This window comes from Calyptranema fuscum S582 (assembly GCF_055793305.1).
Window position 1 is genome coordinate 1 of the sequence record NZ_JBSLYH010000017.1, and the last position, 57,671, is coordinate 57,671.

Here is a 57,671-nt window from a genome sequence, read left to right on the forward strand (position 1 = left end):
CTATTTTTACAGCGCTTCGCGCTTGGATATGTTTAGATTTTTTGTTGTGTGCCGCGCGAAGCGCGGCACACAACAAAAAATCTGTGCCTTAAGCCATTGAAAATGGCTGTAGTTGAGAGAGGGAGAGATAATAAACGCATGCAATGATTCTGTGTGTGAGTTTACCCAACCTCGTAATCAACGTTACATTTATAGATTCTATTCCCTGATTTGATTAGGGTGATTCACGTTCCTGACCCCCATGTCGCACAACTTTTAATGGGGTTTACTGGTACACCAACTTAAAAGTTTTAGAGGGGGTGGAGGGGGAAAACCCCCCTCTTGGGGGCACAGCCCCCAAACCCCCATGTTGCAAAATTTCGTGTTTGCAGCACTAGATTTGATAGACGTAATTAACTGATTTACATTTAATCTATACCGAGAAAAACCATGACGCATCTTCAACCCTGGACACGCCGACAAACCTTAGGTTTTTTAGGAAGTATGGCAGGTAGTATTGCCCTTCATGCTTGCAGTCAATCTGATTCATCAAATTCTGCTGCTTCCGATGAGCTAATCAAAGCTTCATTGGGTGTGGTGCCGGGATGGATTGGTTATACTCCCCTCTACATTGCTCTGGAAAAGGGATTCTTTAAAGACTTGGGGTTAGATTTGTCGTTGGTCGTGTTTGGTTCTAATCCAGAAGTCCGGACAGCTTTTAGCGCTGGCAAGTTAGATGGGCAAACGTCGGTAACGTCTGAAGCTGTTTTGCTAGCAGAAACGGGCAAAGACTTTAAGATGGTTTTGGTAGAAGATAATTCGTTGGGGGCAGATGGGATTTTAGCCAGAAACAGTGTTCCAGATATTCAAGGTTTTAAGGGTAAAGAAATTGCCGTTGAAGTTGGAGGGGTCAGCCACTTCTTTCTTTTGCAAGTATTGAAAGAAGCAGGATTGACGCCCGATGATGTGACTTTGGTGAATGTGCTACCGGATGCGGCAGCAGCGGCTTATCAATCCGGTAAAGTAGACATTGCGGTGAGTTATTCTCCATTTATGTTTGCGGCGAATGATGCCCAAAAAGATGGGCGGATTATTTATGATTCTGCCAAAATGCCAACCGCTATTATCGATCTGTATCTGTTTGATAGCCAGTTTGTTGCAACTAACCCAACGGCAATATCGGCACTGGTGCAAGGTATTTTTCAGGCACTGGATTTTCTGAAAACGAATGAAGTAGACGGATTGGCGATCGCATCTCAGGAATTGGGTATCGCCCCAGACGACCTGAAAGAACAATTAAACGGCGTGCGATTGGTAGATTTAGCAGGAAACAAAGAGATATTGGGCAATCCTGACAGCGATCTCTATTTGCTCAATTCAATGACAGATTTGGTAGATTTTTTACTGGCGCAGGGGCAGATCAAAACCCCACCCGATATGTCGAAATATATCGAACCCCGGTTCGTGAATGCCTTATAACGATAAACGTCACTATAGCAGTTCTAACTAAGTTGTAAGGTCAGCGGGGTGCGCCCCGCCCACTCTATTTGGGATTGCGATAATAGAGATTTCATCTAACGTTTTATGGGTCACTCTAATGGCAAGGTGACGGTAAACGTCGTGCCCAAGCCGACCACACTTTCTACGGTGATATCGCCTCTGAGTAACTCTACAAATTGTTTAACGATCGCCAGTCCAATGCCAGTGCCAGGGATATCTCCAACATTGGCGGCGCGTTTAAACGGCTTAAATAAATAACTTAAATAGTCAGCAGGAATACCAATACCCCGATCTTTGACTTGAATTTTGTAGGTTGTGTCATCAATGCTAAGAATCAAAGCAACCTTGTTATCCGGTGGAGAGTATTTTAATGCATTCGACAACAAATTGTTGAGGATAGAAATCAGCAGTTTTTCATCGGTCGTCGCTGTAATTTCACCCTGCGGACTCAGTAATACAATGCGGTTTTTATCAGATTCTAACAGGCTTAACCCAGAAACAACATGTTGACAAAAACTCACTAATTCGACTTTTACCCAATTGAGTGGATAGTGACTATTGCCCGATCGCATTAACAGCAATACATCTTCAACAATGGCATTGATGTTAGAGGCTGAACTTTGGATCAGTTTTAGCATTCGCTCTTGGGATTGTTGATCTTTCGGCTGATCTGTTAATCCTAAAATTTCGATCTGAAGCATATCTGCACTCATTTGAATCATGCCGAGAAGATTGCGAAACTCATGAGCCGCCATCGCCGCATAGGTTTGGGTACGCTGATTCGCTTCCTGGGTTTGATGTTGCAGATTCAGTTGGATTTTGTATTGATTCAACGCAGTTTCAATGGTGACTTTGAGGGTGGCATCATTGAATGGTTTCACGATATATCCGAAGGGCATTGTTGCCTGTGCCCGTTGCAAGGTCATTTCATCAGCATGGGCAGTTAAATACACCACGGGGGTTTGAAATTGCTGCCAAATTTGCTGGGCAGTGGCAATGCCGTCCAATTTATCTGACAAAAAAATATCCATCAAGACCAGATCCGGATGAACGTCTGAAATCTGTCGTATTGCAGATTCACCGGACGAAGCCGTACCCACAACGACATAGCCCAAACTCGTCAGGCTTTCGGAGACGTCTCTGGCGATCGCCCGTTCATCTTCAACAATAAGGATCTTGACTGTGTGTGGGGGCATGGGTTGACTATCTTAGCAACAGTTTTAAAGATGACGACATATTCTGACGGTACATAGTTCTAACCCCCTGATCCAGATATTGTAATAATCTTTCCGGTAGTCCTAGAAATGTAATGATTTTTTGTGGCGCGGGCGACGCCCGCGCCACAAAAAATCATTACATGAGTACCACTACTATCTTTCCTAGGGATCGCAGATTAATTAACCTGTGATTCCCAGGGAAAGAGTGATGGCTCCGCCGTCGCTTTCCCTGGACGAGTTGGGTTTTAGTAAATCCACGATTCTAAGATAGCAAGCGTAGCTGGGTTAAGCAATTTTACGGAGTCAGGTTGATTCAGGAAATATTTAAGTTAAGTAAGGTGCTGAATCTCTTGGGGGTCTATGGCGCTATGCGCCTGAATAGATTACGGTTGTTGTGTGCGACCCTCGCGGAGCGAGATTCGCACACAACAACTTATACTTGACGCCACTGAGAATTCTACAGGTCTGGAAACCAGACCAGACCATTGAAAGGGTTGGAGGGGTGAAGCGGGTAAAATTCCGTCTTGGGAGCGCAGCCCCCACCCCTGTTAGAAAATTTAGGGTTTGCACTACCAGTGTTGTTTAATAGTAAGGATCGCGGGTGAGGTTTGATCATGTCTCTGCGATTTAATCTGCCATTGGCTCGTTGGTATAGACCTATAACCCTGTCGATCCAATCGTTGCTTATCGTCGCATTTGTCGTGCAAATTATAGGAGCAGTGGGGCTGATCAGCTATCTCTCCTATCGAAGTCGGCGACATGCCGTGCAAGATCTTGCCAATCAACTCATCAATAAAACGGCTATGCAGGTGAGCGATCGCCTCGACGAATTTTTGGCAACTCCCCAACATTTGCTGGAGTTAGACCGCCGATCAGCCGAAGCGGGAGATCTGGATCTAGGGGATTTTGCAAACCTGGAACGGCGATTGCTTAGACAGACTCAAACGTTTGATATTGTGACGACGATCGGGTTTGGCAACTCGCGGGGTGAGGTCATTGGCGTTGGGCACGATCGATTGGGGCAGGGTGCCGCTCCCAACCAACTCACCAGTTGGATTGTACAAGGATCCGTACCCGGAAATCGCACTGCTTATCAACTCGATGAGGCAGGCGCGCGACAGGGGCGTTTGCATACCCTACCCAACTACGATGCCCGTGAAAGTGTGTGGTATCAGACGGCGATCGCACGCAACCAGCAAACCTGGTCGCCGGTATACCCTGTTGTCAATCTTCCCGTTGCCATGATTTCTGCGTCTACGCCAGTTTACCTCGACGGTAAGTTGCAGGGTGTTTTTCATGCCGATGTGTTGCTGTCAGATATCAGTTTGTTTCTCAGCACTCTCAAGGTTTCGCCATCGGTGCAGATTTTTATTATGGAGCGATCGGGAAATTTAATTGCCACGTCAACTCAAGAACCGACCTATACCAACGCCAGGGATCAGCCGCTCGAACGCCTGCCTGCGGATCAGAGTGGTGACTGGCTAACCCGGTTGACTGCCCAAACGTTGCACAATCAGATCAGAAATTTGGCAACAGTTGACCATACGGATTTGATATTTTTTGCCGATCGCTCCGGATCTGCTCAAACAGTACCGTTTTGGGGCAGCCGCGATCGCCAACGCTATATTGCCGATGTGACTCCCTATCACGACGCTTATGGCTTGGACTGGTTGATCGTGACGGTGGTGCCAGAGTCAGATTTTATGGCAGCGACCAATGCCGATCTGCATCGTACCCTCTGGCTCTGTGGCTTGGTATTGTTGGGTTCTATCGGCGTTGCCATCGTCATCGCTGGCAAAATTGCCCATCCCCTAGAGCGAATTAACCAGGCAACGAAAAAATTGGTTTTGGATCAGTTTGACGATGCCATGCCATCCAGCTCCATCCAGGAAATTAAGGAACTAGAACTCTCCTTTCGCCAAATGGTTGCCCAGATTGGCATTTCCTTTCAAGCGTTGAAAGAAAGTGAACAAAAATTTGCCACCTTGTTTGATAGTGTTCCTGTTGGAATCAGCGTGTTTGATGCCACTGGCAAATTAGTCATGATTAACCGCCACGGAGCTGAGATCGCCGGACAATCCACCCTATATGTTCCAATCGAATCAGTTTCGGCGGTTTACCAGGTCTATATTGCAGGGACTAATCAGTTGTATCCCACCGAGCAAATGCCGCCGAGCCGAGCGTTACGCGGTGAAACAGTGTCTATCGATGATCTGGAAATTGTCATGGGCGATCGCCGCATTCCTTTAGACGTTAAAACGATTCCTGTGCTGGATGATCAGGGCCATGTGCTTTATGCCATCAATACATTTCAAGACATTACCTTACAACGGCAGTCAGAACAGCTTCATGCCAGCTATGCCAAAGATTTAGAACAACAAGTTTTAGAAAAAACGGCAGATTTACAAGCCTCTCAGGCTAATCTCAACGCTATCCTCGATAATGCTCTGGCGTATATTTCCAAGATCTATCTGTTTCCCGATTATTCGACTCAGATGGTATATATCTCCAAGGGCTGTTTAGATCTCTATGGCTATAGCGTAGAGGCAATGACTGCTGACCCAAATCTATGGCGATCGCGGGTTCATCCAGACGACTGGCAAACCATTTTACTGCCAACCTATCAAGCCATTTTTGCCGGACAGACCAACCCCCCGACCGAAGAGTTTCGTTACTATCATCCCAATGGCTCACTGCGATGGATCAATTCTCGTCTCTCGGCACAATGGGATGAGGCGAAGCAAGTGTGGATTGTCACCACAGTCAGTATTGATATTAGCGATCGCAAGCAAGCTGAAACGCTGATTCAAAAAGCGTTAGATGAAAAAGAAGTCTTATTGCGTGAGATCCATCATCGCGTCAAAAACAATTTGCAACTGATTCAAAGTATGTTGCGAATGCAGCAACGACGCAGCCACAATCCTGAAGTCGTCCGGAGTTTGAAAGATAGTTGCGATCGCATCATCTCGATTAGTCTGGTGCATGAACTACTTTATCAATCCAGCAATCTGGCGCAAATCAACCTGCAAAACTATATCCCATTGCTCCTGAGTTGCCTGTCTGCCTCCTACGACTCAGACGATCAAAGCATTGAATGGATCAGCCAGATAGAACCTGTGGTTATCCCCATTGAAACCGCTATTTGCTGCGGGTTGATTTTGAATGAATTAATTTCCAACGCACTCAAACATGCATTTTCAGATATTTGCGATCGCAAAATTGAAATTAAGGTATGGGTTGATTTAGACGACCCGCTTCGCCACCTTCACCTGACGATTCAAGATTTTGGCATTGGTCTGCCAGAGCAGTTTGATCTGACCCAGGTCAACTCGTTAGGGCTAAACCTGGTTCAAGATTTTGTTTGTCAGTTAAATGGCAAATTAACCATCGAATCTCATCAGGGAACCCTATTTCATATCACCTTGCCGACGCTCTAAACAATAGCTGGCATGGCTGAATGATACAAAGTATTGAGAGAGCCGCGCTCGGCGCGGCTCTCTCAATACCCATATCTCTCCAAACGCGAAGCGCTATATTTGGACAACGCCAATATCTCTGCCAAACTTCCAATTTTTTTTTCGATACTGTCCTGATTTTCACCCGACTGCCCGGAAAGAAGGAATGGTAGATGCACCCTGATTGTAACCCCCGGCTTTCCGCTGGGGGTTTTCTTTGGTCGGGTCAAACCGATTCCATCCTGCTCTGCCAGGGTTTATCGCAATTCTCAAGGGCATGACATCCAAATTTGTATGAGAGCCGCGCGGGGCGCAGCTCTCACACAAAACTGTCATCTGTCCAGGCGTGAAGCGCTATATTTTAGAAGTTGGTAAGAGATACACCATTTGCCAACCCATATATCTCATTCTTGAGGATTGAACCCCTGTGGCAGAGCAGAGCGCATCTGAAGCATTACACCCGACCTCTCTTTCTCGCACTCCCCTTTACCCCTTGCATGTAGAACTGAGCGCCCGCATGGTGCCCTTTTCGGGCTGGGAAATGCCCGTGCAATATGGCGGGATTGGGCAAGAGCATCAAGCGGTTCGCCAGCAAGCGGGGATGTTTGACATTTCTCATATGGGAAAATTTGTCTTGACTGGGCAAGACTTGATGGCACAACTGCAACGCCTGGTCCCCTCTGATCTGAGCCGCTTGCAGCCCGGTCAAGCCCAATATACGGTGTTGCTCAACGCCGAAGCAGGCATCATTGACGACCTGATCATTTATTATCAAGGGCTGAATGCTCAAGGCGAACACTGCATCACCACCATTGTCAATGCTGCCACCACTGCCAAAGATAAAGCCTGGATGCTCGATCAACTAGATTTGAGTGCCATCACTCTGCACGATTTATCGGCAGACAAGGCACTCATTGCCGTCCAGGGACCCCAAGCGATCGCCATTTTACAAACCTGGGTCACCGAAGATCTGACCGCTGTGAAACGCTTTGGGCATCTCAATGGCACTGTATTGGGTCAACCTGCCTTTTTGGCGCGCACAGGCTATACGGGTGAAGATGGCTTTGAAGTCATGCTTGCTCCAGACGTTGCCATCGAATTATGGCGATCGCTCCTTGCCGCAGGCGTTGTTCCCTGTGGACTGGGCGCACGCGATACCCTGCGCTTAGAAGCTGCCATGGCACTCTATGGGCAAGACATTGATGACACCACCACACCTTTAGAAGCAGGGCTGGGTTGGTTAGTTCACTTAGACCAAACCCCCGACTTTATTGGGCGATCGCACTTAGCCACCCAAAAACAAAATGGCGTACAACGTCGCCTGGTGGGGCTACAAATGCAAGGCCGCAACATCGCCCGCCACGACTACCCAATTTTGCACAACGGTCAACCCATTGGCACCGTCACCAGTGGCACCCTCTCCCCCACCTTAGGAAAAGCGATCGCCCTTGCCTATGTACCCACCGAACTCTCTAAACTCGGTCAAACTCTGGACGTAGAAATTCGCGGCAAGCTCTATCCCGCAACCGTTGTCAAACGTCCGTTTTATAAAAGCCCATCCCTCTAAATTACAGTGGCGATCGCTCTTTTACCTCAAGATGGCGATCGCCCTTAAAGTTGCAAAGCTAAAATCAGGCAGTTATTCACCTGATGAATCGTCGTAGAACTTAAAGAACCTAATTTTCTGAGAATCATAGATTGATTCAATGTAAAAATAGACTCACACCGGATCACAGATTCAACTCGAATTCCGACTGCAACAATTTCATTTCCTGCAATTAAGTATTGAGTTGATGTGAGAGGACGCTTGGCGTTCGATGTGCAGGGAACAACTATCACGTCATCCAAAATTCGATTGAGTGTATTAGCTGAAACAATTACTGCCGGACGAATCTTAAATTGTTGCAATTCAGTTGAGGGCATTGGCACTCGACAGAGCACGACATCACCGCGTTGCCAGTTCATCTGCAAAGATTTCGTCATAAATGTCGTGTTCAGCACTCAGCCAATCATGATAAGCCTGCGACGCTGAGCTAGAGCAAGCTTTCGGTTGACTGTTTTGTAGGGTCAAAATGAAAGGGAGTAAAGCCGTTAACTGCTCATCTGACAGTTGCTCAAGGGCACTGAGAATTTCCTGTCGAATGTTCATATCTCTGTGTGGTTCGCTATTGTCTATTGTGCCATTGTTCTGAAATAGATGTGTGGGATCATCAGTAGCGATCGCTCTTTTGCTTCAAGACAGCGATCGCTCTTTTGCCCCAAGACAGCGATCGCTCTTTTGCCCCAAGACAGCGATCGCTCTTTTGCTTCAAGACAGCGATCGCCCTTTTACCACATAGCGATCGCTCTTTTGCCTCAAGACAGCGATCGCCCCCTCACTTAAAGACTTGCAAGTAAATCACCTACCCATCCCATCAATTCATAAGCGTCAATCACAATTCATCTCCCTCACCTCCCCCATCTCCTCCATCTCCCTCACCTCCCCCATCTCCTCCATCTCCACCCCTCCACTCTTCACCCCTCCACTCTTCACCCCTTCACTCTTCACCCTTCACTCCTCAAAATCCCCCCTTCAATCTCCTGCCACACATCGGGCGACACCCGTACCGCTGCTTCCTTACAGCGCACCATCAATTCATAGGCATAAAAGCAGTCGTTTAATGCCTGGGCTTCTGCTTCGGTTAACTGCATTACCTCTGGATCAAGCTGAAGTGCCTCGATCCAAACTTGACGAATTCGATAGCGAAAGGTTTGTCGCACTGCTAATAGCTGAGGTTCGTCTGGAATTTCTGATTCCAGAAACCTTAACCGTTGAACCAGAGGACTCAAATTGCTGAATTTCAAAAAATTCCTTTCTTGAAATTTGAAGGCACAATCGAGAGCATAGGCAAGGACACGGTCGGGGGCACGATCAATGTAGAGTTCCATAGTGAAAGCAATAGCGTCAGCTACTAAGGTGTCGTCGGAAATAAGAGCATCTGCGAGGTTAGAATGACGAGCATCAAGAATGTTTGTAAGGGTGGAATCAATGCATCCAATGATATAGATTGGATTAGAAGATGTAAGTTTACGGGCAAGGTAAATAGCGATTACTCGTTTTGCCGCAGGCTTGTATTCACCTTGTGATCCTGCTGTTGCTTCTTCTGCCCAGTTCAACAACGTTTTGAGTCTGGGCGTATGTATATAGGTCTGCGTTTGCTCTGCCATCAATCGCAGTAGCTCATCGGCTCCCTTGCGACCCGGCATTAGCCCTGCCACTAACAAAAACACTTCGCGCCAGCGTTCATCGGTCAGATGGTTTGTCACCAGCCACTCGATTTGCTGGTTATCGACGATATGCTGTGCCGTCAGATATTCCTGAAATGTCAGGTGCGAAAAGGAGTAGGTGTCTCTGGCACGTTCTACCAAAATGCCCTGCTGAATTTCGATCGCCTCTAACACTTTTTCACTATCCAGATGTTTGGGCGCATTCAGGTTACTCACCAAAAAGTCTTTGATGCGGTGGGTAATCTCGCGTTTATCAAAAAACAGTTGGTCATCAACAAAGTGATCGTAGGCGATCTCTGCCAGCAGTTCGCGCTCCAGTTCTACCGGAAAGTCTTGATACACCGGGTCGCGGTGCAGGCGTTTTTCCGATGCCCATTCTTCTAGCACTACATCCAGGGCTTTGCCATAAAGTACGGCTCGGTTTTTCGGTAAGTCTAGCGATTTGTTGTAGACGGCACAGAGCAACGTCAGCAATAGAGGAGATTGCGCCAGTTCTTTCGCTGCTCGATACTCCGGACGTTGTAGCAAGTCCCAGCATTGCTTTGCCGTTTGGTATTCCTGGTCTTTGGCAGAGCGAAACCAGTTGCTAATGAATTGCTCGATCTGCTCATCTTCAAAGGGTGCCATTGCCACATCTTTAAAGCGGGGGAAGCCGCCTTTGTATGCGGCAATCCGACAGGAGGCAATGAAGCGATTGGTTTTATAGCGATCGACAAAGTCTCGAATTTGCTCGATCACGGCATCTTCCTGATCTTTGGGCACTTCATCCAGCCCATCCAATAAGATCAGCAATTTGCCTTTTTTCAAGAGTGCCTGGGTCACAGCGACGGGTTCAGGAAACCCGCAAGTGTCAAATTCTGCCGCAATCCGCTGTTCGATCGTCAGGTCGGTAGTTTTAAACCGTTGCAGTGGCAAAAATACCGGGACGCAGTCCGGTTTGTAGCTGCCTTGCTTGCGCTTGAGTGCCTCTAACCCAACTTTTCGTAAAAACGTCGATTTGCCTACACCGGGCCCGCCCAACACCATGAGATATTGCTGACGGTTGGCGATCGCAATGCCATCTTCTTTAGTGGCACGGCTGATCCTAAAATCTCGTTGACCACTTTGTCGAAACCACTCTTCTAAAGCATCGGAGGATGCAAAATATTGCAGGTCAGAGCGATCGAGCAGTTGTACCGTCGTATAAATTTCGTCCAGCAGAACGTAGTCATCCATGCGCAGACAGGCAACTTTGAGTCTGCCGTGGCGCTCTTGATAGTTGCTGAGATATTTCCCCGATGCGTTGTATAACGCTTGAGATGTGGCTTTGCCAATATCTTTTTTCAGCAAGTTTGCTAGAGAACTGCCCGACTCATCCTTAACCGTCTCTTCTACTGTGCTAAAGATGAGCGCGGACAATCCAGCAATCAGCGGTTCAAATCCAGTCATGGCAAAGGGAAAGCGGGGTTATCCCCAAATTATCACCGCATCCCCCAAAATTCTCCAACCCATACAGATTATTCTTCGGGGGAGTCGGCGATCGCCTTCTCACTCCTTAACAACGGGAAGGCAATCACATCGCGGATGCTGGCAGAGTCGGTGAGCACCATCACCAGGCGATCGATGCCGATGCCTAAGCCACCTGTGGGTGGCATGCCATATTCCAGGGCAGTGAGGAAGTCTTCATCGACATCCTGGGCTTCTAAATCTCCGGCAGCTTTGCGGGCAGACTGGGCTTCTAATCGCTGCCGTTGATCGACGGGATCGGTCAACTCAGAAAAACTATTGGCAGTTTCGCGCCCGACCATAAACAATTCAAACCGTTCTACCAACCCTGCTTTGGTGCGGTGCGGTTTTGCCAGTGGTGAAATTTCAACTGGATAGTCGATCACAAAGGTCGGTTGGATCAGGGTTTCTTCTACTTTTTGTTCGAAGGCTTCGCTGAGCAATTTGCCGATCGATTCGCACTCATCAATATCGGTCATGCCGATTGCTTTACAGGCAGCGATCGCCGCTTCCAGGGTTTGAAACTGGTTAAAGTCGAGTCCGGTATGTTCCTGCACCACCTCATGCATGGTGACACGCCGCCAGGGTGGAGCCAGATCGATCTCCTGCCCTTGATAGTTGACCTGAAACGTTCCGATCACATCTTTGGCAACGGTGGCGATCAACGTCTCCGTCAGATTCATCATGTCGTGATAGTCGGCATACGCCTGATAAATCTCGATCGTGGTGAATTCCGGGTTATGACGCGTTGAGATGCCCTCATTGCGGAAGATTCGCCCCAGCTCAAACACTTTTTCGAAGCCACCAACAATTAAGCGCTTCAGGTGAAGTTCTGTAGCAATCCGCAGATATAGCTCCATCTCCAGCGTGTTGTGGTAGGTGATGAAGGGACGAGCATCAGCACCGCCTGCCTCCGACTGGAGCACGGGGGTCTCAATTTCAATAAAGCCTTGCTGGTCGAGATAGCGGCGGATGGCAGCAGTAATTTTGGCACGACGACGCAAGGTTTCGCGCACGTCAGGATTGACGATCAAGTCAATGTAGCGCTGACGATAACGCTTTTCTACATCGGTCAAGCCATGCCATTTGTCGGGCAAGGGTTGCAGCGATTTGGTCAAAACGCTGTATTGCCGCACTTTCACCGACAATTCCCCCTTATCGGTGCGCTTGATCGTGCCTTTCACCCCTATGACATCCCCGACATCGGTCAACTGTTTGAGATGATCAAAGGCATCGGGATCAAGCTCTGCCATGCATTCCTGGATCGTTTGCTTCTCCAGATAAAGCTGAATCGTGCCCGTCTCATCTTGCAGGGTAAAGAAAGCGAGCTTACCAAACACCCGACGCAGCATAATGCGACCCGCGATCGCCACGTCCACATCCATCTCTTCACCATTCGCCAGATCCGCATATTTCGTTTGCAAATCAGCGGCATGGTGGGTGCATTCCCAGCGATAGGCATAGGGTTCCAAGCCCAGTTGTCTTAGTTGGGCAGCTTTTTCAAGTCGAGTTGCACGGATATCGTCGGAAGCCATGATTTGCAAGTGTTAGAGGTCAGGGATAAGGGTTGGGGATCACGGTAGAGACGCGATTGCTCGCGTCTCTACCATCCCGTCTTAATCTTGTTGATGAGCAAATTGGTAAGCACCGATGCCACACAGGATCAGGGCGATCGCCAGGAGAATGGGGATGCTATACCAGGGAAATTGGGAGAGGGGCAGGTAGGCAGCGGCACGCAGTCCGGTGCTGGTGTAGGTTAATGGCAAGAGATAGACCACTACTTTTAACACAATTGGTAGCGTTGTGGGGTCGAAAAAGGTGGCACCCAGGAAGGACATCGGCACGATCAAGAAGTTATTCAGCAGCCCGACGCCTTCGAGCGATTTGACATTTAAGCCAACAATCACACCCAGCCCGGAGAAAACGGCACAGTTCAGCAGCAATAACACCAGGAATAACGGATTGAGAAATCCTACCTGTCGCGTCGCGATCAGGGCGATCACAATCACAGAGGCAGAGGTCATCAACCCCCGCACCACCCCCGCCATCATCTTGCCAAGGAACAATGCCATCGGATGCACGGGCAACAGCAAGATTTCTTCGAAGGTTTTGGAATACAGCCGTTCGCCACAAATCGAAAAGGTGGTGCCGCCGAAACTAATCGTCATCGACGACAGGGCAACCATCCCCGGCAGGATAAACTGCAAGTAATTTTCTCCGGCGGTCGGTTTAGCCACGGCATCCAATGCGCTCCCTAAACCCAGCCCAAATGCCAGAATGTAGATCAGTGGAGAAACGAGACCCGATGCTGCAACTTGAGGAAGACGAACGCGCAAGTCTAGCCAGTCTCCCCAAAAGACAGTCAGACTATCGGTGAGAATACTGCCAACAAGCGATCGCTTGAAGGTTTGACCAAGTTGCAAAGAGGGCTGAGAAGTCACGGGTTTGGTTACAATTCATAAAAGTTCACTCTTCATTTTGGCACTTCTGGCAACCCGAAGCATAGTTGTTCTTGACAAGCTCGCCTTACACTGTAGGCAGGGTGTTGTTGCAAAATCACACCAAATTTCACAATTGCTTGATTTATAACGACTGACTATGAGACGTAGACCCAAAGCATCCTCCCGTCCTCCACTGCGATCGCCAGATAGAAGAGTAGATATGGGAGTCGATAGAATGTCCGAACGGTCACCATCCCCAAAATTTTCCATGCTATCCAGCGTAAACCTGGCAATTCTGGCAGCCGTGTTTATGGTGGGGATTTTTATTGGGATTACTTTTAGCTCTACTGCCACCTTTAGCCCCACCAACGTCGCTTCGCGCGAAGTGATCGACCGCAGCGCCCCCAACCCAGAAATCTGTGCCCAATATGGTGCCAGTGCGGTGGCAATGGATATGAGAGCCTTTTTGACGTTGAACCCCTTTAACGTCTATATGTCTCAGCCAACCATGCAACCGGGATGCGTCTTACGCAGTACAAACTGGTCGATTTTGGAGCAGAGTAAGCGAGTCAATCAAGATCAGGTCAACCAGTGCCGTCGTCGCCTTAATACCTTCGGTTATACCGGCGATATTCAAGACAGCAGCGCTACGGTCAAGGTGGATTGTGTCTACCAAAATGATGCGGCTCAAAACCTCTTCCTCGACCGTTCAGGAGCCGGAGCACCACCACCCGAATCCGATCGATTCTAAGAGGGTGTTTTAAAAGTCCTACTGTTGGTAGCAACCTATTTCAGATCCCCCTAAATCCCCCTTAAAAAGGGGGACTTTAGAACCAGTTCCCCCCTTTTTAAGGGGGGTTAGGGGGGATCAGCTGGTGTCGAAAATTACAACCGATCACTTTTCAAACATCGCCTAAGGGTCTTAGATTCAATAAGATTGACTATTGAATCGTTTGAAGGGGCAAACGGCCGTTCGCCCGTACAACAAATCATCGACGTTATTTGATTCCCTTCCTAATACCGTTTCTATATGAAAATGCGCCGAATTGAAAAGGGGGGGTGAAGGGGGTGTTGCCCCCTTCGTGGGGGTAAAACCCCCACACCCCCTCTTAAAAAGTTGCGGCTTCATATTTAATTGGTATCAGCGGCATTCAGAGGATCTCGAATCGCTACTGAGATTTGGGGTAAGGGGTTAGCCGATTGTCACGGGGCAGAAATTCAGGCTTATCAGGCTTAATGACCATCCATTCGCCTGTGCGTGAATGGCGATAGGCAATGAACGGGTTCGGTTTGAGCGGTCTTTGACAAATCTGAGGCATATCTAAATCTCGTTGAAAATCTAGCGTGGGGATAACGGTAGATATAGAAGCAAAGCGTTGGCACGAAAGCATCGGAGTCATGCTAAAAGAACTGTAACTCGAAGAGTTTGCCGTCTACTTCACCCACCTGATTTAACCTGACTGGAGGAATATAGCACGTCTCAACTGCGTAAAGTACATGGTGTTGTGTGAACGCCGCACAGAGCGCGGGTCTCACATAACACCCATCATCTATCCAAGCGCGCTCATCAGATCTTATGAGAACCATTGCTTATTCCTACCGCGATCCATTGCTCGATTCCGTTTCGGATTCGTTTCACTGGGGCGAGGATGTAGAGCAAATTTATCAAGATTTTGGAGAACGGCACCAACTTGACCAATTGTTGCAAGATTGTCGTGAAAATCCACCTCAGTCTCTAGTGATCAAGCGCTTAGACGATTTGGGTGATTCGTTGCAAGACGTCAGCGATCGCCTGGTTGAATTAGAATCGTTAGGCATTCATCTGGTCACCCTGGAAGATGCGATCGCCCCTGACAATTCCCCTGGGCAACGTTCTGATGTACTGCGGCTGGTAAAGACCCTGCACGATAACCAACGCCGCCGCCGCATTCAGCAGGGACACGCCCGCAACCGCATCAAAGCCAGTCCACCGCCCGGTAAAGCACCCTATGGCTATCGCCGGGGCAAAGATCGCTACGTCGTCGATCGCACCACTGCCCCTGTCGTCAAAGATTTTATTGAGCATTTCATTCTCTATGGCTCTTTGCGGGGCAGTGTGCGTTATCTACAAAAGAAGTACAACAAAAAAATTTCTGCTTCTACCGGCAAGCGTTGGCTAACCAGCCCTGTGTATCGGGGTGATCTGGTGTATCAGACGGGTGAAGTCGTATCTGCGACTCATCCACCGATTATTTCACGGCAAGAAGCTGCCCAGGTAGATCGATTGTTGCGCCGCAACCGTCAACTGGCTCCCCGGTCTGCCAGTGCCCCCCGTTCCCTGGCAGGGTTGGCAGTGTGCGGTACGTGCCAGTCCACCATGACGGTGAGCCGCGTAACTGCTCCCCGCCGCGACCAGGAATATCTGTATCTGCGTCCGATCGCCTGCCCAAATCGAACCCCGACTCAGCCCAAATGCCGCGCCATTCCCTATGCCCAGGTGTTAGAGCAAACAATTGAGCGAATTTGCCAAGACTTGCCCCGTGCCGTGGCAGGCGTGCAGATGCCCGATATGGATGTTTTCAAGCAAGGGTTGTCTGCCCAAATTGCTGCCAAACAAGCAGTATTGGAACAATTGCCAGCCTTGATCACCAGTGGGGTATTGGATACCGAAACGGCTGAATTGCGGGCTTATAAAGTACGAACTGACATTGCTGCTTTGCAAACCCGATTGGCACAGCTACCGCCCGTAAGTTTGCAAGCGATCGCCCAAACCGTTTCTATTCCACAGTTTTGGTTTGATTTATCGGAATCAGAACGACGATTTTATTTTCGCGAATTTATCCGTCAGATTCAAATCATTCGCGATGGTAAAACCTGGCACATTCAACTTGTGTTTGTGTTTGAACCCGACGATTAATATTGCAATTGCCAATAGCGTGATCTACCAAGTATTGAGAGAGCCTCGCGGAGCGAGGCTCTCTCAATACTCATACTCGTTTTGGAGCAGTATGACTCCGTCGATCCTTTAAGTCGGGTGAGGCAGCTGAATATAAAAGGTTGCCCCTTGCTGGGGCTGACTTTCTGCCCAAATCTTGCCCTGGTGCCGATGGATAATTCGTTGGACAATCGCCAACCCAATCCCATTACCTTCAAACTCTCTCGCTGAGTGCAGCCGTTGAAATGCCCCAAAAACTTGATCGGCATAGTCCATCTGAAAACCGACACCATTATCACGAATAAATAGTGTGTCGGGGTCTAGCGTGCCAATTTCAATTTGAATCGGATGGCGATCGCGACTAAATTTAACCGCATTTTCAACCAAGTTACTAAAAACTTGCTGAAGCAGTGCCGCATCCCCATAGACCGTCGGCAAATCGCCAATGGTAAACTCGATCGCGGTTGAGTTGTTTGTATCTGTAACCAGGGCGATCGCCGTATCTACCAACTGGCGCAAATTGACCGGACGAATGTCCATTTGCCGTCGTCCCATCCGCGATAGCGTCAACAAGCCATCAATCAGTTGCCCCATCTTGAGACTACTCTCTTCCACAATGTTTAAATAGCGAACCACCTGCGGATTGAGAGGAGTCTGGGCTGTAGCGGCTGATGAAATCACCTGTAACTGCTCTAGCTCTTTTCGGAGCGCATTGACAAAGCCGCCAATGTGGCGCAATGGGGCACGCAAATCATGGGATACCGAATAGGAGAAAGAATCAAGTTCTCGATTGAGGGCTTCTAATTGCGCCGCTCGTTCTGTTAAGGCTTGCCTTGCTTCAACCAGTTCTGTAATATCCCGAGAACTACCAATCAAGGCGTAGACGTCTCCGTTCGGGCGTTTGAGCGGAATTTTGTAAGTATCAGCATAAATCTCCCGATTGATTTGAGAATAGGATTGCTGAATATGAAGGGTTTCCCCAGACTCAAACACATGTTGATTTTGGGCGATCAAGTAATCGGCACGTTCTGGCGGAAATAGTTCAAATAGTGTTTTTCCCTGGACAGCACGCCCATTCTCTAGACCAAAATTCAACTGGGCATTCGCATCATTGCTAAACACAACCCGCATCTCCTGATCCACCACAAAAATAGAATCGGGCAAGGCGTTGATGAAGGTGAGCAATTCGGCAGTGCGTTGGGTCACCATCGCTTCCAGGGCTTGATTTTGTTGCTCTAACCGAGCATTCAGTTGCTGAACGGCTGTTTCAGCTTGCTTACGAGCTGTGATATCTTCGATCGCCCCGACATGCCCAATCAGATTGCCCGCATCGTCATACATTGGGGCAGAGATTTCATGCACCCATTTAATCCTGCCATCTGGGTGTTGAAATCGATATTCGCCATCAAAAGACTCTCCATTTTGGTATTGTGCTTGCCACAAATAATGAAGCCGTTCGAGGTCGGTCGGATGGATGAAGTGTTGCCAGCCATTGCCTAAAGACTCTTCTAACGAAAAGCCTGCTAACTCTTGCAAGCGAGGGTTGCTCCAGGTGCCATAGCCATCCTGATCAACGGTATAAATGCCAATAGGAGAACATGTACTGAGCGATCGAAATCTCTCTTCACTTTTGCGTAAGGCATCTTGAGCCGCTCTGCGATCGCTGACATCGCGACAGTTGACAACGACCCCCTGCACCACTGGATCCTCTAACAAACTGGTGGTAACAGCTTCAAACGTTCGTAAGTCGCCGGTGCGGGTGCGTACCCGATATTCCACCAGCGGTTGACTGACTCGTGGGTTTTGCACGGCATTGACTAACACCTGCATGATGAGGGGAATATCTTCGGGGGGCACAAAGTCAATGGCATTTTTGCCCACAACATCAGCCGAAACGTAGCCCAGAACGCGTTCTGAAGAAGGACTGGCATACAAAAAAGTACCCTGAGCATCTAACAAAACCACAATATCAGACGAATTTTCGGTAAGCGTGCGGAAATATTGCTCTCGCTGTTTGACCGCTTCTTCTGCCTGTTTGCGATCGGTAATATCAAGGCTACTGCCGACTAGACGATAAATGCGTGACGTACTGTCGCGCAGGGGAGTTAACGTTGTCAACCAAAACGTTTGTTGCCCTTTCAGCAAAAGTCCTTCTTCATAGGTAATTCGTTCGCCTGCATCAATGCACGCTTGATAATGCTGTTTCACAGCAGCTGCGGCTGCGGGCGAAAGCAAATCATCCGGTGTTTTATAATACACATCTTGCAGTGAAAAGCCAGTCAATTGTTCATGCACAGGGTTTAGACTAACGTAACGAAAGACGCCATCATCTGCGACATCCACGACGAAAATAGAAGTTTCAATACTTTCGTAAATACTACGTAAAAACTGTTCACTTTCTTGTAGTGCTGACTCTGCTTGTTTGCGATCGCTAATATCATTGACGGAGAACACCAGACTGGTAATATCTCCCGTAAGATTTTTGATAGGTGCGCCATTGATCGACAAAAATTTGTACGTACCGTTCGCCCAGGTAATTAAATGTTGAACATCAAAGACGGGTTCACCTGTAGCCATCACGCGCCGAAAGGGCTGTTGTTCGTCTGTCCAGGGGCTACCATCCGGTGCCATCGCTTGCCAGTCGGGGGTGTTGTAGGTGCGGTGAGTTATTTCATCCTTTTTTAACCCCAACACATGTTCGGCACTATCATTGGCAAATAAGATTTCCCCTTGTGGATTGAGCAATACGATCGCAGCCACACTGGTTTTCATGATGCCTTCTAGCAGATCGCGTTCATCGCGTAATGCCATTTCTGCCTGTCTTTGCGCTGTAATGTCACTGAAGCTGACAATGATGTAGTCAATTGTGCCATCCCCATTGAGCTGAGGCACGGCACTGACCAATAACCAGATCCGATCTTGCCGGTGGGGTTGCCGCACACCCATCACAACATTGCGCACTGCTTGACAAGTGGCGATCGCTCTAGGAACAGGATGATCTACTCCGGCCAGGGGTAAACCGGAGGCATCAATCACATCCCAGGTTGTGTCGTAGGATGTTTTACCCAAAAGTTGGTCTTCATCAATGCCCAACAGATCCAACGCCATCTGGTTGCTCATTAAGATTTCAGCATCCGCACTTTGCAACAAAATGCCACACCCCACATCTCGGATCAGGGCGCGCAACTTGGCATCGCTATCGTGAGAAGGACTGGGATATTGGCGCTGAATGCGTCGTTGGGCAAGGTCGCGCCCGATGAATCCGCAGACCAAAACCACGGTTGTAATGGCATAACTGACTATAAAACTCGGATGATCCCTCAGGAGCAAGGTATTGTCTTGAACTCGTTGCACCTGTAAAACCTGCCCTACCAGCCATACACTCCCGATCAAAACATAGGCTTCAGCCAGCAAAACCGTCGCTTGTTTTAGTCGTAAAAATCGGTGATTCATGAGCCAACCGGGGTGAATGAGTAAACCCTCGTGTTGTTCATTTTATAGCGCTGTGCAGGTTGATTCAGTACGGTGTTGTGGGGCGCTCCGCGCCCCACAACACCGTTTCTGTACTTAACGAACTTGCACACCACTATATTGGGCGTTGCTGATATTTAGAGATGAATTTGCACGTGAAATCAGAGGTTTCATGTGCAAATTCATGCCGCTATTATGCAATGCTTTGATTCAGGCTACGACGATTTAGGCTCTGCGATCGCGCTTCAAATCGTAAATTACTTTTTCCCAATACCAATTTTCTGTTTGACCGGGGTAACGAAACCGAGCATTTTGGAGCAATCGCTCTGCGGTTTTGCGATCGCCATTGAGCAACGCCATTAATTTTTGCCGAGTGGACCGGCGGACGTTCCCTACCGTCGCTTTTGTCCAGTCCGATGGCGATGAATTCATAGGTTTGGCTCGCCGAGCCTGACCAGACGCCCAACCCAATTTCCTGAACAACCATCGCATTATCATGACAATGCCAAATACAAGGAGCCACAGGGTCAAGATTGCGATCGCAAGCTTCATCATGGGGTGGGGGAAAGGGTGCTGCTCCTAGTGTGCCCCACCTTAAACCGTTTCATAAAGCAACGTCTTGTTTCTTTTCGTTAAGGATTATGGATGTAAAAACCCAGTTATGGTTGAGAGAGCGACGGCTCCGCCGTCGCTCTCTCAACCATAGCGTTACGAATTCACGTTGGGACATTGGGGGTGTGGCACTGCCCCACGCAGGGATTCTACCCCTGCACTCCGCCCTAGACTAAGTGTGTAGCGCTATAGCAATGACACAAAAAAAGATGTGAAAGGTGTGGCAATGCCACACCTTTCACATCATCTCTCAATTGTATTGGGGCTTGACTCTAAACTAAGGATCGTGGATTGAATAAACCCGAAGATTTATTTTTGGAAGCGCGGCGGAGCCGCGCTTCCAAAAATAAACGTCCGAGTTTTAATTAATTTGTGATCCTAAAGCGTTACTTTTACAACGGCAACAATTGCTTAGAAAGCCGATTACTGGCTCGTTGAGTATAGGCATTATGAAATGAACCCACATCAGAGTCTGCAAAATTCAGCGGATGAGGTGGGTCTGACAATACGGCAACCGAGCCTTTTTCGTAAGACTGAACCAACTTGACCACCCATGGAAGAAAATCTAAAACTTCATCGGGCATCAGCGTCAGTTCAAAATGCCACCTGCGATTCATCCCTTGAGAACTTCGACTCATTCTGGCAGGTGTCGTAAAAACACCTCCTTTATTCACAGATAAGCGAAGAATCAACGGACGATCAGGCACAAATTCGTCAGGTGCCATATGCGCATAGACACAAATGTAATTCAATTGTTGTCTAGCATCTGCCCAAGAAGCTCTGGCGATGTTGGACGAAGAATTACCCTTCGTCACATCGACTGGAACTTTCATCGCAGCGGCAAAAAGGCTGTAAAACTCATGCCTGAGCTGTGTGACAAGACGGATCGATTCTGGATTCATCGAATAGTTCCACGATGATGAGCATGACTGACCTTGGCATCGTGCAAATTGACATCTGTCAAATTGACATTCATCAAGTTTGCTCCCGTCAAGTTCGTCTCGGTTAAATTTGCCCCTGTCAAGATTGCATCTGTAAGGTTTGCATGACTCAAATTGGTTCTCATCAAGTTTGCCTTCGTCAGATTAGCGCCACTCAAATTAGCGCCACTCAAATTTAGATTTCTCAAATTTGCTGCAATCAAGTTAAGATTTCTAAAATCCCGTTGACCTGCGACGTAGCGGCTCAAGAGTTCTTTAACGTTCATGGGAATTTTGATACCAATTCTGTTAGTTACGAAAAACTTAAACTAGTGAAATGATTGTCGAACAAACACTTCACTCAAACCATCTTTATCTGTGGTTATTTCTGAAAATTAGCAACACAGGGGGATGCAGAGAGATGAATGTCATCAAGGCTAAGTAGCTTTATCTTTCCAAGCCTTTCCATATCCATTTGCCTGCACCATTTTTAGTTCTGCTCCTACAAGCAAATGCACCTTACTTGTCATAACGAAGGCGCTTTCTCCGCTGCTTATGTCTAGAAATGGCTTTACGTTTACGCTTTTCAATTGGCGTTTCAAAATGGCGGTTCTTCCTCATATCTGGGAAAATACCGGCTCTCGATACTTTCCGCTTAAACCGACGTAGCGCTGACTCAATTCCTTCATTTTCGCCCAGAATAATTTGGGTCATCCGTTCTCCTCACGATTAGTAGTTTTGAGGTGTCTGTGAAGGCTTGAAAGATGCTGCTTGCTTCAAACCTTTGCCCATCAAGTGAGAAACGCAACCCAAGAAAACAAGTTATTAGGTTCTTCGTCTATCTCTAAAAGATGCAAAATCAACGTGGTCAAATCCAAAAACTTAATAACGACGAGACGATCCGCCTCGTCCTCTATTTCCTTGAGAAAAATCTCCCCGATTTTCACGAGGCTTGGCTTTATTGACTTTTAAATCACGCCCCATCCATTCAGCACCGTCAAGCGCTTCAATTGCAGCAGTTTCTTCTGCTTCTGTACCCATATCAACGAAGGCAAAACCACGCAAACGCCCGGTTTCTCTGTCTGTCGGAAGTTGGACGCGATTTACGGTACCGTATTCTGCAAAAACTCTAGTGAGATCGTCCTGTGTCACTTCGTAAGACAAGTTACCGACGTAAATTGACATGGCATTCCTCCAGAATCAGGTTATACAAAGAGTCAGATTCGGAGAAACGTTTGTGAAACGAATTACAAGCCGAAAATAATTCTTACTAGAGACACTAACATATTAACCTGGTTCTAACCATGTCGGGGTTTTTTGGAAAAATTCAAAAAAATTTACATCATAAACATACGGCGATCGAGGCTTTTGGGGTCGTGGCTGGCGACAAAGGTATCCAGGTTATCGTCTGATTCTAAATGACCGTCGATTAAATTAATAATGCGATCGGCAACGTCGAGGATGCGGTTGTCGTGCGTCACCATCAGGATTGTGCAATTTTCTTGTTTGGCAAGCCGTTGCATCAGTGTGACGACCTCTCGTCCCGATTTTTTGTCGAGGGCAGCGGTAGGTTCGTCTGCCAAAATTAGCTGAGGTTTGTTGACCAGGGCACGGGCGATCGCCACTCGTTGTTTTTGTCCACCCGATAGCGAGTTGGGTTTGTAATCTACCCGATTGCCCAATCCCACCTCTTCCAGAATCGCCACGGCTTGTTCGCGTTTGGATTGAAACCCACCCAGCAACTCAACTGCCATCTCTACATTTTGGGCAGCGGTAAGAGATTCAAATAAGTTATGTGCCTGGAAAATGAAGCCAATGCCACGGCGCACGCTAACTAACTCGGCATTAGACATCCCCACCAGTTCACGTCCCATAACATTAAGACTACCTTCCTGAGGGGTGCGCAGGGCACCCAGGAGACTGAGAAAGGTGGTTTTGCCGGAACCGGAAGGACCTGTGATGATGACGATTTGCCCTTTGGGAAAGTCGATATCGATATCAAACAACGCTTGCTTGCGTAAATCGCCTTTACCAAAGTAGTAATTGAGGTTGCGGACTTTGACTGCTAGCTCTCGACCCATCGCGATCGCCCCTGCTTTAGAGGCAACGTTTTGATTCATCGCTGGATTCCATTCGGTGGTATCCATTAGCCAAATACCTCCGCCGGGTCGGTTGCCTGTACTTTACGAACGGCGATCGCGCCTGAAATCAAACACATAACAAACGTCATCACGTATGTAAAAAGTGCCCGATCCACCGTCATTTGCATCAGTAAACCCGTTGCCTCGGTAGCTTGATGATAGAGAATGACGCTAATCAAAAATCCAGGAATAAACCCCAGCACCGATAACAACATTGATTCTTGTAACACCACTCCCAGCAAGAAGCCATTGTGATACCCCATGGCTTTGAGTGTGGCATATTCTGCCCAGTGGTCGGCTACGTCGGTATAGAGAATTTGATAGACCAAAATAATGCCGACGACAAATGCCATGGTGGTCAGTAAGTTAAACACAAACCCAATATTTGTGTTTTTTCGCCAATATTCTAATTCTTGCTCGACAAACCCATCCTTTGTAATCACTTGCACATCATTGGGCAAACTGGCATCTAAAAGTTTGACTAATAGATCGGCATCAGCATTGGGAGCAAGTTGAATCAGCCCAATATCAACGGTTCCTAGTGTGCGGCTATCTTCTTCAGGATCCAGTTGGGCAAAGTAGCGTAAAAAGTTTTGGTCACTCATGACTAAATTGCCATTGCCTGCGGCAAAGTCAGTCCCCAGTTGGTAATTGCCGACGACTTGCACCTGCCGTTCTGACAATTCTGTTTTTACCCCCGTTGTAATAGACCCCAACTCTGAGCGTGACTTCAGATCAACCAGGACTGCGTTAGGCATCTCCAGAGCTTCCGATAGGGAAGTTAATTCCGATTGCAACACCAGGTCGGGTAGATCAATCACGGGGTCGGTAGGATTGAAGGCTAACACCCGTACCGGGCGGATCTTTTTATTCTCAGGATTTTTCCAATTGGCATTGTTGATATAGAGCGGGTAAGCGGCTTCAACCCCTTCAAACGCTTGTGCCTGGTAGAGTCGTCTGCGGGCAAACTGCTCTGGCACAAACATGGTGTACTTCAATGTACTGGTAAGCACAATATCGGCATTCAGCAGTTTGAGGAGTTGTACCTGGCTATCGTATAGGGCGTTTTTGAACCCACTAAACAGAAAGATTAGCAAGACGGCAAAGGCAACACCGCCGATGGATGTGAGCAATTTGCGGCGATCGTGGGTGAGATTGAGCCACGCCAGGGGTGTGCGACGCAACAGGTTTTGAAGTCGTGCCGTCATGAAAATACCTCCGCCGGATCGGTGGTGATAACTTTGCGCACCGAAATCAAAGCCGACAGTGAACACATCACAATCGTGAGAAACAAAACAAAGAGAGTTCGCAGGGGATCCATGACAACAGGTAAGCCACCATTGGTGGCATGGAAGGTGATCTGATATAACCCCCAGGAAAACAAATAGCCTGGAACAAACCCCATTAATGCCAAAATGATGCCTTCTTGCAAAACGATCTTAAACAAGTAGCGGTTGCGGTAGCCCATGGCTTTGAGGGTGGCATATTCGGGCAAGTGATCACGAATGTCTGTATAGAGAATTTGATAAACAATCACCGTGCCGACAATGAACGAAACAATCACTCCCAGGGTAAAGATAAAGCCAATGGACGTGGTGGCAATCCAATAATTCTTTTCCCGGTCGATGATCTCGGTTTGGGTCAGCACTAAGGTATCAGCAGGCAGTTTGGTACGAATCAGAGACGCGATCGCATCTCGATCGGCTCCCGATTCTAAGCGAATCAATCCCAAATCAATCCGCTCTAGCGTGCGCGGTGCAAACAGCCGCAGAAAATTTTGGTCGCTTACAATCAATGTGCCATCAGCAGCAAAGCCACCCCCTAAGGCATATTGCCCGCCAATCTTCACTCGTCGCCGATCTAACTCGGTAATGGTGCCGATGTCTTGAGGTCCAAACATGGGATTGGAGAAAACATCAAACAAGACTGTATCGGGAGTGCGCAGAGCTGCTTGATTTTCAGGCGTCTGTAACTCTGGCAGTGTAAAAACGGTCTCATTGGGATTAACCCCATACACAAACATGGCACGGCTGAGACGAGTTTTGGGATTGCGCCATTGTCCATAGGCAACATAGAGCGGCATCACCTGTTTTACCCCATCAATGCCTGCAACCTGATACAGGCGATCGCGGGGGAACGCTTTGGTTGTGCTAATTTCTAACGATTGCGGTGACATTAAAAAAATATCTGCATTCATCTGGCTGTAAACCTGACTTGCTGTTTTTGCCAGAGCGCCCAGGAATCCCAGATTCATAAAAATCAGCATGACGGCAAACGATACCCCTGCGACCGCTACAAATAGACGGTTTTTCTCATTCAGTAAGTTCAGCCATGCCAGGGGGGTACGCATTGGGGGAGGAGGGAGAGTGGAGGGGTGGAGGGATGAAGGGGTGGGGGGATGAAGGGGTGGAGGGATAGAGGGGTGGAGCGTTTAGATTGAAACGGGGAATGGTCCTGATCCTGAACTTCTAATCCCTAATCGTTTATTCCTGCACGTCAATTTTTACATCGACTTGCAGGTTGGTTAATTTAGAGACGACTTCGCTTTGGTTGAGGCGAATGCGGACTTCGACGACGCGAGCGTCGGCGTTGGCGGCGGGGTCGTCGTCGAGAACATTATTTTTGAAGATTTGGCTGCCCACACGTTCGACTGTGCCGCTAAGAATTTGATTAAATGCACCGTTCCGGCTGGTAATGCTGGCGGTCTGACCAACTTGGACTCTGCTCACGTCGGTTTCGTAGACTTCGGCAACAACATACATCTGTCGGGTGTCGCCCATTTCCAAAATGCCCTGTTCAGCGATCGCTTCCCCTTGTTGGGCAATAACCCGAAGGATTTCACCGTCGCTGGGTGCCCGAATGATCGTGCGATCGAGTCGTGCTTCTGCCAGCCGCAAGTTGCGATCGGCTGATTCAACGTCGATTTGGGCTTGCGATCGCGTCAAATTTGCCCGTTGGGATTGCACCTGCGCCTGGGCATTGCTCATATCGCTATTGCGGGCAGATTCTAAGCGTGCCAGCGTGACTCTGGCATTGTTGAGTCTTTCTTCAATCTGTCGAGTTTCCGATCGCTGTTGGTCTAAGTTCTGCTGCGCGATCGCACCCTCTTGTTGCAAGGTTTCAAATCGTGCCAGATCAGTCTGTGCTAACGACAACTCAGCTTCTAGCTGACGAATCGTGGCTTGCTGCGCCTGGACTTCTAATTCTTGTGGCTGGTCAATTTGCTGGAGCCGAGTTTGGGCTTCTTGAATTTGAGCTTCTCCCAACTGGGTTTCTGCCCGCATTCGTTTCCTGGCTTCATCGAGTTGACTTGCAGCGTAATTTCGCTCTGCCAAACGTTCTTCATAACTTTCGAGATACGCCAGGACATCGCCTTTGACAACGTAGTCACCTTCGTCTATGTCTAGACGGGAGATGCGATCGCCCACGGGACCACCGACTTTAACAACTTCTCCGGCAGGTTCTAATCTGCCCAATGCTGCCACGGTCACTTGCTCGGGCACAGGTGCAACGTCCTGGGTTTGAGTCACTGCCGGAGCCAAAAACAACGTCCGAACCAGCATGGCACTCGTTCCCAACAATGCCAACACGATGAGCCACAACCACAGATTTCGTCCTTTAAACAAGCTTGAAGCCCTGCCAACATCCATAAACTCACCCCATCTGAGGGCTTGATTTTTGTCGAAAAGGTGCAACTAATCAAACTACACCGTACAGTGCACTACAATTACCTTACACGCTGCCAAGAGTCCTGTCTACACATATATTTACAAATTATGGCGATCGCTATTCATCTGGAGCCCTAATTGGAGAATTGATTTTTATACTCCTTGAGTAAAAAAATCAATTCTCCTCGTCACTTTTGCGATAGGTTTTCAAAGATCGTGGATTGAATAAATCGCAATTCGTTTTGAGCGTGGCAACGGAGCCATCACTTTTTCAAACCAAATTACAAGTTAATGCATCTATGATCCTAAGGATCGCGGATTAAATAATTTCTATGAGTCAAGTGCTCTGTAGGGGCGCACTGCGGTGCGCCCTTACCCAAGAATTACTTATTAAATCCATGATCCTAAGCCATGAAAAAATGGATGTCTGAATCTTTAATCAAGAATTCTACCTGTATCTTTTATAATCACCAATTCGGTGATTTGCCAGGGTCTGATAATTTTAGTGCGCAGAGGACTCGATGTCCTTGCTCAATCTACATCGGCGTTTCTAACCATCCATCCTATAAATTCTCTCATCGTCTCAGCCTCGTGCTGTTGTATGATGACGACTTCACCTGATGGGATGAATGATTCCTTTCCTCGCAACTCTTTCCACCTATAAGCTTGATTCATGATTCACGATCAAGATGATCCAGAGATGGTGAGTGCTCCATCGATAACTGATAGTGCTGGAACCCGTGGTAAGCCCGAACAAATTTTGGTGGGTGCCATGCAAGTATTTCTGCAATATGGATATGCCGGAACCAGTATGGATCGCGTGGCGGCGATCGCAAAAGTTTCTAAACATACTATTTATCATCACTTTCACGGCAAAGAAGGGTTGTTTGTCGCGTTATTTGAACGGTTGGTTTTACGCCACTTTCAGGTTGAGTTTGGCTGTGAATTGTTGCCAACAGACCCCCCGGAGCAAGTGTTATATCGTCTTGCCAGTATTTTGCTCGATCGCATGAATGATCCTGAATATATTGCGTTTATTCGGCTACTGTTTGCTGAATCGGGGCGTTTCCCAGAATTGGCGCAGCTTTATTTGCGGGAAGTTGTGAATAAGGGGGATGAGGTATTGGGGCGTTATCTTCACGCTCATCCAGAATTAAAGTTGGTCGATCCGACGATAACGGCTCAAATTTTTTGGGGTGCATTGACCTCCTACATTTTTAGTCAGGAAGTCTTGCATGGAAAGCAATTAAACCACCATTCAAACGAACAATTCATTCAAACATTGATCGATTTAATTCTCAAGTCATCCCTATAACGCTTCGCGCTTAGATAGATGACGTTTTTTGGGGGAGAGCTGCGCGGAGCGCAGCTCTCCCCCAAAAAACTTGCACAGCGCTACATATCTCTATGATTCTTGTGATTGATGGCGAGTTTCAAAATCTGCGATCGCCGTATGGAGGGTGAAATAAATATGGTCTGAAGTAATTTTTTGCAAGAGTCCCGATCGCTTTAGTTGCGTGTAAAGGTCTTGCTTTACCCGCGTCAGAGCAAACGTAATTCCTCTCGCCGCTAATTCGTCATACACCTCTTCCAACATATCAATCGCGGTAATATCAACTTCTACGATCGCCTCCGTATTTAAAACAAACCACTCTACTGGAGTTGTTTCTGCATCAATGGCAGCAAACGCTCGTTGTTTGAAATTTTCCACATTGGCAAAACAAAGGGGCGCATCATAGCGATAGAGCACTAACCCCGGAATTGTCGTGGCACCATCCCAATCTGCAATGTCATGCAAACCGGGCAAACCGGGCACTTCCCCCATAACCGCATCGTGGGGTCGGGAAATTCTAGTAAACACATCGATGACCGATAAGCCCACTGCCACCGCTACGCCAACCAAAATATCGGTGAACAAAACGCCCAACGTGGTAATAATAGCCAGGAAAAATTCACTGTTGCGAAATTGGCGCAATCTCAAAAATTCTGGAACGTCAATCAGTTTCGTGGCGGCATAGATGACGATCGCTCCTAGAGCAGCACTGGGAAATGCTGCCAGAAGAGGACGCAAAAATAATAAAACGCCAACGACAACACCGAACGCCACCAGCGAAAAAAGCTGACTTTTGCTACCCAGGGCATCGCCAATCACGGCTCGACTGCCGCTACTGCTAATGGGAAACCCCTGCATTAAGCCATTTCCTACGTTTGCCGCACCCAGCGCCAGTAGCTCTTGATTGACATCGATTTTGTAGTGGTTGCGACTGGCAAATGCCCGTGCCGTCAACACATTGTCGGAATAGCCGACCAAGGCAATGCCAAACGCAGACGCAATCAGACTGGGCAATTCGGCTACAGAGACGTTGGGAAAAACAAAGTGCGGTAAGCCCGCCGGAATGGTGCCCACCACAGCAATGCCCTGTGCCTCCAACTGCAAGAGCATCACGGCAGCGGTGGCTAACAGCACCACCAGGAGAGGACCGGGTGATTGAGGAAACCATCGCTGAATCGTAAATAAAAAGGTAAGCACTAAAATGGACAATATTAAAGTCGGTAGGTGAGCCTGGTCGAGCCGACTGACAAATTCAATGATTTTGCTAAAGACGCCGTTGGCTTCCAGCTCAATACCGCTGATTTTACTCAGTTGCCCCGTTATCATAATCACGGCAACCCCTGCCATATAGCCAATCAAGATCGGCTTGGACAGCAGATTAGCAAGAAATCCTAACCGGGTCAGATAGCCAATAATGCAGATAATGCCGACGATAAACGAGAGTAGAGCGGCTAACCCTGCATATTCGTTGGAATTAGTAGACACTAAAGGGGCGATCGCTACAGCCGTCATCACCGCTGTGGTCGATTCTGGACCAATCGACAGTTGTGGCGAAGACCCCACCAGGGCATAAATCAACAGGGGTGGCAAAATTGCCCATAACCCTGCCACAGGCTCTAGTCCCGCCAATTCACCATACGCCATGCATTGCGGAATCAAATAGGCAGCAACCGTCAACCCTGCCAACATATCGCCCCGAAACCAGGCACGCTGGTAGGACAGCAACTGCCTCAGCCCTGGCAAAATTTGCAGCACCACAAAGCGCGGCTTTAATTTTTTACCCACACCCTACCTCAATCTTGCCTCGTCCCTGACCCATTGCCGGAAGGCACGCATCGTCTTATTTCGTCCCCATATCTTAGTCTGTTGCAAGTACTCGGGAATAGCATGTTGCAACGGCAAACCAGGGAAATTGGGACTGGATTCGACGACCTCGTACTGCCCTGCTTGGAGGCAATTGATGTGTAGCTGACCTCGCTCAAATCGCCACAACTCGGGCACTCCCAAATCTTGATAAATGTCGGTATGGGTGCGAGAGGTCACATCCACTTCGATTGCCAAATCGGGAGGGGGATCGATGGTCAAATCCAACCGATCCTTACCCCGTACCGCTGCCTCATGTTGGATATAGAAACAATTGTCGGGTTCAATCCCCTGCTGCATGAGTTGATTTTTGAAGGTGGTTGAGCCTAAACACCAGAACTCAATATCCAATTCTTCGAGCAAAGCTTCTACAAAATTGCTAATCAAAACTCTGCTGACTTCATGTTCAGGCAATGGAGTCATAATTTCTAACGTCCCGTTGGCATAGGCGACTCTGGCAGACCGATGTTCGCCCAACTCTTCCAGAATGGTTTCGAACTCCTGCCAACTGACATCGTTCAACAAAACTTTTTGCCCTGGGGGTACTGTAATACGCTTAAACTCTAGCAACATAAGTCATCCGTCTCCGATGCTCAGGCTGAATTTCGTGTCTAACAGCGTAGCATGACAATCCGATGACCTTTCTCAGTCTGCAGATTGTGCCGATTGTCGATAAACTATGTAGTTGCTGAGGTATAGATTCTGTTAATCGCTAAACTGATGAGGTCGCTGCATGGCATCCATCCGCGAGTTGCATCGTCAACTCATTAAGAAAGAACGGTCGGCTGTAGAAATTGCTCAAGAAACACTAGACCGGATTCAGTCATTAGAACCCAAATTACATAGCTTTTTGCACATCACTGCCGATCGGGCACTGGCGCAGGCACGACAGGTCGATGCCCAGATTGCGGCAGGTGAATCCATTGGTATGTTGGCAGGGATTCCCATTGCAGTGAAAGATAATATGTGTACGAAGGGAATTCCGACAACCTGTGGTTCAAAAATTCTGGAGCGCTTTATCCCTCCTTACGAATCAACCGTGACCCAAAAGTTGGTAGACGCGGGTGCGGTGATTGTCGGTAAAACCAACCTGGATGAGTTTGCCATGGGCAGCTCGACCGAAAACTCGGCTTACCAGGTAACAGCAAACCCCTGGGATTTAGAACGGGTTCCGGGCGGCTCGTCGGGTGGTTCGGCAGCGGCAGTAGCGTCGGGTGAAGTGCCGATCGCATTGGGATCTGATACGGGTGGATCGATCCGTCAACCGGCTGCCCTGTGTGGGGTGGTGGGGATGAAACCAACCTATGGTCTGGTGTCGCGTTTTGGCTTAGTTGCCTATGCGTCGTCGTTGGATCAGATTGGACCATTTGGGCGAACGGTGGAAGATGTCGCGATTTTGCTAGGGGCGATCGCCGGATATGACGCTAAAGATTCCACCAGTCTGGATGTTGCGATTCCAGACTATGCTGCCAGTTTACGGCCTGACCTGAAACCCAGAGGTCGGTTGCGCATTGGTGTGATCAAGGAAACCTTTGGGCAGGGACTCGATCCCGTGGTTGAGGCTGCTGTTACCAAAGGTGTTAGCCGACTGCAAGACTTGGGTGCCGAAGTGCAGGTCATTTCTTGTCCCCAGTTCCGCTACGGATTGCCAACCTATTACATCATCGCGCCTTCAGAGGCGTCCGCTAACCTGGCACGCTACGATGGCGTAAAATATGGTTTCCGCACCCCTGATCCCGAAAATTTACTATCGATGTATACCGAAACTCGGGCACATGGGTTTGGGGCAGAGGTCAAACGCCGGATCATGATTGGCACCTATGTGCTGTCAGCAGGCTATTACGATGCCTATTATCTGAAAGCTCAAAAGGTTCGCACTCTGATCAAACAAGACTTTGAAAAAGCATTTGCCCAGGTCGATATTTTGATCTGTCCGACGTCCCCGACCACAGCCTTTAAAGCGGGTGAAAAAACGGATGATCCCCTGAGTATGTACTTGTCTGACTTGATGACCATTCCGGTAAACTTAGCAGGATTACCTGCCCTGAGTTTGCCGTGTGGGTTTGATGAGCAGGGGTTGCCCATTGGGATGCAAATGATTGCCAATGTGCTGCGAGAGGATTTATTGCTGGAGGTTGCCCATACCTATGAGCAATCAACAGACTGGCATCTGCGTACTCCTTCAATCTAGTGAAATGGGTTAGCGGGTCAGCAGGGCGCTGCCCTGCTGACCCTTATCTTGGAAGCGCAGTCCTCAATCCCCATGTTGCACTAAATTTGGGTTGAGAGAGCGACGGCTCCGCCGTCGCTCTCTCAACCCAAATTTCAGGTTAAATAATCTGTGATGCTTAGGAATGGGAATTTAATAACTCCGATGATTTGTTGTACGGGCGAACGGCCGTTCGCCCCTGCAAATGATTCAATATTCGATCTTATTTAATCCACGATCCTTAGGGCTTGCACTACTTGTTTTTTAGCAACTTCTTAACAACAGCAAGAATTTTTATAGGGAAAGGATAAGTCATCCTATAAAATTCTTACCTGTATGTGATTCCTGTTGAACGAATGGTGAGGGGGCAGCGTGACCAGGTTTGATCCATCTCAAATCACGATTTTGAAAGATATTGGTAGCTATCTCCGGCAGGTGCGCGAAGAACAAGCCAAATCGTTGGAAGAAATTGCTGCAAAAACGTACATCCCGATGCGAATGCTGAAAGCGATCGAAGCCGGTCAGGAAACGATTTTGCCAGAGCCGGTGTTTGTGCGAGGCTTTATTCGCCGGTATGCTGAAGCGTTGGGCTTAGATGGGTTGAACTTAGCCAAAGAGTTTCCGCTGCAAATTGCGACGCCCAGCCCCGAAGTAGAGCCAGCCCCGGAGTTACCGCCTGTCTCGGTTCCAGCCAAAGAGCTGAAGCCTATCCGATCGCCAAACCCACGCCCGCGATCGCTCTATCCGATGCTCTATCCAATCTATTTGGGGATTGGGGCGATCGCCCTGATTGGCGTCATCTATGCATTGATCAAATCGGGATTGCCTGCCACCCTGATCAGTTCCATTCAATCGGGGTTACAACGGGATGCAGATGATGCTGAAACGACTGCCTCCCCTTCAGCCACCGCACCTACTCCCACCGTTGAGATTTCGCCGATTATCGTTCAACCCTCGCCGATCGCTCCGGTTCAGGTCGATGTCAGCCTGACGGGAAATTCGTGGATGAGAGTGACCGTTGACGGCAAAGTGCAGTACGAAGGCACGCTCGCGTCCGGTACCAAACAAACCTGGGCAGGGCAAGATGCGGTTATCATTCGGGCTGGGAATGCAGGCGCAGTTACAGTTTCCTTTAACCAGGGAGCGCCGCAAATTATGGGTGATCCAGGTGCGATCGCCAGCCAGACCTTTACCGCCGACACGGTTTCAACTCAACCGCCAAGCCAATAATCCCATCATCGGCTGGCAGGGTCTGGGGGCAACGCCCTCAGACCCTGCCAGCTAGATAAAAGAATCTCAGCATGGTTGTAGTGATATATCGCTACGCACTTAGGTTAGGACGGGGTGCAGGGGTAAAACCCCTGCGTGGGGCACTGCCCCACACCCCAACGTCCTAAAATAACTATGTAAAGCTATACCAATTTAATTAGCGATCGCACCAGATCCCGTAAGGGCGCATCGCCATGCGCCCCTACAGAAGATTGATGTGCCGTGCAGGCTGTTTAAATCGGTATGAGATGAATGTAAACGTGAAACCTGTGGTTTTACGTTCACATTCATCCCCAAAATCCACAATGCCAGAGGCTCTACGCTTTTTGATCAAGTCGAATGGCTTGTTCTAACGCTAATTTTTCTTTGGCGCGATCGCTATATCGCTGAAGTTGAGATTCATCCAGCCCTGTCAAAATGCTGAGATTTTTTAAATCCATCCCCTTGATCAATAGATCGACCCGCCAGGTGTGTTGAGCCTGTTCGATCGTGGGGGGGTGTCCTTCAGGGGTAAACAGATCGGATGTAAAAGCTTGCCATCGCTCCTGTAACTCCGCTGCTGATAACGGCTGCCCAGCCTCATTAATAAACATAGCGGCGTGGGTGTCCTTCCGGGTTTTGAGCCATTTGGTTAAGGGATTGTTGGTATATGATCCATAACGTTTGCCCATAATCCATTGATTCACAGGTACCTGGCGCAATTTGCCCTGCCGGATATGCAAGATTTGTTGATGAGCATCTCGAACCTGGTGAGATTGCTCTAGAGTGACCAATTCTGCGGCACTGAGTCCGGCTCCAAATAAGACATAGGCGATCGCATAGTCTTGTAAGCTGAGTTTCCTGGCGCGGTGCAAAATCGTATGTACCAGATTGGCAGGTAAATCGGCAACGAGGTCTGAGGCGATCGCAGAATCAACCGCATCTAAACTCGTCAATTCTGAATTAGTCTCCTCAGAACGGGTTAATTCAGAACTCGTCGGGTCAACACTGACCCATTCGGGATTTGCCAACAGCGTTAGCGCCGTCCGGGCGACCAACAACTGAGAGTCAGCCAGCCCATGAGATGGAGAGGTCGTTGAGGGTGAAACAGCACCATGCAAAAACAGAGTAATTAAATTCTCCAAAAAATCATTGCGATCCTGCCATAGCTCATGGAACTCGCTGGTGAATTCAATCACTGCATAGCCCAGCAACATCCCATTTAGCAAGCTCGCCAGTTTTTCGGCGGGCAAGTGAGTTTTGAGTTGCCCATCATTAATCACGGCAGCGAAATATTCAGCCACATAGCGGTTGGCTTGGGTAAAGCCCCGACCCAGTGCGATCCGGTTTTCTGAAGGGTACTGACCTGCCTCACCCACCACCGACCGCACCACCTGCGGCACCCCTTCGAGTGCCTGCAAACAAGCCGTCGCATAGTCTTTTAAGGCTTGATAAATATTTCTGGTCTGAGTGGACTGCTGCACCAGTGCTTGTCCCAGGTGCGTGAACACGGCAGCCTCTTCAATGACAGCCAATAACAACCCATGCTTATTACCAAAATGGCGAAATAGGGTCACTTCATTGACCTCCGCCAATTCCGCAATTTGCTTGGTTGTCGTCTCCGTCACCCCTTGAGAAGCAAACAACTCCAGCGCTGCGTCAATTAAACGCTGTCGAGTTGAATTTCGTTGAACAGACATAGGCAAAATGCAAGTGCCACTTGCAAGAATGAAACATCGTTGCTACACTAGAAAATGTAAGTAACGCTTGCATCTCTCCTCTTACTGTATCGGTTTTCTGCATAAGTGCAAGCTTCCGCCCATATGTTGGGTTGAGTCAATCAACCTGGTAGCAATGGGTTGATTTTCAAGGCATGGATGATGCTGTAGTGGCTGTGTGGAGTAGCGTCAAACCCACTCGACAGCAACCATCGCAAAATTCAGTAGTGCCAGTCTGTGGCATATACATCAAGGATTATTTATGACATCCAATTCCATTAAAACTGCCCCTGTGGGTGGGCAGACGCTTGCGCTGAGCTGGGTAAGTGTCGTGTTCTTCGGAGCGTTTCATGCGCTGGCTCTCCTGGCTCCCTGGTTTTTCTCCTGGTCGGCGCTGGGCGTAGCAGTCTTGCTGCACTGGTTGTTTGGCAGCATCGGCATTTGTCTGGGATACCACCGTTTGCTGACCCATCGCAGTTTGCAAGTACCGAAGTGGTTAGAATATGCGATCGCCATCATCGGGTCGTTAGCGTTGCAGGGGGGTCCTATTTTTTGGGTGGCAGGACATCGGTTGCATCATCTCTACACAGAAGATGTCGAAAAAGACCCGTACTCCGCTCGTAAAGGCTTCTGGTGGAGCCATATGCTGTGGTTGTTCTACCCCCGCACAGAATTTTTTGACTACCACAATTACAAACAATTTGCGCCCGACCTGGCTCGCGATCCCTTCTATCGCTGGTTAAATCGCTACTTTTTACTGTTACAAGTCGCGTTAGGAATCGGACTGTATCTGCTGGGTGGCTGGTCGTTTGTGATTTACGGGATCTTCCTCAGAGCGGTACTCCTCTGGCACAGCACCTGGTTGATTAACTCCGCAACTCACATTACGGGTTATCGCACCTTTCATTCCGATGATAACTCTCGTAACCTTTGGTGGGCAGCGATTTTGACCTATGGCGAAGGCTGGCACAATAACCACCACTCTCATCCCAATGTAGCCAAAGCCGGTTGGAAATGGTGGGAAATTGATATGACCTGGTGGGCAATTCAAGTCCTGAGAAAACTAGGACTGGCACAGAAAGTCATCTTGCCGCCAACAACAGCGGTTGAAGGTGCAAACCAGTAATCCTCCCATCTCTCAGGCTCGTGGATTGAATCAAACCCAATTCTTTTTGAGAGAGCGACGGCGGAGCCGTCGCTCTCTCAAAAAGAATTACGGGTTATTAAATCTATGAGCCTTAGTAAAACTGAAGATTTAGTTTTGGCAGCGCGGCGATGCCGCGCTGCCAAAACTGTGATCCTCAACCAACAGGGGAGAGAAGCGATCGCCTCTCCACTCGATTACTTCACCAAATCAATTGATAGGTATTGATCCCTCATCGAACGAGGATTAACTGGCATGGGCGATCGCCTGCTGATCGACCTGGCGTCTGGGAATTTCGTAAGTGAAAAAATCGGATGCCATCAGGGTTTTAGGAAAAATTGCCCTGGCTTCGCTGAGCAGATCATCGAGAACGATCGCATTTCCCGGCGCATAGCGAGGGCTAAAGTGGGTCATGATTAACTGCTTGGCTCCGGCACTCAATGCTGTCTGTGCTGCCATCGTCGAGGTCGAATGCAACCGTTGATAGGCTAACTCTGCATCCTGATGGGCAAAGGTTGCTTCATGGATCAAAACGTCAGCATCGTGCGCGAGTTCCACCGCACTATCGCAATAAATGGTGTCTGTGCAATAGACAAACTTACGCCCAATCTGGGTTTCACCACACAGTTCGGCACCATTAATCACTCGTCCATCGGGCAAAGTTACGATCGCCCCTTGCTTCAGCTTGCCATAGAGGGGCCCTGACGGAATCCCCAGGGCTTGAGCATGTTCGACATTAAACCGTCCGGGTTTATCTTTCTCGGCAACCCGATAACCAAATGCAGGCACTCGATGGGTCAAAGGCGCACAACTAACGGTGTATTCATCATCGGCAAACACCACACCAGGTTGCACAGTATGCACTTTGACGGGATAAGAAAAATAGGTCTGAGAATAGCGTCCACAGGCTTTTAGATACTCATCTAATTTGGGGGGTCCGTAGATGTCGATGCGGGTGGGATTGCCCGCCAATCCGCAACTTGCCAGCAACCCCATCAAGCCATAAATATGGTCGCCGTGCATGTGGGTCACAAAAATACGAGTGATCTGGCTGACTTTAATTTCGCTTCTCAAAATTTGATGTTGCGTCCCTTCGCCACAGTCAAATAGCCAGACTTCTGCCCGCTGAGGTAACCGCAAGGCAATGCTAGAGACATTCCGCGATCGCGTCGGTACACCAGAACTGGTTCCTAGAAACGTGATTTGCAAAACTCAACCAACCTAATGATGGATCTCTTTTCCAACTATCTTAAGCTGTCAGCGAGATTCTAGGGTTTGCACAGTTGGGAATTTTCTGGCTAGAAAAACTTTTTTCTTCAAGCTGAACGAGCATAGAATCCGATCTAAAACCTGATCAGAAGCATTGATTGTATAAGCCCTGCGACTGTGAAAAGACAACGTTCAGCCGAGCCGTTCGACATCTTTCTATACTTTTTTTTACATTCTTTATTGAGTAGCTAGATTTCTGCGAAAGTGAAGGTAGGCTGGGGCTTGGCTGCATTTTCACCCGGTAGAAACTGACAAAACATATGGGTTTAAAGATCGTGCTGGTTTAATCGAGTATTGACAAAGATTTATAATCAATTTCGAGATTTATCTATAGCAGTCCTAAATCAATTGTGCAATAGGCGGTTCTCACAAACCATTTGAGATTGACATAGCCAATAAATGGTTGATGAGGATGGGGTGCAGGGATAGAACCCCTGTCCGGGGGCACAGCCTCCGCGCCCCTGTCGTAACCAGCCCTGCGGCTGCTATAGGCACTGCCAGCCGTCTTGTGAACTAATGTTAAAGGATTCTTATTCTGCTGATCTTGCTTAATTCTTGGATTCAATCAATTGTTTGCTAGGCAAAGCATATAAATTGAATTCAACCCCTACATTGCAAAGTTGCTTAATGAGAAAGATTTTAAAAAATAAAGAAATCGTATAGATATTTAGCTGACTCTCAGCGATATATTTCTAACTGAAAATATTGACAAGATTGACCATTTCGACCCAGCTTTTAACCTATAATTCAATAAAGATAAGGTGTCAATAAATCATCTTGAAATCGCCTCATTTCTTATCGTTTATTTAAAGCATCGGATTTAACCTTGCGAGGTAATTATGATTGAAAAAATTCTGCTGGCAGACTCTGGGATTGGCAACACAGAAGAAATGTTGAAAGCCCTGATGGATATCCCTTTGATTCAACGGGCGGCGGTTACAATTTTGCATGTGGTGCCCCCTCAAGTCACATCCGATGGTATGACAGACAAGTGGGAAGAAGGCGGTAAGTTGTTAGCAAAAGCGATTCAATATCTCCAGCTTGATCCCGCTCAGGTCAATACGATTCTTCGGGCTGGCGATCCTAAAGATATTGTTTGCAAAGTTGCAGAAGAGTTGGATGCTGATTTGATCATCATGGGATCGCGCGGCTTAAAGCGGATTCAATCCATCCTGGAAAATTCGGTCAGCCAATATGTGTTTCAGCTTGCATCTCGCCCCATGTTGTTGGTAAAAGATGACATTTATGTCAAAAAGATCAACCGCATTATGGTGGCAATGGATAAGTCTAATTCAGCGCAAGAAACATTAAAGCTGGCATTGGCATTGTTGCGCGACACCAAGGGTGGGCAACTGGTTCTGGTTCATACCAACCCTGAGATGAAGATCAAGCCAGGTGAAATTGCTGCCAAGGCGGAAGAAGACCCCGTGCTGATTCCTGCCATCAACGAAGCCAAGAAATTGGGTATTAGCTATAAGTGTGTGGCACCTGAAGGCAAGGCAGGGGAGCGGATTTGCCAGGTTGCAGAAGAGATGAATGTAGATTTGCTCATGCTCGGATCGCCCGATCGCCGTCCTACCATTGCTAAAGGGCTGCCCGATCTCGATCGCTTGCTGGGTCAGTCTCTGTCTGACTATGTGCGCGTCTATGCCAATTGCCCCGTGATGCTGGTTCGCACACCAGGTTAACGATGCCAGAAAAGACGGATACGGCTTTGAGTCAAACTTCTCCTCAGAAGGTGGCTTTGTTAATCGGTCGGGCTGGATGGTCAATCTTCTGGCTTCAGCTTGTTTTAGCAGTCGTTTCTGGCGCAATCTTATTTTTCTATGCTGCATTTAGCCGCAATGCCCGCAGTGGAGCTGGCTTTCTCGGCGTTGGCTTGGGTACGTTGTTTGCCATTTGTGGGTTAGTCACCCTCGCAGTTAGCATTTATTTGGCGTTTCGGTATACCCGTTTCGCAGCTCGGTTGCAGTCAGCGGTTGAGAGTGATCGACCCAGTAAAACGGAGACGTTAAAGCTGGTGCGGTTGGCGTTGAGGGTCAATCTTTTGGGGTTGATGTTCACGATTTTGGGTGCCCAGGCAATCATCGGTTCTGTGTTGGCGATCGCCCTTTCCCAGCCAGAAGGTTGGATTTTGCGATCGGCGGCAGTGCCCATCGTTCAACCGCTGGATTTATTTGTTGTGCAATCCAACATCAATGCGGTGACTGCCTACTTCTTTGGCATTGCGATTTCCTTCTGGCTATTTAATCGTCTGAGGTAATCCCAATGCTTTAACCCTGGGATTAAGCCACAGATTTTTTGTTGTGTGCCGCGCTCCGCGCGGCACACAACAAAAAATCTAACTATATTCAAGCGCGAAGCGCTGTAAGATAGCACCTGATTAAGATGCAGACAGACAGATACAGTCTCGCCCTGAGGCTTTTGCTTGATAGAGGGCATGATCAGCAATCGAAATCAGGGTCGCAGGGGTAAGGTTAACATCGGGAATCAGGCTGGCAACCCCCAAACTCAAGCTAATTTTTCCCTCAATCGGAGATTCGACGTGCTCTAAATCTAATTGTTTGATATGGTGTCGGATCTCTTTCGCCACATGAATCGCCCCCTTCGCCTCCGTATCGGGTAACACGACCGCAAACTCTTCACCTCCATAGCGGGCAACCAAATCCGCAGGACGCTTGACGGCATTTCTAATCGCCTGAGCAACCTGATAAAGACAGCGATCGCCTGCCTGATGCCCATAGGTATCGTTGTAACTCTTGAAATAGTCGATATCCGCCAAAATTAGCGATAAAACTTTTCTCTCTCGGGATAAACGACGCCATTCTTTTTGCAAATATTCATCAAATCGGCGGCGATTGCCCACTTGAGTCAAACTGTCTAGAGACACGATGCGTTCTAGGGCATAGTTGGCTTCTGCTAGTTTTTGATTAGTGGCTTGCAACTGTAAGTACAGTCGGTGTTGATCAATCAAGCGGCGAACTCTTTGTCGCAAAACGGGCCAGTGAATCGGCTTGGTAATGTAATCTGCGGCACCCACCGAAAACGCTTGATCGACTGATTTTTGGTCTTCTAAGCTGGTAATCATCAACACGGGTGAACAACTCTGCATCGTTGCGGCAGGGTCAACGGTTACCCCCATTTCTTGAAGTCTGGCACAGCAGGTAAAGCCATCCATAATCGGCATAACGGCGTCTAATAAGACAACATCTGGATGAAGATGGGCATAGGCGGCTAACCCTTCCTCTCCATTTTTTGCCTCTTCCACCCGATAGCCTTCCTGCGCCATCATGTCTTGGATCTGAACCCGCATAAAGCGATCGTCATCAATAACCAAAATCAAGGGGGGATCGGATGAGGGAGCGGTTAAGTCCATAACTCGTTGTAGGTAGATGCATCCATACGGGTCAATCCACACGGGTTAACCCATACGGGTCAATCCATACGGGTCAACTCAGTTGCTGACGTTTGAACTGTAATACACGGGTGAGAGATTCATATTGAGTGAGCAGGGAGGGGAGCATCTCTGCGGCTTTGTCGATGTCTGTTAGTCTTTCTAACTGTTCACAATATTTCGCGAATTCGCTTCCTCCTAAAGCAGCACTACTTGATTTAAGGGTATGAGCCGCTCGTTTCAGAGCGATCGCATTCCTTTCTTTCACAGCCGTTTGAATATCGATGAGGCGTTTGGGAGCATCTTCTAAATAGCAATCGATCAATTCAACCGTCAGATCTGCATCATATGCCGCAATTTCACGTTCAATCGTTTTTAAGATTTCCAGATCACCCGTCGGTAACACCTGTGGCGTGGGGTTTGAGGGGTCTGGTCGCTTGCATTTTAACAATGCCTGGGTCAATTGCTCAAATCGAATCGGTTTGCTGAGATAATCATCCATTCCGGCTCTGAGACATTCTTCGCGATCGCCCTGCATGGCACTGGCTGTCACGGCGATGATATAGGGACGAGTTTGCCCATTCCAGCGCTGATGAATCTGTTGGGTTGCCGTAATGCCATCCATCTCCGGCATTTGCACATCCATAAGCACGACATCATAGGGTTCTTTTGAGAGAACCGCTAACGTTTCTAAGCCATTATTGGCAACATCTGCTTGATATCCTAACCGTTGCAAAAGCCGAATTAATACTTTTTGATTCACCGGATTGTCTTCTGCAATCAGAATTTTCAACGGACAGCCGTCTGCCAACTGGGTTTGACCACTGTCAGATGGTTTGGTGGCGATCGCCTGAGACGAGGCAGCCTGGGTAAACCACTCCATCAAGATTTTATAGAGTTGTGCCTGTTTGACAGGTTTGCTTAGATACTTCGTCAACCGTTGTGAGGTCGAGGATAGTGTTGTATCTGCCCAATTTTTTGGGGTCAGCAAAATGACGGGTAAATTGGCATAGGCTGGGAATTGATGAATTGTATTCGTTAGCGCAAATCCATCTTGATCGGGCATTTGGCTATCGATGATGGCAACATCAAACCTGTCTCCCTGCTTCAAGCATTCGAAGACGGCTTGCCCAGAGGAAAAAGACTGCACATTCATGCCCCAAGTCTGTGCCTGGAGTGCCAAACTGCGACGATTAAACCCGTTATCGTCAATTAACATGAGCCGCTTTCCGGTGAGCGCAAACGCCGGTAAATTAGCGGACGTGGGTTGGGCAGGTAAGACAACCCCCACCACAATCGAGAAATGGAAATTAGACCCACTTCCTTCCTCACTATCAACCCAAATTCTACCCCCCATCATTTCGGTCAGCCGCTGGCTGATGGCTAACCCTAACCCGGTGCCACCATAGACCCGATTAATCGAAGAATCGACCTGGCTAAAGGGTTTAAACAGGCGATTGAGTCGCTCGGATGGAATGCCCACACCCGTATCACTGACAGTGAAGCGAATGGCATAGGGCAGATGGGGGCGACCTGCCACGTTGGGCACAGCTTTGACTAAGTTAGGGTTACCTTGCAGTTGCCGAGCAACCACGGACACGGTAACTTCCCCAGTCTCCGTAAATTTGACTGCGTTACCCAAGAGATTGACTAAGATTTGGTTGAGCCGTGTGACATCGCCAATCACCATTTCCGGGACATTGGAATGGATCAGATAGGCTAGTTCTAAGCCTTTTTCGGTGGCTCTGGGTGCCAGAACATCGATCGCAGTCTCGACGCAACTGCGCAAGTTAAAAGACACTTCTTCTAGCTCTAACTTGCCCGATTCGATTTTGGAAAAGTCCAAAATATCATTAATGATCGCGAGCAGCGTTTCGCCACTGCTGCGGATGGTTTCAATAAAATCTTGTTGCTGAAGGGTCAGGGAAGAATCCAACAGCAACTCGGTCATGCCGATGACACCGTTCATGGGGGTGCGAATTTCGTGGCTCATTGTCGCCAAAAAGTCGCTCTTTGCCTGATTCGCAATATCGGCTTCTCGTTTTGCTTGTTCTAATGCAATATTTTTGAGGCTGAGTTCTTGCCGTTGATAGCGCTCATGTTCTAACAGCCGCGCCTGGGCGATCGCAATTCCTACCTGGGCTGCCACAGCTTCGACCAGCTCGATTTCATCGTCTGTCCATTGGCGAAAGCGATCGCACTGATGCACGGTTACCACCCCATTGGCTTCTCCTTTGTAAGAGGTACGAACCGATAGCATGGACTTAACCCGCAGTTGCCGGCACAGCATAATTACAGGTGCCAGCAAAGGTTCTTCAAACACATTGGAAGACGCGATCGCGCGATCGCCCAAGAGTAATTGTTCGGCATGGGGATTGCCGATCACAGGAATTTTGATGTGAGCAACCGACTCAATGTCAGCTTCTAAATACTCGGCAACCAGCGGAATCTCCGGTGAGGGGTACCCCACAAAGGAGCGAATCAGACAACGATTGGCCTGGAAGACGCGCCCCACCTGATCACTCGCCGTCAAGAAAATCTGTTGAATATCGAGGCTGCTACGAATTTCTTCGGTAATCCGTTTAAGGAGCAATGCCCGCTGTAATTGTTGTTCCAGGGCTGCTTCTGCCTGTTTACGTTTGGTTGTGTCGGTGACGATGCTGTCTACTCGCATCGGGTTGCCCGATTCATCACGAATTAAGCGAGCGCGATCGCGAATCCAGCGCATTTCGCCATCGGCTCGCAAGATCCGATATTCAATATCTTGACTCCCAAGTTCAAATAATTTCTGCGAGGCATGAGTCACCCAATCTCGGTCTGTCGGATGCACCATTGCCAACCAGATGTTGGGATTTTCTGAAAAATCGGAAACGGGGCGACCATAAATTTTCTCAGCATTGGAGCTGCAATACAAAATTTCGCCCGTTTCTGCGGAAACTGACCAGACCAGGTCATCTAGCGAGTTGAGGATGCTGTTCAGTTGTCCCTGGCTTTGGCGCAACGCCTCTTCCATGGCGCGACGGTCGGTGATATCGATCAGCAACCCATCCCAAAGAACATCGCCATTGGGACGACGTTCCGGACGAAAAGCACTTTGCAGCCACTTGACTTGCCCGGACGCTAAAATTGCCCGGCCTTGCCATTGAAACGGCTGTAAGGTTTGGGCAGAGTTGTTGATATATTCCATCAGATGCAGGCGATCGCTGACATGCACCGTATCGATGACGAACGCCGCATCGTGTTGCACCTGCTCTGGCTCGACCCCAAAAATTTCGCGGCAACCGGGGCTGACGTAGGTAAACGACATCGTGCCATCGGTTCTCAACAACAGTTGATAGATCATACCCGGCAGGTTGGCTGCCAACTTTTGAAACCGGGTTTCGCTTTCGCGGAGTGCTGCTTCGGTCTGTTTGCTCTCAGTAATATCGGTATCGGTTCCTGCCAAACGGATCGGTCGTCCCTTACTGTCTCGGATTACCATACCACGAGCCAGAATCCACAAAATGTGGTTGTCTTTGTGAAGCATACGATGCTCCACCTCTAGCGACGGCGTCTGCCCGGTCAAATAATCTTCGAGCGCCTGTTGCACCAATGCCCGGTCTTCTGGATAGACCAGCTGCGTCCAATTTTCAATGTGGTTGTCAATCTCGTCGTCTTGATAGCCCAGCATGGCTTTTAGGAAAGGATCGAGATACATCTCATTGGTTTGCAAATTCCATTCCCAAACCCCCATGTTGCCAGCACTAACGGCGATCGCATAGCGTTGTTCACTTTGTCGCAGTGCCGCTTCGGTTTGCTTGCGTTCGGTAATATCAAGGGCTGTGCCAAACAGTTGAGCCACCTTGCCCTGTTTATCTTTGACGGCCTCACTGCGAGCTTCAACATAGCGCAGTAACCCATTGGGGCGAACGATGCGAAAATCGAATTCACAGGGTTCGCCGGTTGCCAGAATGCTATCAATCGTTTGCCGCCAGAGTTTGCGATCGCCTGGATAAATTTGCTGAAAGCATTCACTGACCGTTGGTTCGGTTTGATTGGGATCTAGCCCAAAAATACGAAATAATTCTTCTGACCAGGAAATTTTGGCAGTTGCAACGTCAAACTCCCAACTACCAACGTGGGCAACCCGTTGGGCATGTAACAAATTGGCTTCACTTCGACGCAAATCCAGTTCAACTTGTTTGCGCCGGGTCAGCTCCCGAAAGATGCCACGGGTCGCCTGGGGGATGCCGTTTTCAAAGCGGCAGTTAATATTGCCCTCGACCGCGATCGCCCGACCATCTTTGGCTAAAAAGACGGTTTCTATGCCTTCACAGGCATGACCCGCTATCACAGACTGCATTATTGCCTGACAATGGCTGTGATAGTCGGGGTGAATAATGTCGAAAATCGAAAGGTGTTGAATGTCGCGATCGCTATATCCCAAACTGTTGCGCCATGCCCGATTGGTGTAGAGAATTCGACCATCGGGGGCAACACTTTGAATCAGATCATTGACGTTATCCAACAAATCCTGGACATAAAACTGCTCCAGTTCATCCAATGACAGGGAGGCAACGTCAACTGAGGCAGCAGGAGAAGCAGCATGGAGCGAAGACGGCTGAAGCGTTTCCGGGGTCGTCCATCCGGTAATATCTTGAATCGTGAGGAGGGCATCAAACCCGTTGCCGTGTACCGCCGGTATGGCGGTGATGGTGATGGATTGCGATCGCAAATTACCATCGGGTAAAAATGCCGAAATCATCAAGGTTGGCTTAGTTTGCGCCAGCTCTAACGAAATTCCCTCGGTAAAGACCTGATTGAGGCTGGGATAATTAGACGGTTTGAAATCGGGTAAATAGACATCAATTTTCTGTTGATGGATGTCTGTTTTGCGAATGCCAGTCCAATTTTCTAGGCATTGGTTCCAGAACCGCACTGTAAAATCAGACTGCAAAACACATACCCCAACGGGGACATAGTCTAGCAATGCAAATTCAGAATGGGTTTTCTGGATTTCCGTCATGCAAATTCTCCGTCGCACATCCCAACTTTAATTAGCAACCTGGTAAATGGGATCAGTCTGACCATTCAGCCTGACATTTCTTTCAATGAAATGTGCAAGGGATGAAACTGCGTCGGTCATGCTCTAGAGCGGATAATAATTTATTTGAGAAGCTCACGCAGTTGGCTTTTCAAGCAAATTACCACTCTATTTGAAACACAACTGCTGCGTCCAGCCATACTCCATCTTGAGCAAGTTAGGTAGGCATTAATAGATGACATTTCTAATGTAAGAGTTCCACAAATACTCGTCTCTACTTACAGTTCAACACAATCTATTTTGAAACTTGAAGTTTGCTTAAAGTAAAACGTTAACGTGCTCAATCAGAACTGGAATAGTGATGGGTTAACATTATGCACGGAGCGCAGCATTTCAGCCTATGGCAATCCCAAATGGGTTGTGAGAGGCGCACCCCTTCGGGGTGCGCCTCTCACAACCCGCTTATCGTTTAGGATTGCTATATCATCACCCGTCCGAACTTGAGGATGTCAGGCTATCCCAGAGCCGAGGGATAGCAACATAAGGACTGAGTTAGGACAAGGGCACGGGGGCTGACCGGACAGGGGTTTCACCCCTGCACCCCGTCCTGATTAACCCTGCAATTGCTGTAGACCATCGGCTAATGAGAAAGGATAGAAACGTATAAAATCACAGCACCCCTGAAGATAAAACTACTGCTGCTTTTGACTCATATGTTGCGGTTGAAACCACGGAATCATCGGATCTTGCGACAATCGCTGAGATACCTGAAACGCACCGTAGCGGTTGAGATGACTGGGGTCGGAAAAGTAATCATACCCCGTCAGCCATTGCTCTCCTAAATCGCGAAAAACCATGCCCGAATTGCCCACGGCAACGCTCAGCATATATTGCTTAAACTCTTGTTCGTGTTGCAGGCGAACCGGATCGAGGTAGTCTTGGGTGAGAGGGAGGTTAACAAAAACGACTGGAATTTCTTTGGATTGCGTAAATTGCAAGAGCGATCGCAAGGCAACTTCTTGTTTGCCGGTGACCCGAAACTCTTGATAATCGCTATCGTATTGACCTGAAACTCTGGCGTATTTCTGATAATACGTGGCGGGATTAAATCGGACGGCGAGGGGTAAAAAGCCATTCAGATCCATCATGTCTTGCCCCGCCAGCAACAGCGATGGGGACTCATTATTAGGGTTAGATGCTGTTGAATTGGCTTCCGCCTCGGTCGTCACTACAGAAATAGGCTGGGGTTGCGATGCTTTCGGCACAAACGCTGTTATCCAATTTTGCAGAGCATGTTTGAGGCGATCGCGATCTTGATGAACAGACGAAACCTCTGCTACCTGCTGACTCAACCATCGATCTATGTCTTGGTAACTGGCAGTCAGAGAAGACCCAATGCCACTGCTGAGCGACGCAGATGCATCTAGCACATCTGCCGTAACATTATTGGCAGGTTGGACATCGGAGGCGGTAAGCGTGGGCAATTTTCCGGAGGCAACTTCGCGATAGCCCTCTGACGCCACCACGCCATTAAACGTGACATCAACGGTGCCACTGTTAAACGCACGGGCACCATCTGCCCAGAGAATTAATTGAGGCAGTTGGTCAGGCGTCAACAACTGTTGCACAATCAAATTCACCACTTGAGCGGTGGCACCATTGATACCAAAATTAAAAATTCGGACATCCGTATAACCTAGCTCTGTTAAGTCAGCGGCTAATGCTGCCGGGTCAACGCCACGCAATGCTCTAGAACTGCCGACGATCAAAACATCTGGAGGTCCAAACTCTTCAACATAGTGGTAGTAAAGTTGCAGCTTTTCGTCTAACTGGCGGCTATTAAACGTGGAGAAGGGCGGATCTTCGGACAAGATTGAGGCGACCAACGCCTGGGCACTGGGCGACTGAAGGGTATAGGGCAAATCTATGGGTGCAGTTGCCGCTGCATCATCATCGGCAGTCGCGTTGGATTCGCCGGTGCCGTCATCGGTAAACGCAGAAGAGCTAAACACGCTCGTACTTTCGTCTGGTTCGGACAGTTCGGACGGTTCGGACGGTTCAGTCAATTCAGACCCGCTGGCAGGGTTGGAAGATGATGCGATCGCCGCTGGCTGTTCTGGGGAAACTTCAGAAGGCGCAGTTGATAGCGTTGGTGGAGGTGTTGTCGCTGCCAGTGCGGTTGCTTCTGGAGCAGTATTTTGACTGATTTGTAGCATCCGACTCAAGCCCCAATCTGCCTGGAGCGTCAGTAACAGACCCACACAGCCCCAAACTAAAAGAATGGCAGCGCCTTGAAAACTTGACGTTGCCCCAGGTAACGAGGGTAGGTCTTGCGCTTCTGAAGCCGAAACAAAAAGTTGGGAACCAATTAAAATTTGTTGTACCCGTTGGGTCAGGGTGCGCTGAAGGTTTTCCCAAGCATTCTGAATATCTGCCGGGGTCAGGTCGGGGCGGAGAATGTCTTCCGTAGGCTGGGCAACCAGATCGTTGACATAGGCATCGGTAGCTGCAAACTCGGGCACCGCTTCAGGAACGAGTCGATGGCGGGAGACAAAATCAGAGCCATAACTCCACAGTGGGCGCTTTTGTCCCGATCGCCGACCATAGACGCGCACACCCGTAATTTGAGGCAGACGCAGCTGTTTGAAAAACTGGGCAACGGCTGGTCCTACTTGATTTTGAGCCGGACACACCGGGGCATCATTCATAATGTGCAACAGATCAAGCCGAGGCAAAATCTGCGTGCGAATGCCACCCGTCGCCAGATATTTATCCAGATCAGGATTGAGCAACCGACTTAATAAAAAGGCGATCGCACCCCAGTCTCCCTGTTCTGCCAGCGTGATCGGGGCGTCTGCCAATGCCGGATGTTTTGCTGCCGGTAGATCAATCCACTGCACCCAGGCGGGAGTTTCTTCGCCAGGGATCTGCCCATAGACAGTCGCCGCATGAATCCCTTGGGGTCCCAACGTTTCTAACAGAGGCACAATGATCGAGCAAACTCGCTCTAAGTCCGGCGTGCGATCGCCACTCTGTAACCCCTGCTGATTGGGTGAATGCCCGACAAACAGATGCAGGGTGGCATTTTGTAAAGACGCCGTCGAAAGATCAATATGCTCATCGGCAAGGGTTTGCTTCAGCAAGCGGGCGATCGCTTCGACATCACCCCAACGCGCCCATTCCCGCAACATCTCGTGCCGGGGAGTTAGATCAACGCGCAATAGCCAATCTGGCTTTTCTTCCCCCTGAACCTGAATCAGCACCAGGGCATCTCGAAATCCCTCTAGCTCTAACTCTCGCAATTGTTGGGTGACGGGTTCGCCAATCAACATGGGGTCAGGGCTATAGAGGGCTTCGCAGGTAATCCACAGGCGACGAGCGATCGCGTCGCTACGGTCATCTGAGTTAACCGCTGCGGCACTTGGGGAATGGGATCGACTCGCGCAGGGCGACGTTTTTACCTTAACTTTGACCGCTACGCCCAGTCGGCTGAGGGTTTCGCTTAAATATCGGGCAATGCCTTCGGGGTCGCCACGTCGCGCCAAACTGCGATTGGTAATAACCAGGGCGCTGTTACTGCTCGAACTATGGCTGGAACTATGGCTAGAACTTTCTGGAGCAGCCGTAGAGGGTAAGGTTGCCGTTGGCTGGGGTGAACGGTTGGGAACCGTTGTATTGAGTCGTTGAGCCAGGTGCGATCGCCCTATGGCTGCCACCTCTGCCTGTTGTCGGAGTTGCTCTAGATGGCGGTCAATCTGGTTGAGGTAAATCAACGCTTTCCAGCCTGCTTGCGCTTGCTTAGCCTTGCGCCCATACATGTGGATTTGATAAATCTGCGGTTGATGGGCAGGAATTAATCTATTTAAATCAATTTGCTGAAGGGCACACAATAGCCGCGTCAAAACGACAATGCGATCGGGGACAGTAATGCTTTCGCAAAGGAGATAAAGATTATTGCCGCGTAGCTGAAATTTGACGACTACTCCTTTTCTCCCAAGGGTTTTATAAATCCATTGGGCTAAAGGAGATTGATCTTTTTCGAGGAAAGGTTTGCTCACCGGATTCAACATTAGAGACTGAACAGGTTTACCGATTTAGCAAGGGCGAACACCGCCACGCCAACAATTTTGTAATGGGTTTTGTCTTAATAGGGATAACACACTCCTGACATCTTGCAACATGATTACAATGATTTAACGTAGACAAGATGTTTCTTAAACTTATCCTGACGGATCTCATTCCTGGTCAGGAGGTGCGATCGCAGGTGATCTGCCAGAATCACTAAAATTAGCACGTTCAACGATAGCGGCTTAAATTGGGTCTATGGCGCTTCGCATTCAGATAGAACTGGATTTTTTTGAAAGCGATGCGGAGCATTGCTTTCAAGCAATACCTATATTCCACTCGGCTGCAATTGCTAAACAACCCGGTACCCGCTGATACAGGTTAATACGAAATCTGAACGGCATTTCAGGGAATAAATCACTGATTCATTCGCTTCTTACTAGTTTTGTTATGGCTCAATCTAAAGTTCCAACGGATTTACTCATTAGTTTAGCGACGGGTCCCGTTCTCTTGGCACTGATCGGGGGGCGAGTGTTAGCCAATGTGCTGCAAGACCTGGGGCAAGCCAGTGAAGAGATTTTTCGGGGCGATCGCCTGCCGGTGTTGCACATACCCGTAACGACCGACGACGACGTTACAGATCCGTAGAGATACGATCCATTAACACTTTTGTCCCATTGAAACCGCGATCGCTCGCGTCCCTACCGGAGCAAGAAACAATAAAGGGAAGAGACCGGGTCTCTTCCCTCCATTTTTATCATCTGCATCGTGCTTAAGCTTTCGCCGTAGCATTTGCATTTGTTTTTGCCGTTGCCGTTGGCGAGCACTGCCGCCTTTACCTTTATCGTTTCGACCCTTTCGGCGGGGAGACTCCCACCGCTTCAGACGTTCAGCCATAGGATTATCCTTTATTGTTATGGAATTGTTATGGAATGGGCGATCGCCCGTCTCTAACCCAGTCTAACAAGCAAATTCAGCAGCAGCAATGCCTGAAGAACGAACGATTATGCTTTGAACGCCATGCGGAGCATGGCGTTCAAAGCATAATCTGATTCCACTCAGTATTTAGGCTTGTTCCTCATAGACTAACGAATCGCTTCAGGCATAGGAGCCATACAGGGTTCTCCCTGACAGGGGTGAACCTCGACAATGATATGGGAGAGCGAAGGAATACCGTTCAGGAGATTTTTGTAATACTCCGGTGTTTGTGGATAATGCGTGACCAGAGAAATACTGGTAGATAGATGATTTTGTCCGACATACCAGACATGCAAATCTGTAATGCGATTATCGGCATCTCCTTCGATCGCATTTACAATGTCGAGCTTGACTTGCTTATCAATCGCTCCATCCAGCAAGATCGATCCCGTATCACTAATCAGTCCATACGACCATTTGGCAATTACCGCAGCACCCACCAAGCCCATCGTGGCATCCATCCAATCCCAGCCTAAAAACTTTCCTGAAAACAAAGCGGCGATCGCAAACACAGACGTCAGGGCATCCGCCAAGACGTGGAGATAGGCGGCACGAAGATTGTGATCTTGGTGAGGATGTTCACGGTGATCGTGCCCATGGTGCTCGGGATGAGGATGGACGTGGCGATCGGGATGATCGTGGGTATGGGAGTCGGAATGATGATGGGCATGGCGATCGCGATCATGATGATCGGGATCGGATTTGTGATGGTGATGGTGATGATCTTGCAACAACAGGGCACTGAGCAAATTGACGACTAAGCCGATCACTGCCACCCCAATCGCTTGATTAAATTGAATTGTTTGGGGCTGAAACAAGCGAGTGACGGACTCAAGCGCCATAATCAATGCGATCACCGCGAGGGCAACGGCACTGGCAAATCCACCCAAAACGCTGACTTTACCCGTGCCAAAGGTGTATGTCGGGTCATTGGCATGGGTGCGAGCATATTGGTAGGCAAAAATTGTGATGCCGAAGGCGGCGACGTGGGTTGCCATGTGCCACCCATCCGCCAGCAAAGCCATGGATCCAAATGTGATGCCTGCCACCACCTCCGCTACCATCGTCACTGCCGTCAATAGCATGACGAGTTTGGTATTTTTCTCGGCGTGCTCTGGGTCAGCTAAAAATTTGTGGGAATGTTGCCATTCCTCAAGAGTGTGGATATGCATGAGACTTGCTAGAAACAGCCGTATTCTCTAGCTTATCAACTATTGAGTCGCTCTTTAGCATGGGCGATCGCCTGTCTAACCTGGGCAAACCCTGTGCCTCCGTAGCTATTTCGAGCTGCCACCACCTGACGAGGCGCGATCGCCTCATAGATATCTGGCTCAAACGCAGGATGAATCGTTTGCCATTCTTCTAACGTCAAGTCTTTGAGCAATTTTCCGGCTGCCAAACTAGTTTTCACGACCTTGCCCACGAGGTTATATGCCTCTCGGAAAGGTACCCCTTTGGCGGCTAAATAATCTGCCACATCAGTAGCATTAGAAAAATCTTCCGTGACGGCTTGATTTAAGCGATCGCTACGAAATTCTAGACCCTCTTGCAGCAGAATCGTCATAGCTTCCAGGCAGCCTTTGACCGTCTTAACACTATCAAAAAGGGCTTCTTTGTCTTCCTGTAAATCTTTGTTGTAAGCCAGGGGTAAGCCTTTCATCAGCACCAGCAACGCTTGCAAGTGCCCAAACACTCGTCCTGTTTTACCCCGCACCAGTTCTGGCACATCTGGATTTTTCTTTTGCGGCATAATGCTGGAACCTGTCGAACAACTATCGTTCAGGGTGACAAAACGGAATTCTTCAGATGCCCACAAAATAATTTCTTCAGACAGGCGAGACAGATGCACCATGATCAAACTGGCTGCACAGAGAAATTCGATGGCAAAATCGCGATCGCTCACTCCATCTAAACTGTTGGCATAGACATTGCCAAAATTCAACAATTTAGCGCTGTAATGGCGATCGATCGGAAAGGTGGTTCCGGCTAATGCACCACAGCCCAGCGGCGAGATATCTACCCGTTTATATAGATCTGCCAACCGTTCCCAGTCTCGCTGGGTCATTTCTACATATGCCAACAAATGATGAGCCAGACTGAGCGGCTGTGCCCGTTGCAGGTGAGTATAACCGGGAATCAGCGTCTCCACATTGTTCTCTGCCAGAGTCAGAAGAATTGTCTGGAATGCCTTTAATTGCTGTTGAATTTGCTGGACTTGATCTCGCAAATAGAGACGGGTATCGGTACCAACCTGGTCATTGCGCGATCGCGCCGTATGCAATTTTTTGCCGACATCTCCCACCAATTCTGTCAGCCGCCGTTCTACCGCAAAGTGAACATCTTCTGCCTCAATTCCCGGAGTAAAGCGCCCCTGCCGATATTCCTGGCGGATTTGCTCAAGACCTGCGACCAGTTTTTCTCCTTCGTCCGCCGAAATAATTCCTGTATGCGCCAGCATCTGGGCATGAGCCTGAGAGCCCGTTAAATCGTACTCGATCAGCTCAATGTCAAACCCAATGCTGGCATTGAATTGGGCGATCGCCGGATGCAGAGCCGTCTCAAACCGTTGGCTCCAAGTTTGCTGTTGTGGAGTCTCGTTACCCAATTTTTTACCCTGTCTAGAAAGAAATGTAGATTATTATGGTCAAAATTCAGGTCTAGATCACCTCTAAATACCGTTCCTATATTAAGGAGCACAGATTCATTAACCTGTCATTCTTTTTGAGGGAAGATGGCTCTGCCGTCGTTGTTTGAACAAGAATTAGATCTTATTCAATCCACAATCCCAATTTAGGAACTGGAATGTTCTGTAAGAAATACTCTAGTGTTGCGAACACTAAATTTTGCAACGTTGAGGTGTGGGGGCTGCGCTCCCATGCAGGAGTTCCACCCCTGCGCTCCGTTGTAAAACGTTTAATTGGGTCTACTAGTTCCCCAACTAGAGTTGATTTAAATGTAGATTGTGTTGCGTAAATCGGATGTGACCCACACAACACAATCCATTTCATTCCTATAAAGGGAACGAATAGAGCCTTTTGGTGGTGATTCAAATGGGTGAGTAATTTTTATAATACTTGCTCAGTCAGAGGGTCAAAAAATTACCAATACCTTCAGAATCTCACCCCTCGCACGCTAGAAAAATGGAATCAATCAGATTTTGAAACGACCCCATCCATTAGGAAACTGTGACGTGTCATTCCCAATCGTTGGGGAGTGATCCTTATTTTTCTGCTGAAGGCATAAATACCCTTGCTCAACCTTTAATGCTCAAAGGGATCGCCCCATTTAGCGCTATGAATTTAGCCGTATGACGTTAATCCCCGTAAGACATAACCAATCACAAAACCAATAATCAAAGCCCAAATTTGACCCGTCTGGATAAAGTTCTGGAACCAGGCGCGTGTTCCTGCAAAAACATCGGTTTGAAATGTTTTTTGAGCTAATAAACTCCAATCGATCGAAGAATGCCAGTGAATCGTCTGCCAAAGATCATTCCAGGAAGACAGACTCGATAGATTGGTTGCAACATCTTGCATTAAATGAGCCAACACCATTTATTTTTCGCCTCACACAAAAAAATTGACACGATTTATGACCGATCTACTGTATCAGCCCGCAGACTTTGAAATGCTAGAGATGCGAGAAAATTCCCAAACACCATTATGCCTGAACTGCATCTCTAAAAAAGCAATATCCAAATCCTATCTGGAGTGTCAACTTTATCGTCTTAAAAAGAAAGTAAAAGCAACTCTTCTAAACACGTTTTAGACATGTAGCGATCCTAAATCAGGTGTGAAAGCGCCCGCCCTTCGGGCGGACGCTTTCACACCTGATTGGAGTCAGGAATCAAATAGGATCGCTATCATAGTCCTCAATGAGTTATAAGATCAGCGGGTCTGAGAGACGTACCCTTTGGAATGCACCTCTCGCAACCCCGATTGACTGACAAATCTTTGTAAGGGCAGGTTTAGCAAATTTCTGATCGGTTTGCAGTCAGCGTTTCGGCAAAACCTGTCCCTACGGAGGAACGCGCCTTCTGGCACTTTTGTCAGTTAATCTGATTCTTTAATTTTCATCACAATTAATGTCATGTCATCTTCAGCGTGATGGTTAGAGCCAATAAATTGCTGAACTTGGCTAAATAAATACTCCAAAATCTCCTGCGGATGTTGGCAATTGCGACACGCCCATTCAAACGCACGCGTTAGCCTTTCTTCGTCAAATCGGTTGCCCGTTTGACTGGCAGCATCGGTAAACCCATCTGTGAAATAGATGACCACATCCCCTGGCTGAAGATGAACCTGAGCATCATAGTACTGCGTGTTGACATCTAGCCCAATCAACATTCCTAAAGTATCCAGCCGTTTGGTTGATTGAGTGGATGCCTGCCACAACAGCGGTGGGTTGTGCGCCGCATTGCTATAAGACAAAATGCCATTTTTGGCATCATATTCCGAGTAAAACAGCGTCACAAAGCGGTTTGAATTTTCCAGGTCATTGTACATCACCTGATTGAGATGCTGGAGTACTTTGGCAGGAGGGTGTCCATTAAGCACTTCAGCCCGCAACATTCCCCGTAGCATGGTCATAATTAATCCGGCAGGCACCCCTTTGCCCATGACATCCCCAATGGTGATGCTCCATCGTTCTAGCTGAGCCGGACAAGATTGTTGGGTACGATTTGGATTGCAGTTGGCAGGAATGAAATCGTAATAGTCTCCCCCCACCCGATTCGCCGTCTGACATCGGGCAGCCAACTCAACCCCTTCGATTTGAGGGCATTGCCGGGGTAAAAGCTGTACCTGAATTTCTGCTCCAATTTCTAGCTCACGATCAAGCCGTTCTTTCTTGCGTAGCTCTACTGTTAACTCGTCGTTGGCGATCGCCACAGCAGTTTGATCAGCCACTAACCTCACTAACTTCTGCCGCGTTTCTGTCCAGTCATAGTCAGGATCTCGACTAAATACGTAAAGTCGCCCCCGTTCTGTACTTTTAATTAAAATCGCCGTACCAAACAGCTGAATATCAGACCCCAAGGCATGGCTGACGTAATGATCCAGTGCCGCTGTCAAACTATTGGGATTGGCAGTAACTTTACCCGGCGTCGCAGAGGTCGCAACCTGACGAGTCGCAGATTCTAACGCCCGACGCACATCCTGGCATTGTTGATTATCTTGACAGTGTAGACGCTCGATTTGCATCTGCCCATCTGCTTTAAATAAAATCAATGCCCCGCCATCCGCATCTGTAACCCGACTGGCGATTAAAGGGGTCAGCTCTAAAAATTGTTTGAGATTATTAAAACTTCGTAGAGCAAACCCAAGAGAACCTAATAAGTCCTGTATTTTGTTTTGCTCTCGACGCAACCGCGAAACCAGTTCTTTTAGGGCAAAAACGGGAGTGATATCTGGCGACGAATTGCCGCCAGTGAAGTCAGAAGGTTGAGATGGCTGTCGGGGAACTGGTGTAGAGGTCATTTAAAAGTAGTCTGAGACAGACAGATTAACCTATTCGAAACAAAAACAAATAGGTTTTTATTAAGAGTAGCTAGGAAGGAATAGTAACAGATAAGTATCTGGGGAGGTAGAGAATGAAGCAGGAATTAAACTGAATTGGGATAAATTTTAGCGAATGCAGAAACGATCGCGGTGTCCTCGTCTACCAATTCCTCAACTAAACCTTCGACCCCATCAAAAACAAGACAGTCTCAATCACAACAGGGTTTGCGGATGTTAGAGATATTTTTGAACGTCAAACCTGTGGTTTGACGTTCAAAAATATCTCGTTCAAGCTGTACATTCAGCCCACCATTTCTAAAGATTTTTTGTTACGGAGGATGGACTGAATCCGCCCCATTTAACAAAAATTCGGATGTCTTTATTTGTGATCTAACTCATGTGATCTAACTCAAGTGTTGCTGTAGCTGATTGACCACTCGATCTAAGCCAACAGCACGAGATGCCTTGAACAACAAGCGATCGCCAGATTGTACCAACTCTTTTAATCGATCAACTACAGCCTCATGGCTGAAATATTGCTCTGCTGGAATTGGATCTGCACCCATAGCCATTGCCTGACTTTCTGCCTCATCTGCCAGAATGATCAGCCGATCAATCTTGAGTGCTCTGGCGGCATCACCGACTTGACGATGAAGTTCGGGCGATCGCTCTCCCAGTTCTTTCATCGTGCCTAACACAGCAATATGACGGTTGCCGGGAGTTTGAACTAATAATTTCAATGCTGCCAGCATCGATTCCAGACCTGCGTTATAGGTCTCATCTAAAATCACCACATCCTCAGGCAGATCAATCCGTTGCGATCGCCCTTGAGGCAGGGTTAATGCTAAGCCCTGTTGCA

Annotated in this window: 44 protein-coding genes (1 of these 44 running past the window's edge); 14 read left to right on the forward strand and 30 right to left on the reverse strand. The window is 48.4% G+C overall.

Going from position 1 to position 57,671, the window contains the following annotated elements:
• Positions 1-429 precede the first annotated feature (429 nt).
• Positions 430-1,458, forward strand: a complete 1,029-nt coding sequence (locus tag ACR6Z4_RS13280) for an ABC transporter substrate-binding protein (RefSeq protein WP_479717762.1) — start codon at positions 430-432, stop codon at positions 1,456-1,458.
• Positions 1,459-1,568: 110 nt separating this feature from the next.
• On the opposite strand, the gene ACR6Z4_RS13285 is transcribed toward ACR6Z4_RS13280, so the two are convergent.
• Positions 1,569-2,675 carry a hybrid sensor histidine kinase/response regulator gene (locus ACR6Z4_RS13285; protein WP_479717763.1) on the reverse strand — a complete coding sequence of 369 codons (1,107 nt, stop codon included), beginning with the start codon at positions 2,673-2,675 and terminating at the stop codon, positions 1,569-1,571.
• Between the two features lie 635 nt (positions 2,676-3,310).
• Here ACR6Z4_RS13285 and ACR6Z4_RS13290 point away from each other — a divergent pair.
• Together ACR6Z4_RS13290 and gcvT are read left to right on the forward strand one after the other, a co-directional pair.
• On the forward strand, positions 3,311-6,133 hold the full coding sequence (locus ACR6Z4_RS13290; RefSeq protein WP_479717764.1) for a histidine kinase dimerization/phosphoacceptor domain -containing protein: 2,823 nt from the start codon (positions 3,311-3,313) through the stop codon (positions 6,131-6,133).
• A 445-nt stretch (positions 6,134-6,578) separates the two neighbouring features.
• A complete protein-coding gene (gene gcvT, locus ACR6Z4_RS13295; RefSeq protein WP_479717765.1) occupies positions 6,579-7,718 on the forward strand; it encodes a glycine cleavage system aminomethyltransferase GcvT in 1,140 nt (379 codons plus the stop codon).
• A gap of 44 nt (positions 7,719-7,762) precedes the next feature.
• On the opposite strand, the gene ACR6Z4_RS13300 is transcribed toward gcvT, so the two are convergent.
• Both ACR6Z4_RS13300 and ACR6Z4_RS13305 read right to left on the reverse strand, forming a co-directional pair.
• Positions 7,763-8,134: a type II toxin-antitoxin system PemK/MazF family toxin gene (locus tag ACR6Z4_RS13300; protein WP_479717766.1), complete on the reverse strand. Its 372-nt coding sequence runs from the start codon at positions 8,132-8,134 to the stop codon at positions 7,763-7,765.
• Positions 8,097-8,300: a hypothetical protein gene (locus ACR6Z4_RS13305; protein WP_479717767.1), complete on the reverse strand. Its 204-nt coding sequence runs from the start codon at positions 8,298-8,300 to the stop codon at positions 8,097-8,099. The genes ACR6Z4_RS13300 and ACR6Z4_RS13305 overlap by 38 nt, the downstream gene beginning before the upstream one ends.
• A gap of 48 nt (positions 8,301-8,348) precedes the next feature.
• Between ACR6Z4_RS13305 and ACR6Z4_RS13310 the strand changes: the two genes are divergently transcribed.
• Complete coding sequence (locus tag ACR6Z4_RS13310) at positions 8,349-8,534, forward strand: hypothetical protein (protein WP_479717768.1); 186 nt, start codon at positions 8,349-8,351, stop codon at positions 8,532-8,534.
• 161 nt (positions 8,535-8,695) lie between these two features.
• Here the strand turns inward: ACR6Z4_RS13310 and ACR6Z4_RS13315 are convergent, their stop codons facing one another.
• From ACR6Z4_RS13315 to ACR6Z4_RS13325, 3 genes are all read right to left on the reverse strand, one after another.
• On the reverse strand, positions 8,696-10,846 hold the full coding sequence (locus ACR6Z4_RS13315; protein ID WP_479717769.1) for an NACHT domain-containing protein: 2,151 nt from the start codon (positions 10,844-10,846) through the stop codon (positions 8,696-8,698).
• Between the two features lie 68 nt (positions 10,847-10,914).
• The gene (lysS, locus tag ACR6Z4_RS13320; protein WP_479717770.1) at positions 10,915-12,438 is read right to left on the reverse strand and encodes a lysine--tRNA ligase; all 1,524 of its coding nucleotides are present in this window, start codon (positions 12,436-12,438) and stop codon (positions 10,915-10,917) included.
• Positions 12,439-12,519: 81 nt separating this feature from the next.
• Positions 12,520-13,344, reverse strand: a complete 825-nt coding sequence (locus ACR6Z4_RS13325) for an ABC transporter permease (protein WP_479717771.1) — start codon at positions 13,342-13,344, stop codon at positions 12,520-12,522.
• Between the two features lie 157 nt (positions 13,345-13,501).
• On the opposite strand from ACR6Z4_RS13325, the gene ACR6Z4_RS13330 reads away from it, so the two are divergent.
• Positions 13,502-14,095: a DUF3172 domain-containing protein gene (locus ACR6Z4_RS13330; protein WP_479717772.1), complete on the forward strand. Its 594-nt coding sequence runs from the start codon at positions 13,502-13,504 to the stop codon at positions 14,093-14,095.
• A gap of 418 nt (positions 14,096-14,513) precedes the next feature.
• On the opposite strand, the gene ACR6Z4_RS13335 is transcribed toward ACR6Z4_RS13330, so the two are convergent.
• Positions 14,514-14,744 carry a hypothetical protein gene (locus tag ACR6Z4_RS13335; RefSeq protein ID WP_479717773.1) on the reverse strand — a complete coding sequence of 77 codons (231 nt, stop codon included), beginning with the start codon at positions 14,742-14,744 and terminating at the stop codon, positions 14,514-14,516.
• A 176-nt stretch (positions 14,745-14,920) separates the two neighbouring features.
• Between ACR6Z4_RS13335 and ACR6Z4_RS13340 the strand changes: the two genes are divergently transcribed.
• Entirely contained in the window at positions 14,921-16,240 is a 1,320-nt protein-coding gene (locus tag ACR6Z4_RS13340; RefSeq protein WP_479717774.1) for a recombinase family protein, read from the forward strand.
• A gap of 108 nt (positions 16,241-16,348) precedes the next feature.
• On the opposite strand, the gene ACR6Z4_RS13345 is transcribed toward ACR6Z4_RS13340, so the two are convergent.
• The 10 genes from ACR6Z4_RS13345 to ACR6Z4_RS13390 all read right to left on the reverse strand — a co-directional run bounded on the left by ACR6Z4_RS13345 (position 16,349) and on the right by ACR6Z4_RS13390 (position 27,052).
• A complete protein-coding gene (locus ACR6Z4_RS13345; protein ID WP_479717775.1) occupies positions 16,349-19,711 on the reverse strand; it encodes a PAS domain-containing sensor histidine kinase in 3,363 nt (1,120 codons plus the stop codon).
• A gap of 243 nt (positions 19,712-19,954) precedes the next feature.
• On the reverse strand, positions 19,955-20,161 hold the full coding sequence (locus ACR6Z4_RS13350; RefSeq protein WP_479717776.1) for a hypothetical protein: 207 nt from the start codon (positions 20,159-20,161) through the stop codon (positions 19,955-19,957).
• A 572-nt stretch (positions 20,162-20,733) separates the two neighbouring features.
• The gene (locus tag ACR6Z4_RS13355; protein ID WP_479717777.1) at positions 20,734-21,243 is read right to left on the reverse strand and encodes a hypothetical protein; all 510 of its coding nucleotides are present in this window, start codon (positions 21,241-21,243) and stop codon (positions 20,734-20,736) included.
• Positions 21,240-21,548, reverse strand: a complete 309-nt coding sequence (locus tag ACR6Z4_RS13360) for a pentapeptide repeat-containing protein (RefSeq protein WP_479717778.1) — start codon at positions 21,546-21,548, stop codon at positions 21,240-21,242. Before ACR6Z4_RS13360 ends, ACR6Z4_RS13355 begins: the two co-directional genes overlap by 4 nt.
• 232 nt (positions 21,549-21,780) lie before the next feature.
• Complete coding sequence (gene rpsU / locus ACR6Z4_RS13365) at positions 21,781-21,975, reverse strand: 30S ribosomal protein S21 (protein ID WP_479717779.1); 195 nt, start codon at positions 21,973-21,975, stop codon at positions 21,781-21,783.
• A gap of 168 nt (positions 21,976-22,143) precedes the next feature.
• Positions 22,144-22,446: an RNA recognition motif domain-containing protein gene (locus ACR6Z4_RS13370; RefSeq protein ID WP_479717780.1), complete on the reverse strand. Its 303-nt coding sequence runs from the start codon at positions 22,444-22,446 to the stop codon at positions 22,144-22,146.
• Between the two features lie 152 nt (positions 22,447-22,598).
• On the reverse strand, positions 22,599-23,342 hold the full coding sequence (locus ACR6Z4_RS13375; protein ID WP_479717868.1) for an ATP-binding cassette domain-containing protein: 744 nt from the start codon (positions 23,340-23,342) through the stop codon (positions 22,599-22,601).
• A gap of 65 nt (positions 23,343-23,407) precedes the next feature.
• On the reverse strand, positions 23,408-24,610 hold the full coding sequence (gene devC, locus ACR6Z4_RS13380; RefSeq protein ID WP_479717781.1) for an ABC transporter permease DevC: 1,203 nt from the start codon (positions 24,608-24,610) through the stop codon (positions 23,408-23,410).
• Positions 24,607-25,752 carry an ABC transporter permease DevC gene (gene devC, locus ACR6Z4_RS13385; RefSeq protein ID WP_479717782.1) on the reverse strand — a complete coding sequence of 382 codons (1,146 nt, stop codon included), beginning with the start codon at positions 25,750-25,752 and terminating at the stop codon, positions 24,607-24,609. The genes devC (ACR6Z4_RS13380) and devC (ACR6Z4_RS13385) overlap by 4 nt, the downstream gene beginning before the upstream one ends.
• A 133-nt stretch (positions 25,753-25,885) precedes the next feature.
• Positions 25,886-27,052: an HlyD family secretion protein gene (locus ACR6Z4_RS13390; RefSeq protein ID WP_479717783.1), complete on the reverse strand. Its 1,167-nt coding sequence runs from the start codon at positions 27,050-27,052 to the stop codon at positions 25,886-25,888.
• Between the two features lie 691 nt (positions 27,053-27,743).
• Between ACR6Z4_RS13390 and ACR6Z4_RS13395 the strand changes: the two genes are divergently transcribed.
• A complete protein-coding gene (locus ACR6Z4_RS13395) occupies positions 27,744-28,385 on the forward strand; it encodes a TetR/AcrR family transcriptional regulator (protein WP_479717784.1) in 642 nt (213 codons plus the stop codon).
• 90 nt (positions 28,386-28,475) lie between these two features.
• On the opposite strand, the gene ACR6Z4_RS13400 is transcribed toward ACR6Z4_RS13395, so the two are convergent.
• Complete coding sequence (locus ACR6Z4_RS13400; RefSeq protein WP_479717785.1) at positions 28,476-30,188, reverse strand: SulP family inorganic anion transporter; 1,713 nt, start codon at positions 30,186-30,188, stop codon at positions 28,476-28,478.
• 3 nt (positions 30,189-30,191) lie between these two features.
• On the reverse strand, positions 30,192-30,839 hold the full coding sequence (locus ACR6Z4_RS13405) for a Uma2 family endonuclease (RefSeq protein ID WP_479717786.1): 648 nt from the start codon (positions 30,837-30,839) through the stop codon (positions 30,192-30,194).
• Positions 30,840-30,999: 160 nt separating this feature from the next.
• Here ACR6Z4_RS13405 and gatA point away from each other — a divergent pair, with 160 nt between their 5' ends.
• Positions 31,000-32,457 carry an Asp-tRNA(Asn)/Glu-tRNA(Gln) amidotransferase subunit GatA gene (gatA, locus tag ACR6Z4_RS13410; protein ID WP_479717787.1) on the forward strand — a complete coding sequence of 486 codons (1,458 nt, stop codon included), beginning with the start codon at positions 31,000-31,002 and terminating at the stop codon, positions 32,455-32,457.
• A 390-nt stretch (positions 32,458-32,847) separates the two neighbouring features.
• Positions 32,848-33,705: a helix-turn-helix domain-containing protein gene (locus ACR6Z4_RS13415; protein WP_479717788.1), complete on the forward strand. Its 858-nt coding sequence runs from the start codon at positions 32,848-32,850 to the stop codon at positions 33,703-33,705.
• 356 nt (positions 33,706-34,061) lie between these two features.
• Here the strand turns inward: ACR6Z4_RS13415 and ACR6Z4_RS13420 are convergent, their stop codons facing one another.
• Complete coding sequence (locus ACR6Z4_RS13420) at positions 34,062-35,423, reverse strand: TetR family transcriptional regulator (protein ID WP_479717789.1); 1,362 nt, start codon at positions 35,421-35,423, stop codon at positions 34,062-34,064.
• A gap of 280 nt (positions 35,424-35,703) precedes the next feature.
• On the opposite strand from ACR6Z4_RS13420, the gene ACR6Z4_RS13425 reads away from it, so the two are divergent.
• Positions 35,704-36,567, forward strand: coding sequence for an acyl-CoA desaturase (locus ACR6Z4_RS13425; protein WP_479717790.1), 864 nt, complete (start codon positions 35,704-35,706; stop codon positions 36,565-36,567).
• A 105-nt stretch (positions 36,568-36,672) separates the two neighbouring features.
• On the forward strand, positions 36,673-36,813 hold the full coding sequence (locus ACR6Z4_RS13430; RefSeq protein ID WP_479717791.1) for a hypothetical protein: 141 nt from the start codon (positions 36,673-36,675) through the stop codon (positions 36,811-36,813).
• A gap of 18 nt (positions 36,814-36,831) precedes the next feature.
• Here ACR6Z4_RS13430 and ACR6Z4_RS13435 read toward each other — a convergent pair whose 3' ends face one another.
• On the reverse strand, positions 36,832-37,794 hold the full coding sequence (locus ACR6Z4_RS13435; protein WP_479717792.1) for a ribonuclease Z: 963 nt from the start codon (positions 37,792-37,794) through the stop codon (positions 36,832-36,834).
• 899 nt (positions 37,795-38,693) lie between these two features.
• Between ACR6Z4_RS13435 and ACR6Z4_RS13440 the strand changes: the two genes are divergently transcribed.
• Together ACR6Z4_RS13440 and ACR6Z4_RS13445 are read left to right on the forward strand one after the other, a co-directional pair.
• Positions 38,694-39,542 carry a universal stress protein gene (locus ACR6Z4_RS13440; protein WP_479717793.1) on the forward strand — a complete coding sequence of 283 codons (849 nt, stop codon included), beginning with the start codon at positions 38,694-38,696 and terminating at the stop codon, positions 39,540-39,542.
• A 2-nt stretch (positions 39,543-39,544) separates the two neighbouring features.
• The gene (locus ACR6Z4_RS13445; protein ID WP_479717794.1) at positions 39,545-40,117 is read left to right on the forward strand and encodes a DUF3611 family protein; all 573 of its coding nucleotides are present in this window, start codon (positions 39,545-39,547) and stop codon (positions 40,115-40,117) included.
• Positions 40,118-40,237: 120 nt separating this feature from the next.
• Here ACR6Z4_RS13445 and ACR6Z4_RS13450 read toward each other — a convergent pair whose 3' ends face one another.
• The 3 genes from ACR6Z4_RS13450 to ACR6Z4_RS13460 form a co-directional block, all read right to left on the reverse strand.
• Complete coding sequence (locus ACR6Z4_RS13450; RefSeq protein ID WP_479717795.1) at positions 40,238-41,230, reverse strand: diguanylate cyclase domain-containing protein; 993 nt, start codon at positions 41,228-41,230, stop codon at positions 40,238-40,240.
• Between the two features lie 73 nt (positions 41,231-41,303).
• A complete protein-coding gene (locus ACR6Z4_RS13455; protein ID WP_479717796.1) occupies positions 41,304-46,253 on the reverse strand; it encodes a PAS domain-containing protein in 4,950 nt (1,649 codons plus the stop codon).
• 710 nt (positions 46,254-46,963) lie between these two features.
• Complete coding sequence (locus ACR6Z4_RS13460) at positions 46,964-50,329, reverse strand: DUF1574 domain-containing protein (protein ID WP_479717797.1); 3,366 nt, start codon at positions 50,327-50,329, stop codon at positions 46,964-46,966.
• Between the two features lie 457 nt (positions 50,330-50,786).
• Between ACR6Z4_RS13460 and ACR6Z4_RS13465 the strand changes: the two genes are divergently transcribed.
• Positions 50,787-50,984, forward strand: a complete 198-nt coding sequence (locus ACR6Z4_RS13465) for a hypothetical protein (RefSeq protein ID WP_479717798.1) — start codon at positions 50,787-50,789, stop codon at positions 50,982-50,984.
• Positions 50,985-50,996: 12 nt separating this feature from the next.
• Here the strand turns inward: ACR6Z4_RS13465 and ACR6Z4_RS13470 are convergent, their stop codons facing one another.
• The 6 genes from ACR6Z4_RS13470 to ACR6Z4_RS13495 all read right to left on the reverse strand — a co-directional run.
• Complete coding sequence (locus tag ACR6Z4_RS13470) at positions 50,997-51,233, reverse strand: hypothetical protein (protein WP_479717799.1); 237 nt, start codon at positions 51,231-51,233, stop codon at positions 50,997-50,999.
• A gap of 188 nt (positions 51,234-51,421) precedes the next feature.
• Entirely contained in the window at positions 51,422-52,486 is a 1,065-nt protein-coding gene (gene dmeF / locus ACR6Z4_RS13475; RefSeq protein WP_479717800.1) for a CDF family Co(II)/Ni(II) efflux transporter DmeF, read from the reverse strand.
• Positions 52,487-52,521: 35 nt separating this feature from the next.
• A complete protein-coding gene (argH, locus tag ACR6Z4_RS13480; protein WP_479717801.1) occupies positions 52,522-53,919 on the reverse strand; it encodes an argininosuccinate lyase in 1,398 nt (465 codons plus the stop codon).
• A 694-nt stretch (positions 53,920-54,613) separates the two neighbouring features.
• Positions 54,614-54,868, reverse strand: coding sequence for a hypothetical protein (locus ACR6Z4_RS13485; protein ID WP_479717802.1), 255 nt, complete (start codon positions 54,866-54,868; stop codon positions 54,614-54,616).
• A 498-nt stretch (positions 54,869-55,366) separates the two neighbouring features.
• A complete protein-coding gene (locus ACR6Z4_RS13490; RefSeq protein ID WP_479717803.1) occupies positions 55,367-56,791 on the reverse strand; it encodes a GAF domain-containing SpoIIE family protein phosphatase in 1,425 nt (474 codons plus the stop codon).
• Between the two features lie 425 nt (positions 56,792-57,216).
• Positions 57,217-57,671, reverse strand: the 3' end of a protein-coding gene (locus ACR6Z4_RS13495) for a UDP-N-acetylmuramoyl-tripeptide--D-alanyl-D-alanine ligase (protein WP_479717804.1). Its footprint extends 907 nt past the window's final position; 455 of the gene's 1,362 nt are visible here — the last part of the coding sequence; the start codon falls outside the window, past its right edge; its stop codon occupies positions 57,217-57,219.

Coding starts and splice junctions, on each gene's coding strand:
- ACR6Z4_RS13375 (WP_479717868.1), bottom strand. CDS start 23,342: ATGGGTCGAGAGCTAGCAGTCAAAGTCCGCAACCTCAATTACTACTTT.
- ACR6Z4_RS13350 (WP_479717776.1), bottom strand. CDS start 20,161: ATGAATTCATCGCCATCGGACTGGACAAAAGCGACGGTAGGGAACGTC.
- ACR6Z4_RS13450 (WP_479717795.1), bottom strand. CDS start 41,230: ATGGACTTAACCGCTCCCTCATCCGATCCCCCCTTGATTTTGGTTATT.
- ACR6Z4_RS13335 (WP_479717773.1), bottom strand. CDS start 14,744: ATGACTCCGATGCTTTCGTGCCAACGCTTTGCTTCTATATCTACCGTT.
- ACR6Z4_RS13455 (WP_479717796.1), bottom strand. CDS start 46,253: ATGACGGAAATCCAGAAAACCCATTCTGAATTTGCATTGCTAGACTAT.
- ACR6Z4_RS13465 (WP_479717798.1), top strand. CDS start 50,787: ATGGCTCAATCTAAAGTTCCAACGGATTTACTCATTAGTTTAGCGACG.
- ACR6Z4_RS13490 (WP_479717803.1), bottom strand. CDS start 56,791: ATGACCTCTACACCAGTTCCCCGACAGCCATCTCAACCTTCTGACTTC.
- ACR6Z4_RS13330 (WP_479717772.1), top strand. CDS start 13,502: ATGAGACGTAGACCCAAAGCATCCTCCCGTCCTCCACTGCGATCGCCA.
- ACR6Z4_RS13430 (WP_479717791.1), top strand. CDS start 36,673: ATGAGCCTTAGTAAAACTGAAGATTTAGTTTTGGCAGCGCGGCGATGC.
- ACR6Z4_RS13300 (WP_479717766.1), bottom strand. CDS start 8,134: ATGACGAAATCTTTGCAGATGAACTGGCAACGCGGTGATGTCGTGCTC.
- ACR6Z4_RS13370 (WP_479717780.1), bottom strand. CDS start 22,446: ATGTCAATTTACGTCGGTAACTTGTCTTACGAAGTGACACAGGACGAT.
- ACR6Z4_RS13355 (WP_479717777.1), bottom strand. CDS start 21,243: ATGAATCCAGAATCGATCCGTCTTGTCACACAGCTCAGGCATGAGTTT.
- ACR6Z4_RS13405 (WP_479717786.1), bottom strand. CDS start 30,839: ATGTTGCTAGAGTTTAAGCGTATTACAGTACCCCCAGGGCAAAAAGTT.
- ACR6Z4_RS13470 (WP_479717799.1), bottom strand. CDS start 51,233: ATGGCTGAACGTCTGAAGCGGTGGGAGTCTCCCCGCCGAAAGGGTCGA.
- gatA (WP_479717787.1), top strand. CDS start 31,000: ATGGCATCCATCCGCGAGTTGCATCGTCAACTCATTAAGAAAGAACGG.
- ACR6Z4_RS13445 (WP_479717794.1), top strand. CDS start 39,545: ATGCCAGAAAAGACGGATACGGCTTTGAGTCAAACTTCTCCTCAGAAG.
- ACR6Z4_RS13420 (WP_479717789.1), bottom strand. CDS start 35,423: ATGTCTGTTCAACGAAATTCAACTCGACAGCGTTTAATTGACGCAGCG.
- ACR6Z4_RS13440 (WP_479717793.1), top strand. CDS start 38,694: ATGATTGAAAAAATTCTGCTGGCAGACTCTGGGATTGGCAACACAGAA.
- ACR6Z4_RS13285 (WP_479717763.1), bottom strand. CDS start 2,675: ATGCCCCCACACACAGTCAAGATCCTTATTGTTGAAGATGAACGGGCG.
- lysS (WP_479717770.1), bottom strand. CDS start 12,438: ATGGCTTCCGACGATATCCGTGCAACTCGACTTGAAAAAGCTGCCCAA.
- ACR6Z4_RS13345 (WP_479717775.1), bottom strand. CDS start 19,711: ATGAATCACCGATTTTTACGACTAAAACAAGCGACGGTTTTGCTGGCT.
- devC (WP_479717782.1), bottom strand. CDS start 25,752: ATGCGTACCCCCCTGGCATGGCTGAACTTACTGAATGAGAAAAACCGT.
- ACR6Z4_RS13305 (WP_479717767.1), bottom strand. CDS start 8,300: ATGAACATTCGACAGGAAATTCTCAGTGCCCTTGAGCAACTGTCAGAT.
- rpsU (WP_479717779.1), bottom strand. CDS start 21,975: ATGACCCAAATTATTCTGGGCGAAAATGAAGGAATTGAGTCAGCGCTA.
- ACR6Z4_RS13340 (WP_479717774.1), top strand. CDS start 14,921: ATGAGAACCATTGCTTATTCCTACCGCGATCCATTGCTCGATTCCGTT.
- ACR6Z4_RS13280 (WP_479717762.1), top strand. CDS start 430: ATGACGCATCTTCAACCCTGGACACGCCGACAAACCTTAGGTTTTTTA.
- devC (WP_479717781.1), bottom strand. CDS start 24,610: ATGACGGCACGACTTCAAAACCTGTTGCGTCGCACACCCCTGGCGTGG.
- ACR6Z4_RS13315 (WP_479717769.1), bottom strand. CDS start 10,846: ATGACTGGATTTGAACCGCTGATTGCTGGATTGTCCGCGCTCATCTTT.
- ACR6Z4_RS13390 (WP_479717783.1), bottom strand. CDS start 27,052: ATGGATGTTGGCAGGGCTTCAAGCTTGTTTAAAGGACGAAATCTGTGG.
- ACR6Z4_RS13360 (WP_479717778.1), bottom strand. CDS start 21,548: ATGAACGTTAAAGAACTCTTGAGCCGCTACGTCGCAGGTCAACGGGAT.
- ACR6Z4_RS13485 (WP_479717802.1), bottom strand. CDS start 54,868: ATGGTGTTGGCTCATTTAATGCAAGATGTTGCAACCAATCTATCGAGT.
- ACR6Z4_RS13425 (WP_479717790.1), top strand. CDS start 35,704: ATGACATCCAATTCCATTAAAACTGCCCCTGTGGGTGGGCAGACGCTT.
- ACR6Z4_RS13310 (WP_479717768.1), top strand. CDS start 8,349: ATGTGTGGGATCATCAGTAGCGATCGCTCTTTTGCTTCAAGACAGCGA.
- dmeF (WP_479717800.1), bottom strand. CDS start 52,486: ATGCATATCCACACTCTTGAGGAATGGCAACATTCCCACAAATTTTTA.
- ACR6Z4_RS13290 (WP_479717764.1), top strand. CDS start 3,311: ATGTCTCTGCGATTTAATCTGCCATTGGCTCGTTGGTATAGACCTATA.
- ACR6Z4_RS13395 (WP_479717784.1), top strand. CDS start 27,744: ATGATTCACGATCAAGATGATCCAGAGATGGTGAGTGCTCCATCGATA.